The organism is Pseudomonas sp. ML96 (genome assembly GCF_000761545.1).
GTDB lineage: Bacteria > Pseudomonadota > Gammaproteobacteria > Pseudomonadales > Pseudomonadaceae > Aquipseudomonas.
Genome location: NZ_JPMY01000007.1, coordinates 1 through 42,455, shown reverse-complemented (window position 1 = coordinate 42,455; position 42,455 = coordinate 1). Strand labels below are relative to the sequence as shown.

Genomic DNA, 42,455 nt, shown 5'->3' with positions numbered 1-42,455 from the left:
CGACCCCCGGCGTGACAGGCCGGTATTCTAACCGACTGAACTACCGCTGCGCGTCGGTTCTCGCAAGAGACATGGTGGGTGATGACGGGATCGAACCGCCGACCCTCTGCTTGTAAGGCAGATGCTCTCCCGGCTGAGCTAATCACCCGAGTAGCCTTGCGAGGTGGCGAAATTTACGCACCCCCCTCACCTAAGTCAACACCCTGCTTGAATTTTTTTCTTCGCGGCGAGTTTTGCGATGTTTTCCACCCTGCCCGATTCGAGTGCCGAAGGCCCCAATCCGGTGCGCAACGGGTCAGCCTGCGCGCAACAATAGACGGGTAGTTACCAGACCTTTCTCCGCACGCTCGAGCCCCGCTTCCTCGACCCGCACACCCTGCTCTTCCAGGCTGATCAGCCAGCGCAGCAGGCGGGCGAAGTCGGTCGGCTGCAGGCTCACCTGCAGGCCACCATCGCCCTGGTTATCCAGACGTTCGATATTCAGTCCCTGGCTCGCCGCGCTGGCGGTCACCAGGCCCTGCATCGCCTTCGGGTCGATGCTCACCTGCGGCTTGCCCTGCTGCGCCCGTACCTGCGGTGCATGTTCCTGCAGGTAGGCATGCAGTGCGCGCTGCTGTTGCAGGTAGCTGTGCGCCTGATCGAGGTTCTGGCTGACCGGCCGCCACAGCAGCAGGTACAGCAGCACCAGCAGCAGGAAGCCACCGAGCAGCCCCAGGGCCAGGCGGTCGCGCGGCGGCAGGCCATGCCAGCGGGCAGCCAGTGGGTTGTTGGCGATATGCCCGCGCAGTTGCGCAGCCAGCGTACTCATCCGTTACCTCCGATCACCAGGCGTGCGCTGACGCCACTGTCTTCCCGGCTCGCCGAACCCATGTCCACCGCCAGTCCGGCCTCCTGCAGACGCGTACGCAAACTCTCCAGCGCCGCGAAGTCGCTGGCCTGCAGGTTGAGCGCGAGGTCGCCACGCTGGGCATTGAAGTCCAACTGCTGCACCTGCACCCGCGCGCCCTCCTCGCCAATCGCCGCGGCCGCCTGGTCGAGCAGCTGCAGCAACTGCTGCTGGCCGCCACCCTCGGCTTCGGCCAGGTGCTGGTCGAACTGCGCCCGCAGATTGATCAGTTTGTTGTCCTCGGGGAACAGCTCGCGGTACAGGCTGGCATTGGCCTGCGCGTAGAGCTCGCCCTCACGCTGCAGGTGCCAGCCCTGGGCCAGGTTGAAGCCCCACTGCAGCACCAACCAGAGGCCGACCAGCGCCGCCAGCGGGCGCCAGCGCTGCCACTGCCCGGACGACTCGCGCCGGGCAAACGGCCCCTGGGCCAGGTTGCATTCGGCGCGCTGCCGCGCCAGCCAGGCCAGCGGCGAAGCAAGCTCATGGATAAGCTCGACACCTTCCGGTGCGGCCTGGCCGGCCGCGACATAGGCCACGCGTGGCAGCGGGCACAGCTCGATCAGCTGCGGCCAGTCCTCGCCACGCAGGGCCAAGCGCGCCTCGCCACTACCACCGAGCAACCAGCGATCGCCCAGGCAGAACAGCTGGCTGCCCTCCTCGCTCAGCAGGTCGGCATCGACCTCGATGCGCTGTGGTGGATTGCTCTCGCACAGCGCCAGCCACCTGGCCAGCCAGCTGCGACGCACCGCATAGACGCGGTGGCGACCGTCGGCCAGTTGCCCGCCGACGCTCAGGTGGAACTGCTCGACGTCTTCGGCCAGCAGTTCCTCCACGGCGAACGGCAGCGCCTTCTGCAGCCAGCGCGCCTTGGTGGTCGGCAGCTGCACCAGGCAGGCGGTCACCGCCTCGACCGGCAGCACCAGGCGCCAGGCCTGCGCCGCCGGCAGCGCCTCGGCAAACGGGAGCTGGCTGCAGATATCGCCCTCGACCTGCCAGACCGGCAGCTCGGCGGCCACCTGGTTGCAGGCCTGCGGCGGAAGAAACAGCGTGGGCAGACTCATTGCTTGGACTCCTCGACGGGCGGGGGCGCCAGGCCCTCCTGCCCCAGATCGCGCGCCATCAGACGGACGCGCCCATCATTACCACGTTGCAGATAACTGACCAGCACCTGACGCCGGTCGCCCAGCAGCACTTCAGTGGTGACACGGAAATACTGGCTGGTGGTGCTCAGCCCCTGGGCACTCACCGCATAGGCGCTGAGCTGCTGGGTGAAGGCGCCGAGGTCGCGATAGCCGGTGCGACCGCGTCCCTCGACAACCGCCTTCAGCGCCGCATCGGGAATGCCGTCGGCCAGGCAGGCCAGCACCTGGGCGCTGGCGGTGTTCACATTGAGCTCCACATCCTTCGGCAGCGCGCTGACGAAAGGCGCCAGGCGCCGGTAGTCGACCTCGCTCATGCCCAGCAGCAGGCGCAGCTCGGAAATGTCGACCATGCGCCCCGGTCCGGTGCGATACGGCGGTTTGAGCAGCAGGTACTGGTCATCCTCGGCACCGGCCATGCCGCTGGGATCCTGGTCGGTATCCAGCCAATCCTGCAGGCGGTCGGCATAGGCCGGGCTCAGCTGCAGGCGCTGCAGCAGGCGGCGCAGGCGCAGTAGAGCCTGCTCGCCGGCCTCACCACCGACGGACAGGCTGTTGAGATTGAAGCGCCCGGCGAGGTCCTCGATACGCAGGCGCAGCTCGCCACCCTCGTCCAGCGGGAAACGCAGCGCGGGGTTGGCCCAGGGCTCGGCCAGGTGATCGACCTGCTCGCCACCCAGGTCGCGGCGCAGCAAGGCCTTGGCCACCAGCTCGCCCCCCTCCGCGTAGTACTGCGCCTGGCGCACCAGCAACTGGTTGCCGGTGCTGCGGATGGCCAACTGCTGGCGCATCAGCAGCGCCGCGCAGATCACCGTCACCAGGGCGACCACCAGCAACACGGTGATCAGCGCCACGCCACGCTCGCGCCTCACGTTGTCGGCACCTCACTCGTGTCGGGAGCCGGCTCTTCCGGCAGCAGCTCGCCACCGTCCTCGCCATCCGGCGGCGTCACCTGCTCCTGTTGTGGCATCTCCGGCATGCGCCAGATGCGGCGTAGTTCGCCGTAGTGGCGGTGCTCAATGGTCAGTTCGATGGCCTTGGGCAACTGAGTCAGCGCCTCATCGGCGCTGCTGTTGGCCGGTGGCCAGTTCTGCAGCCAGCGGCCCTCCAGATCGAGAAAGCGCAGCTCGAAACGGGTGACCCCGTCCAGCGCCTGCTGCACCCGCGGCTGGCTGTCCTGGGCCTGATCCAGCACCGGCCAGTAAGCACGCTGCCAGCGTTCGCCTTCGAGCTGCCAGCGTACTCGCTGCAGCGTCGCGCGCTGCTGGCCGAGCGGATTGCGCCAGCCGCTGCGAGTGAACTCCAGTTGAGTGTTGCGGCCACTGTCGCCGCGCAGCGAGGCCAGTGGGTCACCCAGCGGATCGCGCACCGGCCGTGTGCGCACCTGCAACAGGTCGCGCTCGAAGGCGGCCATGGCCCGGGTCAGCTCGCGCAGGCGCTGTTCCTGCTGGCGCTGGCCGCGATCGGTCTGCAGCACACTGTCAAGCATGCGGTAAGTGGCCATGGCCAGCAGGGCAAAGATGGCGATGGCGATCAGCACTTCCAGCAGGGTGAAACCGCGCTGCCTCATGGTTCCGCCCCGATGAAACCGCTCAGGGTGACCAACGCATTGTCTTCGATCTTGCCGCGCAGGCCGCGCTCGGGGCGCAGTGCGACACGCACGGTGGCGCGCAGCATCTCTGGCTCGCTGGTGGTCTGCACTTCGGTCTGCCACAGCCAGCGCCGACCGGCGTAGGTCTCCTCGCCCTGCTCGCGGCCCTCGGAGGGCGGCGCATCGGCCAGTTGCAGCTCCTGCAGGCGGTTGTCCGCCAGCCAGGTGGCGAAGGTCTTTTCTTCCAGGCGGGCTGCGGTCTTCAGGGTACGCGCACTGGCGCTGAGCACACTGGCGGCGACCACGGCGAAGATGGCCAGGGCCACCAGCACTTCGAGCAGGGTGAAGCCACGAGCACGCCTCACCGCCCCTTCTCCTGCTTCAGTTCCGGTGCGACGAAGCCGTCGCTGACCAGCGACAACGCCGGCGCGCCGCGCTCACGGCCGCCGGCCAGGTGCAGAGTAAAAGGCGTCAGCTCGCCACTGGAGAGAATCAGCAACTGCGGCGGCTTGGACGCCGACTTGTCCTTGTCGCCCTTGGGGCTCGGCAGGCCGACGCTCTGGTCCTCCACCTCAATGCTCAGTTGGATCCAATCCGGCAGCTCGTAGACCTTGGCGTCCAGCGGCTCCCAGCGCGACTTCAGCGGCTCATAGCGCAGCACCTGGTAGCTGTGCGTCTCGAAGCGCACGCCGTACTCGCGATTGTCCAGCACCGCTTCGTCGAGCAGCACACGCAGCAGGCCGTTGAGCCGCTCTGCCTCGTCATTGAGCTTGCGCGCAGGGCTGCTGGCCAGGCCGCTGCCGATCACGGCGAGGCCGGTCAGCACGCCGAGCAGGACCAGTACCACCAGCAACTCGATGAGGGTGAAGCCCCGCGCGGCTCGCATTGGGAATCAGAGATCCCAGTTACCGATATCGGCGTTGGTACCGTCGCCACCTTCCTGGCCATCGGCGCCCAGCGAGTAGAGGTCGATCTTGCCGCGGGTGCCTGGCGAGAGGAACAGGTACTGGTTGCCCCAGGGGTCGATCGGCAGCTTCTTCAGGTAGCCCTCGGCGTTCCAGTTCTTTGCCGGTGGGTTGCCGGTAGGCTTCTTCACCAGCGCTTCCAGGCCCTGCTGGGTGCTCGGGTAGTTCTGGTTGTCCAGCTTGTACATGTCCAGGGCCGCACCGATAGCGCGGATGTCGTTCTGCGCCGCGGTGACCTTGGCCTGGTCCGGGCGGCCCATCACCTGTGGCACCACCAGCGCGGCGAGGATGCCGAGGATGACCACCACCACCATGATCTCGATCAGGGTGAAACCGCGTTGTTGCTTGTTCATCACTATCAGCCCACCAGTTGGTTCAGAGAAAGAATCGGCAGGAGGATGGCCAGCACGATCACCAGCACCACCGCTCCCATGAACACCAGCATGAACGGCTCGAACAGCCCCACCAGCAGGCCGATGGTGGCCGCCAGGTCGTTCTCCTGGTTGCGCGCCGTGCGCGACAGCATCTGGTCCAGTTCACCCGAGCGTTCGCCGCTAGCGATCATGTGCAGCATCATCGGCGGGAACTGCCGGCTGGCCTCCAGGGCGCGCGACAGGCTGCCGCCCTCGCGCACGCGCTGGGTGGCGTTGGCCACATCGCTGCGGATGATGCGGTTGGACACCACTTCGGCGCCGATGCTCAGCGCCTCCACCAGCGGCACACCGCTGCGCACCAGAATGGCCAGGGTCGAGGCGAAGCGCGCCGTCTCGGTGGCGGCGATCAGCCCACCAACCAGCGGTACGTGCAGTAGAAACGCATGCCAGCGCCGGCGCAGGTCTTCATTGCGCAGCGCGCGGCGGAAGGCGAACACGGCAAGCACGGCGAGAATGATGACCACCACACCCCAGGCCTTCACCAGTTCGCTAAGGAAGATCAGCCCGCGAGTCAGCGCCGGCAGGGTCTGCCCGGAATCTACGAACACCCGCACCACATCCGGCACCACGTAGCCGAGCAGGAAGCCGACGATACCCAGCGAGGCAAGCATCAGGATCACCGGGTAGAGCAGTGCCATCTGCACCTTCTGCCGCGATTGCTGGCGCTGCTCGGTATAGTCGGCCAACTGCTCCAGCACCGGACCGAGATGACCGGCATGCTCGCCAGCCGCCACCGTGGCGCGGTACAGCTCGGGGAAAGCCGCAGGATAAGTCGCCAGGGCCTTGGCCAGGCTGTGGCCTTCGAGCACCTTGCCACGCACCGCCAGCAGCATCGACTGGATGCGTGGCTGGCGCGACTGTGCTGCAGCGGCGCGTAGCGCCTCCTCGATGGGCAGCGCGGCGCTGATCAGGGTCGACAGTTGACGGGTGACCAGGGCCAGGTCGCGGGCCGACAGGCCACGACGCAGGTTGAAGCCGCCAGAGGTGCCCTCCTCCTTGCGCTGCACCGGCTCGACCTGCAGCGGCGACAGCTGTTTGTCACGCAGCAGCTGGCGCACCTGGCGGGCGCTGTCGCCCTCCAATACGCCCTTCTGCTGGCGGCCCTTGGGGTCCAGTGCGATGTATTCGAAGGCGGCCATCAGTCTTCCCGGGTCACGCGCAGGACTTCTTCCAGGGTGGTCACCCCTTCCAGCACCTTGCGCCGGCCATCATCACGGATGCTCGGGCCAAGGCTGCGGGCGTGGCGCAGCAGTTCCTGCTCGCCGACGCCGTTGTGCACCAGGGTGCGCATCTTGTCGTCGAAGATCACCAGTTCGTAGATACCGGTCCGCCCGCGGTAGCCCTGCTGGTGGCACTCCGGGCAGCCCTTGGCGTGATGGAGCATCGGCTGGCTCTGCAGATCAAGGCCGAGCAGGTTGCACTCGGCCTCGTCGGCCGGACGCGCCTCGCGGCAATGCGGGCAGAGCACGCGCACCAGACGCTGGGCCAGTACGCCGAGCAGAGACGAAGACAACAGGAACGGCTCGACGCCCATGTCGACCAGGCGGGTGACGGCACCCACGGCGCTGTTGGTGTGCAGGGTGGACAGCACCAGGTGGCCGGTCAGCGAGGCCTGTACCGCGATATCGGCGGTTTCCTGGTCGCGAATTTCACCGACCATCACCACGTCCGGGTCCTGGCGCAGAATGGCGCGCAGGCCGCGGGCGAAGGTCATGTCCACCCGCGGGTTGACCTGGGTCTGGCCGATGCCTTCGAGGTAGTACTCGATCGGGTCTTCCACCGTGAGGATGTTGCGCGAGCGATCGTTCAGGGTGACCAGGCCGGCGTACAGAGTAGTGGTCTTGCCCGAGCCGGTGGGGCCGGTGACCAGGATGATGCCGTGGGGCTTGCGCAGGTTATCGTCGAGCAGGTGGCGATCGCGCTCGCTCATGCCCAGGTGCTGCAACGACAGGCGCCCGGCCTGTTTATCCAGCAGACGCAGTACCACGCGCTCGCCATTGGCCGACGGCAGGGTCGAGACGCGGATATCCACCTCGCGGCCGCCGACCTTGAGCGAGATGCGGCCGTCCTGCGGTACGCGCTTCTCGGCGATATCCAGACGCGCCATGACCTTGACCCGCGACACCAGCAGCGCGGCCAGTTCGCGGCGCGGCTCGATCACTTCACGCAGGATGCCGTCGACGCGGAAGCGCACGACCAGGCGCTTCTCGAAGGTTTCCAGGTGGATGTCAGAAGCGCCGGCCTTGATCGCCTCACTGAGAATGGCGTTGATCAGGCGGATGATTGGCGCATCGTCTTCCTGCTCGAGCAGGTCGCCGGATTCGGGGGTGAGTTCGGCCAGGCTGGCCAGGTCGAGTTCGGCACCGAGGCCCTCGGCCATCTGCCGCACTTCGGAGGAATCACGCTGGTAGGCCAGGGCCAGTTCCTGCTCGAAGGCTTCGGGCTCGAGCCAGTGCAGCGGCAATACTCGACCGGCGAAGCGCTGGGCTTCCTGCACGGCCGTCAGGCTGGCGCCGCGCCGCACCTGCAACTGCGGCTCGCCGAAGGACTCGCGCAGCAGCACACCGTGGCGCTTAGCGAAGGCAAATGGCAGGGAACGCAACGGCGGCTCTGCCGGGACCGCTAGTGCGGCATGGGTATCGATGGACATGTGCGGGCCCGTTCCTGAAACAGAAGATCCATCTAGCTGTTGTCTTATTGTTGTTCTATGGCACGACTGGAGAGCCAAATTAACGGATTTCCACGGAATCTGCAGTGCTGATTTCGCAGCTCCAACATTCGAACGACAACCTGGGATGAAATTCATCGCGACCGCACGTCGGGACGAAAAAAAGAACCCCGGCGCAGGCCGGGGTTCTTTCTAACAGGCTTGTGTTACTTGTCTTCGCTGCGCTGGTGCTTGAAGAACACCCCGCTGTCACCGAAGGTCGAGGCAATGAACGGCGAGGTCAGCTCCATCTCGCCGATCTTCACCGCACTGCTGCGGCGTTGCTGGGCGTAGGTGCGGCTGATCGACGGGATGATCGAGGTCTTCACCTCCATCGAGGTGGCGTAGACGTCGTACAGCTTGGTGCCGGCGTTGAGCGTCACCAGATCGCTGCGGAAGTCGTGCGCCGCGGTGGAGAACAGGTTGCGCACTTCCGGCTTCGGCACGAAGTAGATCTGCGTCGGCGCCTTGACCGCAGTCACGGCCTGGCCGGTCTGGGTGACCTCAGCCATGTCGTCGACCCGCAGCTGGGTCGGCTTCAGCGTGACGGCGGCGAACAGCACCTGCAGGCCGAAGTTGTCGGTGCCTTCCGGCAGGACGATCTGCGACATCTCGTTGGCGAAGAAGTTGTAGTTCTGCCCCTGGCCGCTCCAGCTGGCCAGCGCCGAGACGTTGCGCGACGGCTTGCCATCGACGAAGGCCTTCCAGGCCATGCCCGGCTGCACGCTGCCACCAGACGGATCGGCTGCCAGCGACAGGCGCAGCAGGCCGTTATCCGAGCCCTGGAACAGGCCGGTGTAGGGGTTGCCGGCGACCGGGTTGAACTTGACCTTGGCCATCACGCCACGCTGGTGCATACCCTTCTCGTAATCAGCAGGCACCACGTCGCTCTCTTCACGCACCTTCTTCCACAGGGTGTTGGCCAGCAGGGCCGAAGTGTTGATGCCCTCCAGCGGCGGCACCTGGCCCTCGGCGTACTGAGTACGCATGGCGCCGTTGACCCACAGGTTGTCCTGCTTGGCCTTGGCCGGCCAGGTCTGGTAGTCGGCCGGAATGTTCAGACCCCAGGGTTTGAAGGCGTTCTGCACGCCCACCAGGCTGCTGTCGAGCTGCGGATTGTGACGTTTGATCACGTCGACCATGGTGGTGTTCTCGACCCAGGCCAGGCCTTCGGCGGTGTAGATCTCCGGGCGGTAGTCCTTGGTGAAGAAGCGGTCGGTCATCAGGCGGCGCGAGGCGTTCATGATGAAGATCTGGAAGGCCGTCTCGCCGAAGGCGAAGCCGTCCGGACGGGTAGTTTCGGCCAGCATGCCGACCAGGGTATCGATCTTCTCGATGTCGTTGCCATAGATGCGCTTGAGGTTGGCCAGCAGGGTCGGTTCCTTGGTCAGGTCCTCGAACTTGGTGATCGGGTTGAGGCCGATCTCGCGGCGGAACTCGTTGTAGCGCGGCACGCCACGCTCACGATCACGCAGTACGTCGATGGTCGCCAGGTCGATGTTGCCGACCAGCGGAATCGACAGGTTGCGCAGGAAGTTCGGGTAGTTGTTGAGGGTCAGCGAGCCCGGGTTGGTGATACCGAAGGAGTACCACAGGCGGTCCGGATGCTCGCCGTTGAGCAGGTTCTCGGCGTCGCGGTCACGGGTGTTCTGCAGCGCTACCGAGCGCGCGATGCTGTTCGAGCCGATGTCGTAGACGTCGACCTTGTCGCGCATCAGCGGGTGCATGCGGTACACCGCGACGAACTCCTCGGTCAGCGTGTAGGGCACGCCGTAGTTGTTCGGGTTGGTCGAACCGACGATGCCGCTCAGGGCATGCGAGATGGTCGAGCTGCCGACGTTGGTAGGGTCGACGCCGAGGATGCGCAGGACGAAGGAGTTCGAACCGGCCAGGTCCTCCTGCAGCATGCGTGCTTCGGCCTGGTACTTGTCGCGGTTCGGACCGGAGCCCAGCAAGCCCCACCAGTTGGCGTACATGGCACGCTCGGTCACCGGGTTGGCGATCACCGCCGGGGTCCACTCCACGGTGTGGATCTTGGCCATCAGCGCGGCGTTGACCAGGCGCGCATGGTCGTACAGCCACTGGTCATCCTTGCCCGGGTACTTCTGCTTGAGCATGGTGGCGATGGCGTTGTGTTCCTTGGTGAACAGCTGGTGCAGCATGCTCAGGCCGACCCACCAGTTCTCGTTGAAGCCGGTGATCGGCTTGCCGCTGATGAACTCGGTCGGCAGGGTGCCGTCCGGGTTGATCTTCAGCTTGCCGTCGACGAAGGAACGTACCTTGTCGTTGGTTTCCTTGCTGCTGCCGTACAGCTGCGAACCATCCCACCAGTGGGTGTTGTGGTTGCGGTAGGTGGCCGGCTTGCCGGCTTCGGCGGCGGTACGGGTCGGGTCGGCCTGGGTGCGGCGTACGGACATGGTGCCGGAGCCGAGCACGTCGCCGGCCGGCAGCGGAACCTGGATCGGGTTGGCTTCGGCGTTGGGGCCGTGCTCCACCCAGTCGTGGACCATGAACTGGATCCACGAGGCGGCGATAAAGTTGAGGCTGGGCGCCGGCTTGAACTCGCCACGGGCCATCAGCACGTTACTCACTTCCCGCGGGTTGGGGCTGAGCAGGGTGTCGGATTCGGTTTCGCCATGGGTCACGGCGGGGTTCACGTTGCGGCCGAAGCGGCGGTAGACGGAGCCCTCGGCAGGGTTCGCGAGGATGTTGCAGGTACCGTCCTCGGTCCGCGCCACCTGGCTGCGCGCGTCACAGGTGATCTTGGCGTTGGCGGCAGGCAGGTTGTCAACGTCGAACAGGTTTTCCTTGAACAGCACGTCGCGCTCCAGCGCGAGTGAGATCAGGGCGGCGTAGATGCCCAGAGTGCCGAACTTGACCAAGCTCGGCCATGTGACCCAAACAGACATGGCGTTATCTCCCGATTCTTCTTGTACTAATACGGTTGAATGCCGGTTTTCCGGCTGGCGGGAGATTAGGGATTTGCGCGCCCCCCTCCCCCCTCCCGCAGGAGGGGGGAACGGGAATCGGGGCTACCGTCGGTCAGGCAGGTGCTCAGGCGCCGCGCTGTTGCATGGCGAGAATGGCCTCGGTACGGCCGGAGAGATTGAGCTTCGAGTAGATGTTCTTCAGGTGCCACTTGGTGGTGGACAGGGCGATGCCCGTAGTGGCGCTGATCTCCGAGTTGGACAGCCCCTTGAGCAGGCAGGCGAAGATCTCCGCCTCCTTGTCGGTCAGCAGGCTGAGCGGGTCGCTCGGTGTGGCCGGCGCGAGGCTCTCGGCCAAAAGAAACTCGGCATAGGCTTCGCTGTAGGCCTCCGGCACCTGCAGGCGACCCGAGCGCAACAGGCCGAACACCGCCTCGGCGAAGCCGGGCGCCTCGTCGAACACCGAGCGGTTGATGTTGACGATGCCGAAGCGCTCGACCAGCTGCAGCAACGCGCCGATCTGCTCCTCTTCGCTCAACTGCGGCGCACTCAGCACCAGCAGGTTGGCCTCCACCACCAGGGCGCGCGCCTTCATCTCGCTCTTCTGCAGTGACTGCGCCAGCACCTTGAGAATGCGGCAGGCGCGCGGTTGTGCGCCGCGCATCACCAGCCAGTAGACGGCGGCCAGGCCGCAGCGCTCCCAGCATTCGTCATAGTCGCGCACCTTCTCCCACTCGCCGGCGGCCAGGCGCTCCTCGATGCCCAGACGCTGGGCCAGAGCATCCAGCGCCGCCGGCCGGCCATCAAGATAGGCCTGGCGCATGCTCTCCTGCGTCACCTGGCTGGCGAAACGCGCGTAGTTGCCCAGTTGCAGGATGCGTGACAGCTGCTCCAGCAGACGCCCGGCGCGCCCCTGCGACTGGCGCCGATAGAGCAGGCGCGACAGGGTGATGTGCACGGTGGCGATGGTTTCGGTGGCCGAGGACGAAGTAACCATGGCCATCAGGTCCTCGCACAGCTGCTGCGCCGCAGCCAGTTGGTTCTGCTCGTACAGCGCCACCACCATGGCCGTGGCGCGATTGAGCCAGGCTGGCGAGGAACGCTCGGTGCGCTGATAGTCCAGGCAGACGTCCTTGCGCGCACTGGTGGCGCGCCCGGCATTGCGGTTACACAGGGCGATGATCAGGTCGGCGTAGCTCTCCAGGAACAGCTGCCCGGTGCGTGCCAGCAGCGCCTTGGCCTCCAGCGCCAGCTGGATCGACTGCTCCAGGCGACCATGCATCAGGTGGTGGTAGGCCAGGATGGTCAGCGCCAGGGCGCGCACATCCGAACTGATGCCAGGCGCCAGCAGGCCCTGCCAGCGCTGGCCAGGATCGAAGGCCAGGTCGTGCTGGAACAACTCCAGATTGAGCGCCAGCAGCTGGCGGGTCGGCTCGTCCAGCCCCGGCCGGCCCACGCAGCGCGCGGCCAGGTCATCGACGCAATAGCGCGCCTGGTGGAAGCGCCGCGACAGGGTCAGCGCCAGGGTCATCGGCACCAGCAGGCGTGGCTGCTCGCATAGCTCGTCCTCGCCGAGCGGCTCCAGCCACTTCAGCACCTCGGCGAAGTGGCCGCGGCGTACCCACTGCTCGCCCGCCTCCTCCAGCAGGCAGTGGAACAGCGCCTGGTCGCCACTGCGCTGGGCATGCTGTAGCGCCTGATCGAAGTCACCCCGAGCGTGGAAGAACATCGCCGCGCGGCGCTGCAACTGTGGTAGCTCCTGCGGTTTGTGCAGTGCCAGGCGCTTGGCCAGAAAGTCATGCAGCAATGCGTGATAGCGGTAGCTACCGGGCTGTTCGCCCACCGGCAGCAGGAACAGCTCGCGCGCCGCCAGCTCCTCCAGCAGCAGCGCCGAGCCGCTGCGCTCGAGCACCTGATCGCACAGCTCGCCGTCGAAGCGCTCGAACAGCGCGCAGCTGAGCAGGAAGTCGTGCATCTGCGGCGACAGGCGCTTGAGCACCACATGGCCGAAGTAGTCGACGATTTCCGGCTGGCTGCCGTTGAAGCGCTCCAGCGCCACGGTGCCGAAGCGCGCATAGGCCAGCAGCGCCACCTTGACCCCGGCCATCCAGCCCTCGGTCATCGCCATCAGGCTGTCGACATAGGCCGGGCTGAGATCGGTGCCGCCCAGATGGCTGTTGAGTTGCTGGATATGCGCGGCCGACAGGCGCATGTCGTGCTGGTCGATGCTCAGCAGCTTGTTCTCCAGCTTCAGCCGGCTCAGCGAGAAGCCCGGATGGTTGCGGCTGGAGATGATCACCCGGGTAGCCCCGGCCAGGCGCTCGAGCATGGCCGAGAGCACTTCGAGGATGGTGGGCTGGCTGATGAACTGGAAGTCGTCGAGAACGATGCGCAGGTCGCCATCGATACGATTGAGAGCGTCGGCAAGGTAGTCGCCGACCACTTCCGGCGCCTGATACATCTCGGCCGCGAACGGATTGAACCAGGACACGTCGAAGTCTTCGACCCGCGTCCTGATGGCCTCGGCGAGGTGGCGAAAAAAACGTACCGGCTCGTTGTCACGCGCCTGCAGTGGGCAATGCACCACACTGCGTGCCGGATCGCTCGCCTGCCATTGCGCCAACAGGGTGGATTTGCCGGAGCCTGCGGGCGCCAGCAACACGGTCAGGGGAAAGTGCTCGCAATGATCGAGCAGTTCCAGCAACTCCTCACGGACAAAACCCGCGGGAGCCGGGGTAGGCGGCTTGCGATCTTCCATTGCAGTGATCCGTCAGGCTTATTTTTATTGTTGAACGGGAAGCACATGGCGGCCGATGATAACCACTCAGATGGAAGAAGTTTCGAAACGTTTCACGCTTTCGTTCGCGGCGCGATATACGGCAAAAGTGCACCAGCACGCAGATGGATCACGCGAAAGAGCGACAGCCAGAGGACTTGCGTTAAGGTTGGCAGCGCCCGCAGAGTATGGGCCGGCCCGATGCGAGCCAGTCAGAGCTCGCACGCAGAATAAGAAGAACACCGGGGGATATATGTCTTGAGCGCCATCAGCATTCGCCTTCCCGCCTGGCTGCAACGCCACGGTGTGACCGGCCTTTGTCTGCTCGTGGTGCTGCTGATCACCCTCAGCCTGACCCAGCAGAGCGTCGATCTGCTGCGTTTCCTGCGCAGCGAAGCCCCCAGCGAACCCACCTCCAGTGCCAGCAACGAGCGCCAGCCGGTCTCGCTGCAGCGCCTGCAGTATCTGTTCGGCACGCCGGCGCTGCCGCCCGGTAGTGCGCAGAATGCGCCGCCGACCAAGCAGCAGATGACCCTGCTGGCCAGCTTCGTCAACCCGGACCCACAGCGCTCCACCGCCATCATCCAGATCGCCGGCGACAAGCCCAAGCGCGTCACCGTGGGCGCCGAGGTCAACGCCAGCACCCGCCTGCATGCGGTGCACAAGGACCATGTGGTCCTCGACCGTGGCGGCAACGAAGAAAGCCTGCGCTTCCCGGCCATCCGCCAGTCATCGCTGACACCCCATTTCGCCCCTTCGGACAACGCGCCGATGGAGCCTACCGCCGAACAGCTGGAACAACTGCAGGACGAGGACGTACGGGCTCTGCAGGAACGCATCCAGAACCTTCAACAACGCATGGAAGGCGATGGCGACATGCCGCAGCCGGACGCATTGGAAGTCGAAGAAAGCCCATGACCGATCACAAGCTCCTGTCGCCCAAACGCCTGCCCCTCGCCCTGCTGCTGGCTGCCAGCTGCCTGGCCGCGCCGTTGCCCGTGGCCTACGCCGCCGAACCGGCGAAGGTCACCCAGGGCGCCGAGACCTGGACCATCAACATGAAGGACGCCGACATCCGCGACTTCATCGACCAGGTGGCGGAAATTTCCGGCGAGACCTTCGTCGTCGACCCACGGGTCAAGGGCCAGGTCACGGTGATCTCCAAGACCCCGCTGGGTCTGGAAGAGGTCTACCAGCTGTTCCTCTCGGTGATGAGCACCCACGGCTTCAGCGTGCTGGCCCAGGGCGACCAGGCGCGCATCGTGCCGGTGACCGAGGCGCGCAGCGCCGCCAATAGCAGCCGCAGTGCCCCGGACGACATGCAGACCGAGCTGATCCAGGTGCAGCACACCTCGGTCAACGAGCTGATTCCGCTGATCCGCCCGCTGGTGCCGCAGAACGGCCACCTGGCGGCGGTATCCGCCTCCAATGCGCTGATCATCAGCGACCGCCGCGCCAACATCGAACGCATCCGCCAGCTGATCCACGACCTCGACGCCCAAGGCGGCGGCGACTACAACGTGATCAATCTGCAATACGCCTGGGTGCTGGACGCCGCCGAGGCGCTGAACAACGCGGTGATGCGCAACGAACGCAAGGACGGCGCCGGCACCCGCGTGATCGCCGACGCGCGCACCAACCGCCTGATCATTCTCGGCCCGCCCGCTGCGCGCCAGCGCCTGGCCAACCTGGCTCGCTCGCTGGACATCCCCAGCACGCGCTCGGCCAACGCCCGGGTGATCCGCCTGCGCCACAGCGACGCCAAGAGCCTGGCCGAGACCCTCGGCGACATCTCCGAGGGCCTGAAGACGCCTGAGGGCGGCGAAACCACCAGCAGCAAACCGCAGAACATCCTGATTCGCGCCGACGAGAGCCTCAACGCCCTGGTCCTGCTGGCCGATCCGGACACCGTGGCGACGCTGGAAGAAATCGTACGCAACCTCGACGTACCGCGTGCCCAGGTGATGGTCGAGGCGGCCATCGTCGAGATCTCCGGCGACATCAGCGACGCCCTCGGCGTGCAGTGGGCGGTGGACGCCCGCGGCGGCACCGGCGGCCTGGGCGGGGTCAACTTCGGCAACACCGGCCTGTCGGTAGGCACCGTGCTGCGCGCCATGCAGGAGGACGAGATTCCGGACGACGTGACCCTGCCGGACGGCGCGATCATCGGCATCGGCACCGAGAACTTCGGCGCGCTGATTACCGCCCTCTCCGCCAACAGCAAGAGCAACCTGCTGTCCACGCCGAGCCTGCTGACCCTGGACAACCAGGAGGCGGAGATTCTGGTGGGCCAGAACGTGCCGTTCCAGACCGGTTCTTACACCACCGACGCCTCCGGCTCGAGCAATCCCTTCACCACCATCGAGCGCGAGGATATCGGTGTGACCCTCAAGGTCACCCCGCACATCAACGACGGCGCCACCATGCGCCTGGAAGTGGAGCAGGAGATCTCCTCCATCGCCCCCAGCACCGGGGTCAATTCGCAGGCGGTGGACCTGGTGACCAACAAGCGCTCGATCAAGAGCGTGATCCTGGCCGACGACGGCCAGGTGATCGTGCTCGGCGGCCTGATCCAGGACGACGTCACCAGCACCGACTCCAAGGTACCGCTGCTCGGCGATATCCCCTTCCTCGGCCGGCTGTTCCGCTCGACCAAGGACACCCACATCAAGCGCAACCTGATGGTGTTCCTGCGCCCGACCATCGTCCGTGACCGCGCCGGCATGGCCACGCTGTCGGGCAAGAAATACAACGACATCAGCGTGCTGGGCGCCGACGAAGACGGCAACAGCCAGCTGCCGGGCGACGCCGTGCGCCTGTTCGACAAACCGGGCGCAGCCGCCATCGACCTGCGCGACAAGACGGAATAAGAGACAGAAATGAAAAACGCCGCTCATCGAGCGGCGTTTTCGTTTCAGAGCGTGGCTAACCCGCGGGCCAGATCGGCCTTGAGGTCGGCGATGTCCTCCAACCCCACCGCAACGCGGATCAGGTTGTCGCGGATGCCGGCATTGGCCCGCTCCTGCGGCGACAGGCGACCGTGGGAGGTGGTCGCCGGGTGGGCGATGGTGGTCTTGGTATCGCCCAGGTTGGTGGTGATGGAGATGACCCGTGTCGCGTCGATGAAACGCCAGGCCGCCTCTTTGCCACCCGAAACCTCGAAGCTGACCACCGCACCGAAGGCACTCTGCTGACGCTTGGCCAGCTCGTGCTGCGGGTGGCTGCTCAGGCCGGAGTAGTAGACCTTGTCGATACCCGCCTGCCCTTCCAGCCACTGCGCCAGCTGCAGTGCGCTGGCGCTCTGCGCCTGCATACGTACGCGCAGGGTTTCCAGGCCCTTGAGGAACATCCAGGCGTTGAACGGGCTGAGGGTCGGACCGGCAGTGCGCAGGAAACCGACCACCTGCTCCATCTGCGCCTTGCGACCGGCGACCACACCGCCCAGGCCACGGCCCTGGCCGTCGATGTACTTGGTCGCCGAGTGCATGACGATGTCCGCACCCAGCTTCAGCGGCTGTTGCAGCGCCGGGGTGCAGAAGCAGTTGTCCACCGCCAGCAGCGCGCCATGGGCATGGGCGATCTCGGCCAGAGCAGTGATATCCACCAGCTCGGCCAGCGGATTGGACGGCGACTCGACGAACAGCAGCTTGGTGTTGGGCTTGAAGGCCGCTTCCCAGCCACTCAGATCGGACAGCGGTGGGTAATCCACCTCGATGCCGAAGCGCTTGAGGTACTTCTCGAACAGACTGATGGTCGAGCCGAACACGCTGCGCGATACCAGTACATGGTCGCCGGAGCTGCACAGGCTCATGACGATGGCCAGGATGGCGGCCATGCCGGAAGCGGTCGCTACCGCCTGCTCGGCGCCTTCCAGCGCGGCGATGCGCTCCTCGAAGGCGCGCACGGTCGGGTTGGTGTAGCGCGAGTAGACGTTGCCCGGCTGCTCGCCGGCAAAACGCGCGGCGGCATCGGCGGCGCTGCGGAACACGTAGCTGGAGGTGAGGAACATGGCTTCGCCATGCTCACCCTCAGGCCCGCGACGCTGGCCGGCACGCACCGCCAGGGTGTCGAAACCGACGCCGTCGAGGTCGCTATCCAGCCTGCCGGCTTCCCATTCCTGGCTCATAACAGCTCCCCTGCTCAGTCGTTATGCAGATCGATGATGGCGCTGGCGGTGTGTACCTGAACCTTGGCCGCGTCGTTGCGCGCCTGCTCGATCTTGTTCAGGTAGGCCTCGTTGACGTCGCCGGTAACGTACTGGCCGTCGAACACCGCGCAGTCGAAGTGCTCGATCTTGATCTTGCCGCCACCGACCGCCTCAACCAGGTCGTCCAGATCCTGGTACACCAGCCAGTCGGCGCCGATCAGCTCGGCCACTTCCTCGGTGCTGCGGCCATGGGCGATCAGCTCATGGGCGCTCGGCATGTCGATACCGTACACGTTCGGGTAGCGCACGGCCGGGGCGGCGGAGCAGAAGTAGACGTTCTTGGCGCCAGCTTCGCGGGCCATCTGGATGATCTGCTTGCAGGTGGTGCCGCGCACGATGGAGTCGTCCACCAGCATCACGTTCTTGCCGCGGAATTCCAGGTCGATGGCGTTGAGCTTCTGGCGCACCGATTTCTTGCGCGCAGCCTGACCCGGCATGATGAAGGTACGGCCGATGTAGCGGTTCTTGACGAAGCCCTCGCGGAACTTCACGCCCAGCTGGTTGGCCAGCTCCAGGGCGGAGGTACGGCTGGTATCCGGAATCGGGATGACCACGTCGATACCGTGATCCGGGCGCTCGCGCTGGATCTTCTCGGCCAGCTTCTCGCCCATGCGCAGGCGCGCCTTGTACACCGAAACACCGTCCATGATCGAGTCAGGACGAGCCAGGTAGACGTGTTCGAAGATGCACGGCTTGAGCTGCGGGTTCTGCGCGCACTGGCGGGTGTGCAGCTTGCCGTCTTCGGTGATGTACACCGCTTCGCCCGGGGCCAGGTCGCGGATCAGGCTGAAGCCGAGCACATCGAGGGCGACGCTCTCGGAGGCGATCATGTACTCCACTCCTTCGTCGGTGTGGCGCTGGCCGAAGACGATCGGACGGATTGCATGCGGGTCGCGGAAGCCGACCACACCGTAACCGGTGATCATCGCCACCACGGCATAGCCACCACGGCAACGGGCATGCACGCCGGCAACGGCGGCGAACACGTCTTCCTCGGTGGGTTGCAGCTTGTTGCGCACCGCCAGCTCGTGGGCGAACACGTTGAGCAGCACTTCCGAGTCGGAATTGGTGTTCACATGGCGCAGATCGGATTCGTAGATCTCGCGCGACAGCTGCTCGACGTTGGTCAGGTTGCCGTTGTGTGCCAGGGTGATGCCGTACGGCGAGTTGACGTAGAACGGCTGCGCCTCGGCGGAGCTGGAGCTGCCGGCGGTGGGATAGCGCACGTGGCCGATGCCGACACTGCCCACCAGGCGCTGCATGTGGCGTTGCTGGAAGACATCGCGCACCAGACCGTTGTCCTTGCGCAGGAACAGTCGCCCGTCGTAGCTGGTGACGATGCCGGCAGCGTCCTGGCCGCGATGTTGGAGCACGGTAAGGGCGTCATACAGGGACTGATTGACGTTGGACTTACCGACGATACCGACGATGCCGCACATGTGACGCAACCTCTGTGATGTGAATCGGGAAACTACAGGCTCTCGGGCAGTTTAGGCTGCGGGAGAATCTCTTTGAACGGCAATCCGGGTGTATCCGTGATGCCGCTGGCAAGCCACTGGCTGGTCAGACTCAGAATCATATTCTTCGACCAGTCCGCCACCATCAGAAAATGCGGCAACAGGGTCGACTGCTGCCACCATTGATCCTGCTGTACCGGCGCCAGACTCACCAGCCCCACCAGTACCACCACCAGCAGAGCCCCGCGCGCCGCGCCGAAGACCATGCCGAGAAAACGATCGGTGCCCGATAGGCCGGTTACCCGGATCAGCTCACCGATGAGGAAATTGATCAGCGCCCCGACCAGCAGGGTCACCACGAAGAGAATGGCGCAGGCCGCGATGACGCGCATCGACGGCGTCTCGATGAAATCCGTCAGGTGCTGCGCCAGGGCGCCACCGAACATCCAAGCGACGACACCGGCGATGATCCAGGTCAGCAGCGACAAGGCCTCCTTGAAGAAGCCGCGGCGCAGGCTGATCAAGCTGGAGATGGCGATGATGGCGATGATCGCCCAATCGACCCAAGAGAATGCCACGTTGCTGCCTACAGACGGGAAAGGCGGCGAATTCTAACAGAGCGTGCCCGGCCGGGTAAGCCGGGACCGCTATATGGGCGTGATAGAAGGAATCAGCCGTTTTCCGGCTGGAAACGCACCACGAAGCCCTTGAGATTCTGCTGGCGATTGAGCAGATCACGCAGGCGGTCGGCCTCGGCGCGCTCGATCACCGGGCCGACGAAGACCCGGTTCATGCCATCGAAGCTGCGAATGTAGGCGTTGTAGCCGCTGCTGCGCAGGGTCTGCTGCAGCTTCTCGGCACCGGCGCGACTGGACAGGCTGGCCAGCTGCACCGACCAACTGACCGGCAGATTGTTGGCATCCAGCCCGCTGACCGGCTTCTGCTCCGCCGCGGCAGCCGCTGGCTTGGGCGCCTCGACCTTGGCCTGAGTCTGGGCTTGCGGCACTGCAGTAGGCTGGGCCGGCGCGGCAATCGGCTCGCTGGGCGTCTGCGGCACCGGCTCGACTGGCGGCACCTCGTCCTCGGCTACCGGCTCCGGCACGACTACCGGCTCCAGCGCCACCTCGGGCATGCTCGGCTTGTCCGGCATGGCCGGAGCATCGACCACCACCTGACGCAGCTCGTCCTCGCGGGAAAACAGCATCGGCAGGAAGATCACCGCTAGAGCCACCAGCACCAATGCGCCGACGACCCGCTGCTTGAGCCCCTTATCCAGCACTGCCATTACCTGCCTCCGCCTGTTGGCCGAGCCACTCCAGGGCCTCGGCCACGCAATAGAAAGATCCGAACACGAGAATCTCATCGTCCTCGCTCGCCTGGCCACACTGTACCAGCAATGCCTCGGCAACGCTGGAGCAGGCGCGCACATCGGCGCCGTGGTTGCGCAAGGCAGCCTCGAGCTCACCGGCAGGACGCGTACGCGGGCTGTCCAGCGGGGCTACGGCCCAACTTTGAATATCCAGCTGCAGGGGCGCCAATACGCCGGGCAGATCCTTGTCCGCCAGCAGGCCGAAGACCGCCAGACGCCGGCCCTTGAGCGGTCGCACGGCCAGGCGAGTGGCAAGGTACTCGGCGGCATGCGGATTGTGCCCGACATCGAGCAGCAGCCGCAGATTCTTGCCCTGCCAGCTCAGTTCGCGCCGATCCAGGCGCCCGGTAACCCGCGTGGCACGCAGCGCAGCGGTCAGGCGCTCGGCTTGCCAGGGCAACCCCAGCACCGCATAGGCTTGCAGGGCGAGCGCAGCATTTTCCATCGGCAGGTCCAGCAGCGGCAGATCGTGCAGCTCCAGCAGCAGCCCCTCGGCCGTCAGGCCACGCCAGTGCCAGCCGCCCTCGCCCAGCGCCAGGTCGTAATCGCGGCCACGCAGGAACAGCGGGCAGTCCAGCTCAGCCACTTTCTGCAGCAGCGGCAGCGGAGGATCCAGATCGCCACACAGTGCCGGCTTGCCCTGGCGCAGGATGCCGGCCTTCTCGAACGCTACGGACTCACGGGTGTCACCCAGCCAGTCGGCGTGATCGATGCCGATGCTGGTGACCAGCGCCAGGTCGGCGTCGACCAGGTTGACCGCATCGAGGCGCCCGCCCAGGCCGACCTCCAGGACCACAGCGTCCAGCCCCGCGCGCTCGAACAGCCAGAACGCCGCCAGGGTGCCCATCTCGAAATAGGTCAGGGAGATTTCGCCGCGCCCGGCTTCGACGGCCTCGAAGGCCCGGCAAAGCTCTGCATCGGAGGCATCGCGCCCCTGCAGCTGCACCCGCTCGTTGTAATGCAGCAGGTGTGGCGAGCTGTAGACGCCGACTTTGAGCCCCTGCTCGCGCAGCAGGGACGCCAGGAAGGCACAGGTGGAACCCTTGCCATTGGTGCCGGTGACCGTGATCACCAGCGGTGCCGGCTTGCCCAGGCCGAGCCGGCGAGCAACCTCGCGGGAGCGCTCCAGGCCCATGTCGATGGCGCTGGGGTGCAGCTGCTCCAGGTAGCTCAGCCAGTCGGCGAGGGATCGACTCATGCGCTAGCCGCGGGAGTGGGCAGGTGCTGCAGCTGCGCCAGCAGTCGAGCCAGGCGCGGACGCAGGTCCCTGCGGTGGATGATCATGTCGATGGCGCCATGCTCGAGGAGGAACTCGCTGCGCTGGAAGCCTTCCGGCAGTTTCTCGCGCACGGTCTGCTCAATCACGCGCGGGCCGGCGAAGCCGATCAGCGCGCGCGGCTCGGCGACGATCACGTCGCCGAGCATGGCCAGGCTGGCGGAAACGCCGCCGTAGACCGGGTCGGTCAGCACAGAAATGAACGGGATGCCTTCCTCGCGCAGGCGGGCCAGCACAGCACTGGTCTTGGCCATCTGCATCAGCGAGATCAGCGCCTCCTGCATGCGCGCACCACCGGAGGCGGCGAAGCACACCAGCGGGCAGCGCTTTTCCAGAGCCACATTGGCAGCGCGCACGAAGCGCTCACCGACGACGGCGCCCATGGAACCGCCCATGAAGCTGAACTCGAAGGCACAGGCGACCACCGGCATGCCCTGCAGCTTGCCGCTCATGGAGATCAGGGCATCTTTCTCGCCGGTCTCTTTCTGCGCGCTGGCAATACGATCCTTGTACTTCTTGCTGTCGCGGAATTTCAGGCGATCCACCGGTTCCAGCTCGGTACCCAGCTCCTCACGGCCCTCTTCATCGAGGAACAGGTCGAGACGGGCGCGCGCATCGATGCGCATGTGGTGGTTGCACTTGGGGCAAACATCCAGGGTCTTTTCCAGCTCTGGGCGATAGAGCACGGCATCGCAGGATGGGCACTTGTGCCAAAGCCCTTCAGGCACCGAGCTCTTCTTGACCTCGGAACGCATGATCGAGGGGATCAGTTTTTCTCTCAGCCAGTTGCTCATGCTTACTCTCCGTAGCTGTTGCGGGGCCCTCAGAGGCCCGGGCGAATCTGATTCAGGCCGTGGGCGGCTTTCGCCAGCCTCCGGCCGAGGCACAATGGCTTATGGACGGCAGGCATCCGCCCGTCGTCACATCAAACGCCACGCGCCGCGCGAATGAACGCGCCAATCTTTTCCGCATCCTTGATGCCTTTGCTCGCCTCGACCCCACCACTGACATCCACAGCGTAGGGACGCACCTGAGCCACGGCCGCTGCGACATTATCCGGACGCAGACCACCCGCCAGAATCACTGGCTTGCTCAGCGCCTGTGGCACCAGAGACCAGTCGAACGCCTCGCCGGTTCCGCCGGGAACGCCCTCAACGTAGGTATCCAACAGAATGCCTTGGGCACTCGGGTAGGTATTCACCTGGGCGGCGATATCGTCGCCAGCCTTGACCCGCAGCGCCTTGATGTAAGGACGATTGAAGCCCTCGCAGTCCTGCACCGACTCATCGCCATGGAACTGCAGGAGATCCAGCGGCACACGCGCTAGAATACGCTCCAGCTCGGCACGCTCGATGTCGACGAACAGACCCACCGTGGTCACGAACGGCGGCAGCGCGGCCAGAATGCTGTGCGCCTGCTCGACGTCGACCGCCCTGGGGCTCTTGGCATAGAACACCAGACCGATGGCATCGGCGCCGGCAGCGACCGCCGCCAAGGCATCCTCGGCCCGGGTGATTCCGCAGATTTTGACGCGAACGGCTGTCAACGTGCAGGCACCTTCTGGAAACTAAAAATCGATGGTAGCAAAGCCCGGGCGCAGATTCAGCCGAAGCTTTGCGGCAATGCGGAAAGGAAATGCGGGCCCAGGTAGCGCTGCGGCAACTCGAACTCCTGCGGATACTCCACCTGCACCAGATACAGGCCGTAGGGGTGCGCCGTCACGCCACCGGCCCGACGATCACGGGCCTCGAGCACCTCATTTATCCAGGCTGGCTCACGCTCACCGGCACCGATGGTCATCAGCACGCCCGCGAAGTTGCGCACCATGTGATGCAGGAAGGCGTTGGCGCGCACGTCGATGACGATGAAGCGGCCGTGCTCGATCACCTCCAGGTGATGCACCGTCTTCACCGGCGACTTGGCCTGGCATTGCACGGCGCGGAACGAGGTGAAGTCGTGAGTGCCAACCAGATGGGCAGCCGCCTCACGCATGCGCGCCACATCCAGCGGCCGATGATTCCAAGTGACCTCTTCGGCCATGTGCGCCGGGCGAATCTGGTCGTTGTAGATCACATAGCGGTAGCGTCTGGCGAAAGCCTTGAAGCGGGCATGGAAGTCTGCCGACATGACCTTGGCCCAGGTCACGCTGATATCCGACGGCAGATTCGCGTTCCCCCCCATGATCCACGCCTTGAGCGGGCGCTCGACACGAGTATCGAAGTGCACGATCTGGCCACTGGCGTGCACTCCGGCATCGGTGCGCCCTGCACACATCACGCTGATCGGCTCGGCGGCGACCTGCGACAGCGCTTTCTCCAGAGCAGCCTGCACCGTGGGCACGCCACTATTGTCCTGGCGCTGCCAACCGCGATAACGCGCCCCCTTGTACTCGATGCCGAGGGCAATTCTGAAAACGCCAGGGGCGGCCACTTCGGCCGCCCCTGGTGATACTGCGTCAACCATGGATCAACTCAGCTTGCCGATCAACTCGCGCGCTTCCTGCTGCTGACCTTCGCTACCCTCGGCAATCACTTCGTCGAGGATGTCGCGGGCGCCTTCGCTGTCACCCATGTCGATGTAGGCGCGCGCCAGGTCCAGCTTGGTGGCGGTCTCGTCGGTACCCGAGAGGAAGTCGAAGTCGTCGTCCATATCCAGACCCGCTGCAGAGGAAGCCGCTTCCGGCTGGGCAGCCGGCAGTTCATCGGCCAGGCCATTGCTCAGCTGATCCAGCTCGGCAGAGACCTCGTCCAGTTGAGCGGCGAAGCTGTCTTCGGCCGCAGCCACCGGAGCCTCGTCGGCCAGCGACAGATCGAAGTCGGCCGGCATATCCAGATCGACCTCAGCACTCGGCGCAGCAGTGGCAGGGGCAACCGGCTCGTCATCCAGGCTCAGCATGAAATCATCTTCGGCGGCGATTTCGGACGGCTTGCTCTCGGTTTCCAGATCCAGGCTGAAGTCAGCCAGATCGTCACCGAGGGACAGGCTGTCGTTGGTGCTGTCAGTACCCAGCTCCAGATCGAAGTCCATGTCAGCGGCGGCGCTGGTCGGTGCAGCTGGTGTATCGAAGTCCAGGCCTGCGTCCAGCTCCAGGTCATCCAGGGTCGTTTCAGCAACAGCAGGAGCGGCCGGCTCATCGAGACTTACATCCAGATCGTCCAGGCTCAGGTCGAAAGAATCGTCCAGATCCGCGGAAGCGGCGGCCGGTTGAGCAGCAGTCGGCTCATCCAGCGTCAGATCGTCGAGGCTGAAGCTATCCAGATCATCGGCAGCGGCAGCTGCACCACCAGCGGCGAAAGCTGCTGCGGCCATGAGCGGATACTTGGCTTTCAGCTGATCGACTGCACCGGCGGCGCCACCGATTTCGCGCAGCTCGTCTTCTTGACGGGCAAAGCCGTCACGATCACCCAGCTCGGCGTAAACCTCCATCAGCTTCAGGCGCAGATCGCTGCGCTGCGGCTCGTCATTGATGGCGTTCTGCAGCAGTTCGGCAGCCTGAGTGAACTTGCCGTAGGCGATGTAGATATCTGCCTCACCGAGGGCATCGGCAGTCTGCGGCGCAACACGCTCTTCGGCCGACTCGCGCAGCTGGGTATCGTCGGCAGCGTCGCCGAGACCGGCAAAGCTGTCGTCCTGCAGATCCATGTCATTAGCGAAGGCGCTGTCCGACGAATCGGCGCTCAGGCTGCTCTGCAGCTCGGCTTCCTTCATCGCATTACGACGCGACAGCACCATCAGACCGATCAGCAGCACCAGCAGCGCACCGCCACCTACTGCGCCGAGCAGCATGGGGTTGGCCAGCACCTGATCGACCAGACCTTGCGGCTCCGGCTCTTTAGCAGGAGTAACCGGCTTGGCAGGCTGGGCCGGCTTAGCTGCCTCTGCAGGCTTGGCTGGTTTCGGAGCCTCGACTGGCTTGACCGGTTGAGTGACAGGCGCTTCGGCAGCTGGCTTGGCCGGTTCGGTCTTGGCTGCGCCTTCTTCGTAATTGAAGTCGGTAGTGACCGGCTTATCGGCCGGTTTCACTTCGGCTGGTTTGGTCTCCGCCACCGGTGCGGCCGGCTTGGCAGCTTCCGGTTGTGTCGGAGTCGCAGGCACTGCCGGCGCAGCAGGCTGGGCAGTAGCGGCAGCCTTGCTCTGCTGGGCCAGATCGGCCTGCAGCTTGGCCAGTTGACTGTCTTTCAGCTCGACCAGGCGCTGAGCCTTGTCCAGCTGGCTCTGCAGGTCGGCCAGGCGACCTTTCAGCTCTTCGCTCTCGCGACGGCTGGAATCCAGGCTCTCCTTGGTCACAGCCAGCTGATCGCTGAGTGCCTTGCTGTCGCCTTTACCCTTGTCGCTGCCGGCGGTGGACTTGCCACTGTCGGCGGAAACCAGTTTCAGGCTGTCCTTGGCATCGGCCTTGGCCGGCGCCGCGCCAGCGCTGTCGCGCTTGGTCGCATCCAGCTGACGGGAAGTGTTGGCAGCCAGGCTGCGGCCTTCACGCCAGGCATTGTTCTGTTCGCTGACCTGGGCCAGTGCTTCGCTCTGGCTGCGGCTCTTGACCTGGGAATCGGTCGGCAGGCGCAGTACCTGACCACTCTTCAGGCGGTTGATATTGCCGTCGACGAAGGCACCCGGATTGAGATCCTGGATGGCCAGCATGGCCTGATGCACCGAACCACCCTGGCGGCTGCGCTGGGCAATTTCCCACAGAGTGTCATTGGAAGTGGTCTTGTACTGATCGCCATCGATCTTGCTGGCCGCAGCGGGTGCGGCCGCCGGGGTCGGTGCGACCGGCGCAGCCGGACGAGCCGGGGCGCTGGCGGACGGCGTGACCGGACGCGGAGTCGGTGCCACGGTCTGCGGGCGCGGAGCCGGGGCAGTGGCGACTGGCAGACGCGGAGCGGTGCTGACTACCGGAGTCGGCGCATACATGGGCGGGTCGAGCAGCAGGGTGTACTCGCGCAGCAGGCGACCGTTGGGCCACAGCACTTCGACCAGGAAGTTGACGTAAGGCTCGCGCACCGGCTTGGTCGAGGTGATGCGAATCACGCTCTTGCCGTTGGCCTTGATGATCGGGGTGAACTTGAGATCGGTCAGGAAGTACTGACGATCGACGCCCGCCTTATTGAACTCCTCCGGAGAGGCGAGCGCGGGGATTACCTCGTTGGGCGCCAGATCGCGCACTTCGAGCAGCTCGATTTCCGCCACCAGAGGCTGGCTCAGCGAGGACTGCAGGTCGATCTCCCCCAGCCCCAGTGCATGTGCCGTACCGGAGGTCAGCGCGGAAGCAGCCGCAATTGCCAGCACCAGTTTGCGAACCCGAACCATAGCGTAATCCCTTGTTTTATCTTTTTTTCTCGTCGAACGAGAGGATTTGAAGCGCGCTGCCTGCACCCACCCGAAAGCGGCTCCCCGTCAGCGAACTACCAAAACAGTATTGCCAAGCTAGAATAATTCTTCAAATTTGGGGCTAAGTATCTTTTACAGATAGTGTTTTATCAACAACTCACCAATTTGCACAGCATTGAGCGAAGAGCCTTTTCGTACATTATCTGACGCAATCCACAAATTGAGCTCGGCCGGATCATCCATGCCACTGCGCAGCCGTCCAACATACAGCTCATCCTGCCCCACCGCATCGCCAACCACGGTCGGATAATCGCCCTCCTCCACCAGTTCGATACCCGCTTGCTGCTCCAGCAACGCAGCCACTTCGGCCACCTCGACTGGCTCGGCCAGCTGCAGAGAAACGGCCAGGCTGTCACCGAAGAATACCGGCGCCACGGCGCAACTAACCGAAACCTTCAGCCCATCGACAGCCAGTACGCGCTTGAGATCAAGGGCGATCTGCAGCTCCATCCTGGCGTGACCGCCCTCGCCCAACGCGCCAGCCTGGGCCAGCAGGTTGAACGCTACCTGGCGGTCGAACTGTTGCGGCTCCAAGGGACGCATGTTGAGCAGCTCGGTGGTCTGGCGGGCCAGTTCGGTTACGCCGGCGCGGCCCAGGCTGGATACCGAGAGCACTGCGTTCAGCGTGATGCGGCGCAGATCGACACTGGCACGCAGTGGCGCCAGCACGGCCGCCAAAGCGGTGGCGACCGGAGCCGGGCTGAGCAATAGATATGGAGCAGTCGCGCCGGCCAACACCTCGGCATTGGCCTCGGGCACTACCGGCAGAGCGTGTTCCAGAGCGCCGCTCAGGTCGATCACCGAGCAGCCGGCACCATGCGCCTGGAGAGCGTACTGGCGACTGACATCCTCGCCGGCGGCAAAGAACGCCAGCTGCACCTGAGCGAAATCGAAGCCTGCCAACTCTCGTGCCCGCAGATTCTTGCCGCGGAACGGCACGGCCTGACCGGCGGAATCGTTGCCGGCCAGCAGGTGCAGGGTGCCGACCGGAAACTCGCGCTCCTCCAGCAGCTGCACCAGGGCTTCGCCGACGGTACCGGTGGCGCCGATCACGGCGATATCAAAAGTCTTGGACATCGAAGGCCTCGAGGGAATAGCGGATGGCCGGCACTCTACTCGTCCGGCCCGGAAAATAAAAAGGGCCGGTCACTGACCGGCCCTCTGGCACTACCGCAGCGATCAACGCTCCAGCAGGATCCGCAGCATGCGGCGCAGCGGCTCGGCAGCGCCCCACAGCAACTGGTCGCCGACGGTGAAGGCGCCGAGGTACTGCGAGCCCATGTTGAGCTTGCGCAGACGACCGACCGGTACGCTCAGGGTGCCGGTGACGGCAGTCGGACCGAGGTCGCGGATGCTGGCTTCGCGGGTGTTCGGCACCAGCTTGACCCAGGGGTTGTGCTGGCTGATCAGGCCCTCGATGTCGCCCATCGGCACATCCTTGTTCAGCTTGATGGTCAGCGCCTGGCTGTGGCAGCGCATGGCGCCGATGCGCACGCACAGGCCATCCACCGGGATCGGACTCTTGAAGCGACCGAGGATCTTGTTGGTCTCGGCCTGGCCCTTCCACTCTTCACGGCTCTGACCGTTGGGCAGCTCCTTGTCGATGTAGGGGATCAGGCTGCCAGCCAGCGGCACGCCGAAGTTGTCGACCGGGAACGACTCACCGCGCATGGCCTCGGCAACCTTGCGGTCGATGTCGAGGATGGCGCTGGCCGGGTCGGCCAGCTCATCGGCTACGGAGGCATTGATCGCGCCCATCTGCTTGATCAGCTCGCGCATGTTCTGCGCGCCGGCACCGGAGGCCGCCTGGTAGGTCATGGCGCTCATCCACTCGACCAGACCGGCCTCGTACAGGCCACCCAGAGCCATCAGCATCAGGCTGACGGTGCAGTTGCCGCCGATGTAGTTCTTGGTGCCGGCGTCCAGCGACTGGTCGATCACCTTGCGGTTGACCGGGTCCAGCACGATCACCGAGTCATCGGCCATGCGCAGGCTGGAGGCCGCGTCGATCCAGTAGCCGTTCCAGCCGGCTTCGCGCAGCTTGGGGAAGACTTCGTTGGTGTAGTCGCCGCCCTGGCAGGTCAGGATCACGTCGAGGGTCTTCAGCTCGTCGATGCTGTAGGCATCCTTCAGCGGAGCGACGTCCTTGCCAATCGCCGGGCCTTGGCCGCCGACGTTGGAAGTGGTGAAGAACACCGGCTCGATCAGGTCGAAGTCACGCTCTTCCAGCATGCGCTGCATGAGCACGGAACCGACCATACCGCGCCAACCGATCAGACCTACACGTTTCATAACGACTCACACCTCTATAAGCGGCTCCGCCCTGATAGCTGGACGGGGCCGGAAAGATTACAGACTACGCAGCGCCTCGACTACCGCATCGCCCATGGCAGCGGTACCGACCTTGGTCTTGCCTTCCGACCAGATGTCGCCGGTGCGCAGGCCTTGATCCAGCACCAGGCTCACGGCCTGCTCGATGGCATCGGCGGCCTTGGTCTGGCCGAAGCTGTAGCGCAGCATCATCGACACGGACAGGATGGTCGCCAACGGGTTGGCGATGCCCTTGCCGGCGATGTCCGGCGCGGAACCGTGGCACGGCTCGTACATGCCCTTGTTGTTGGCATCCAGCGAGGCCGACGGCAGCATGCCGATGGAGCCGGTGAGCATCGAGGCTTCGTCCGAGAGGATGTCGCCGAACATGTTGTCGGTGACCATCACGTCGAACTGTTTGGGCGCGCGGACCAGCTGCATGGCGGCGTTGTCGACATACATGTGCGACAGCTCGACATCCGGGTAGTCCTTGGCCACTTCCTCGACCACGGCGCGCCACAGCTGGCTTGAAGCCAGCACGTTGGCCTTGTCCACCGAGCACAGCTTCTTGTTGCGCACGCGAGCCATGTCGAAACCGACCTTGGCGATGCGACGGATCTCGCTCTCGCTGTACGGCAGGGTGTCGTAGGCCATGCGCTCGCCGTTCTCCAGCACTTTGCTCTCGCGCGGCTGGCCGAAGTAGATGCCGCCGGTCAGCTCGCGAACGATGAGGATATCCAGGCCGGCAACCACTTCCGGCTTGAGGCTGGAGGCCTCGGCCAGTTGCGGATAAAGGATGGCCGGACGCAGGTTGCCGAACAGGCCCAGCTGCGAACGAATCTTCAGCAGACCGCGCTCCGGACGGATGGCCGGATCGATGGTGTCCCACTTCGGACCGCCAACGGCGCCGAGCAGCACGGCATCGGCAGCGCGTGCGCGATCCAGGGTCTCGTCGGCCAGCGGCACGCCGTAGCGGTCGATGGCAGCGCCACCCAGGTCATCGAAGGACAGCTCGAAGCCCAGCGCGTACTTGTCGTTGGCCAGGTTCAGCACCTTGACCGCCTCGGCCATGATCTCCGGACCGATACCATCGCCAGGGAGAACCAGAATCTGCTTGCTCATGGATGTTCCTTGATTATTTGATGGCGCCGAACAGCCACGGGCTGCTCTGCTGATGTTTGCCTTCGAAAGCCTTGATCGCCTCGGCGTCCTGCAGGGTCAGGCCGATATCGTCGAAACCGTTGAGCAGGCAGTGCTTGCGGAAGGCATCGACCTCGAAGTGGTACTGCTTGCCGTCCGGACGGGTCACGGTCTGCGCAGCCAGGTCCACAGTCAGCTGGTAGCCCTCGGTGGCTTCGGCCTGCTGGAACAGCTCGTCCATCTCTTCGTCTTTCAGCACGATCGGCAACAGGCCGTTCTTGAAGCTGTTGTTGAAGAAGATGTCGGCGAAGCTCGGCGCGATCACGGTACGGAAGCCGTACTCATCCAGCGCCCAAGGCGCGTGCTCACGGGAGGAGCCGCAGCCGAAGTTCTCGCGGGCCAGCAGTACGCTGGCGCCCTGGTAGCGCGGGAAGTTGAGGACGAAGTCCTTGTTCACCGGGCGCTGGGAACAGTCCTGGTTGGGCTGACCGACATCCAGGTAGCGCCACTCGTCGAACAGGTTGGGGCCGAAGCCGGTGCGCTTGATCGACTTGAGGAACTGCTTGGGGATGATCTGATCGGTGTCGACGTTGGCACGATCGAGCGGCGCGACGAGACCGGTGTGCTGGGTAAAGGCTTTCATCATCTAGCTCCTCAGGCCTGGATCAGTTCACGCACGTCGATGAAACGACCGGTCACCGCGGCGGCGGCGGCCATGGCCGGGCTGACCAGGTGGGTACGACCACCGGCGCCCTGACGGCCTTCGAAGTTGCGGTTGGAGGTGGAGGCGCAATGCTCGCCACTGCCCAGCTTGTCCGGGTTCATCGCCAGGCACATGGAGCAGCCCGGCTCACGCCATTCGAAACCAGCCTCGATGAAGATCTTGTCCAGGCCTTCCTGCTCGGCCTGCGCCTTGACCAGGCCAGAGCCCGGCACCACCAGCGCCTGCTTGACGGTCGCGGCGACCTTGCGGCCCTTGGCCACTTCGGCGGCGGCGCGCAGGTCTTCGATACGCGAGTTGGTGCAAGAGCCGATGAACACGCGATCCAGCTGGATGTCGGTGATCGCCTGGTTGGCGGTCAGGCCCATGTACTTCAGGGCACGGGTGATCGAATCCTTTTTCACCGGGTCAGCCTCGACGGCCGGGTCCGGCACGTTCTGGTCGACGGCCAGGACCATCTCCGGAGAGGTACCCCAGCTGACCTGCGGTTTGATGTCTTCGGCCTTGAGCTCGACCACGGTGTCGAACACCGCATCCTCGTCGGAGACCAGGCCGCGCCACTGGGCGACTGCCTTGTCCCAGTCACCGCCCTTGGGCGCGAACGGGCGGCCTTCGACGTAGGCGATGGTCTTCTCGTCCACCGCCACCAGGCCGACGCGGGCACCGGCTTCGATGGACATGTTGCAGATGGTCATGCGGCCTTCCAGGGACAGGTCGCGAATCGCGCTGCCGGCAAACTCCAATGCGTGGCCGTTGCCACCGGCGGTGCCGATCTTGCCGATCACGGCGAGGACGATGTCCTTGGCGGTGACGCCGAAGGGCAACTTGCCCTCGACGCGCACCTGCATGTTCTTCATCTTCTTGGCCACCAGGCACTGGGTGGCGAGCACATGCTCGACCTCGGAAGTGCCGATGCCATGGGCCAGGGCGCCAAAGGCACCGTGGGTGGAGGTGTGCGAGTCGCCGCAGACCACGGTCATGCCCGGCAGAGTGGCGCCCTGCTCCGGGCCGACCACGTGGACGATGCCCTGGCGGCTGTCGTTCATCTTGAATTCAAGGATGCCGAAGTCGTCGCAGTTCTCGTCGAGGGTCTGCACCTGGATGCGCGACACTTCATCGACAATGGCCTCCAGACCGCCCTGGCGCTCGGCCTTGGTGGTCGGTACGTTGTGGTCCGGGGTGGCGATGTTGGCGTCGATGCGCCACGGCTTGCGCCCGGCCAGACGCAGGCCCTCGAAGGCCTGGGGCGAGGTCACTTCGTGGAGGATCTGCCGGTCGATGTAGATCAGCGACGAACCATCGTCGCGGCGCTTCACCTCGTGCATTTCCCAGAGCTTGTCGTAGAGCGTCTTGCCGGCCATCTGCTATGTCCTCGATCAGGTCATGTGCTTGCTGAGGGCTTATAACCCTTCTGCTGATGTGGCGATCCTAGGGATTCGGATCAAATAACTCCAATTCATATTTTTTATCCAAAACATTCCTGACTGGAATGTGATGCGATATAACCGCCAGGCACTTGCAGCCGAACGGAATAACCATGGACCTGGCCAACCTCAATGCCTTCATCGCCATCGCCGAGACCGGCAGCTTTTCCGAGGCCGCTGAGCGCCTGTTCCTCACCCAGCCGGCCGTGAGCAAACGCATCGCCGGTCTGGAGCAGCAACTCAACACCCGTCTGTTCGATCGCCTGGGTCGCGAAGTAAGCCTGACCGAGGCCGGCCGCGCCCTGCTGCCGCGTGCCTACCAGATTCTCAATGTACTGGACGACACCCGCCGCGCCTTGACCAACCTCAATGGCGAGGTGTCCGGCCGCCTGACCCTGGCCACCAGTCACCATATCGGCCTGCACCGTCTGCCGCCCCTGCTGCGGGCCTTTACCCGTGCCCATCCGCAGGTGGCGCTGGACATCCAGTTCCTCGACTCCGAAGTCGCCTACGAGGAGATCCTGCACGGCCGCGCCGAGCTGGCGGTGATCACCCTGGCCCCGGAGACCCGCGAGCCGGTGCATGCGGTGGCGGTATGGGACGACCCACTGGACTTCGTCGCCGCCCCCGAGCACCCGCTGGCGCGCAATGGCGCCGTGAGCCTGGCCGACGTGGCCCTGCATCCGGCGGTATTCCCCGGCGGCAACACCTTCACCCACCACATCGTCCAGGGCCTGTTCCAGGCCCAGGGCCTGACGCCCAACATCGCCATGAGCACCAACTACCTGGAGACCATCAAGATGATGGTCTCCATCGGCCTGGCCTGGAGCGTGCTGCCGCGCACCATGCTCGACGACCAGGTGGTGCGCCTGCCATTGCCCGGAATCCAGCTGCAGCGCCGCCTCGGCTACATCCTGCACCGCGAACGAACTCTGTCCAACGCGGCCAAAGCCTTCATGGCCCTGCTCGATGAGCAACGTCGCTTGCCTTGAGAGTCGATCAGCGGCTAACGTGGCGGCATAACGATAAGAAAGACGCTTGCATGCCTCTACCACGCCCCTTGCAACCAGGCGGCCATGACGTGCCAAGCACCGGACGAGAATCGCAATGTCCAAACCCAAGCTGCCGCCCTTCCCCTATATCCCAGCCCTGGACCCCGCCGAGTTCGAGAAGACCTGGCAGGACGCCCCGCGCCTGCTCGCCGCACTGACCGGCGCGCACCTGGGTGCCTGGTACTGGGACATCGAGAGCGGCAAGGTCAACTGGTCACGCGGCGCCCAGGCCCTGTTCGGCCTGGACCCCAAGCACCCGCTGGAGCAGCGGGTCGACTACATCGAGCTGATCCCCGAAGAAGACCGCGCCATGGTCCAGCGCCTGTTCCAGCAGGTGCTGGACGGCAAGACCATTCCCGATGCCATGCGCCATCGCATCCGCTGGCCCGACGGCAGCCTGCACTGGCTGGAAATCAGCGGCCGCCCGCAACTGGATGCCAACGGCCGCAAGCAGGTGTTCGGGGTCATCCGCGAGATCACCGAACAGCAGGAACAGGAACAGGCCCTGCGCGACAGCCAGGAACGCCTGACCCTGGCCCTGGACTCGGCCAACCTAGGCACCTGGGACTGGCACATCCCCAGCGGCATGCTCTATGGCTCGGCACGCGCCGCCACCCTGCACGGCCTGATCGCCGAGCCCTTCCACGGCGAGTTCAGCGGCTTCTTCCAGCACGTCCCCGAGGAAGACCGCGCCATCATGCGCAAGGCCTACCGCGATGCTGTGGACGGCGTGCAGCGCGACTACCAGGTGACCTACCGCGCACGCCTGGAGAGCGGCGAGATGCGCTACCTGGAGAGCACCGCCAAGCTCTACCGCGACGGCCAGGGCGAGCCGCTGCGCATGGCCGGCATCCTCATGGACATCACCGAGCGCGTGCAGCGCGAGCAGCGCCTGGCCGCCTCGGAGGAGAAGTTCGTCACCCTATTTCAGGCCAGCCCGGACCCGATCTGCGTAACCCGCATCCGCGACGGCATGTTCATCGAGGTCAATCCGAGCTTCTGCCAGACCTTCGGCTGGCAGCCCGAGGAAATCGTCGGCCACAGCTCGGCCGAGCTGAGCTTCTGGGCCGACACCCAGCAACGCGAGCAACTGTTCAACAAGCTGACCGAGCAGCAGGGCCTGAGCAATGAAGAGGCGCGCTATCGCACCAAGGATGGCCACGAGCTGACCTGCGTGGTATCCAGCCGTTTCATCCGTGTCGATCGCCAGCTGTGCATCACCACCACCTTCCGCGATATCACCGAGCGCCAGTCGGCCGAAGCCGCCTTAAAGGCCAGCCAGGAGAAGTTCGCCAAGGCCTTCCACTCCAGCCCGGACGCCATCACCATCACCGAGCGCGACAGTGGCCGCTACATCGAGGTCAACGAGGGCTTCTGCCGCCTCACCGGCTACCGCCCCGACGAAGTCATCGGCCGCAGCGCCCACGAGCTCAACGTCTGGGCTCACCCCGAGGAGCGCGCGCGCATGGTGGAACTGGTGCGCAGCGAGGGTCGCGCCCACCACCTGGAGATGCACGGCCAGCACCGCGACGGCAGCATCAAGCTGGTCGAGGTCTCCGTCGAGCCCATCGAGCTGAACAACACGCCCTGCCTGCTGCTCAACGCCCGCGACATCAGCGAGCTGAAGGCAGCGCAGGCCCAGGTGCAGCACCTGGCCTACCACGACCCGCTGACCAACCTGCCCAACCGCGCCCTGCTGATGGACCGCCTGACCCAGCAGATATCCTTGCTCAAGCGCCACGACCTGCACGGTGCCCTGCTGTTCCTCGACCTGGACCACTTCAAGCACATCAACGACTCGCTCGGTCATCCGGTGGGAGACGCCGTGCTGAAGATGGTCACCGCGCGCCTGGAAGCCAGCGTGCGCCTGGAAGACACCGTGGCGCGTCTGGGCGGCGACGAGTTCGTGGTACTGATCTCCGGCCTGGAGGGCAGCCGCACCGAGATCAACCGCCAGGTGCGCCAGGTGGCGGAGAAACTGCGCCGCCTGCTCGCCGAGCCCATGCTGCTGGACGGCCATCGCCTGCAGGTCACGCCGAGCATTGGCATCGCCCTGATTCCCGACCATGGCGACAACCCGACCGATCTGCTCAAGCGCGCTGACATCGCCCTATACCGAGCCAAGGATTCCGGGCGTAACACCATCCAGATCTTCCGCAAGGCCATGCAGGACGCCGCCAGCGAGCGCCTGCGTCTGGAGAGCGACCTGCGCCTGGCGCTGGCCCGCGGCGAGTTCGAGCTGTACTTCCAACCCCAGGTGGACGCCCGCGACGGCAGCGTGATCGGCTGCGAGGCGCTGCTGCGCTGGCACCACCCGACCCTCGGCCCGCAGTCGCCGGCGCTGTTCATCCAGGTGCTGGAAGAGAGCGGCCTGATCCTCGAAGTCGGCGCCTGGGTCATCAGCGAAGCTTGCCACGCCACTTCGCGCCTGCTGCGTGACGGCCTGATCAGCCGCGACGGCTTCCAGCTGTGCGTCAACATCAGCCCCCGGCAGTTCCGCCAGAACGACTTCGTCGAGCGCGTGGAACGCAGCCTGCAGCAGAGCCAGCTGCCGGCGCGCATGCTCAAGCTGGAAATCACCGAAGGCATCGTCATCCAGAACCTGGACGACACCATCGCCAAGATGCACCGCCTGAAGAAGCTCGGCCTGAGCTTCGCCATGGACGACTTCGGCACCGGCTACAGCTCGCTGACCTACCTCAAGCGCCTGCCGGTGGACGTGCTGAAGATCGACCAGTCCTTCGTCCGCGACGCCACCACCGACCCCAACGACGCCGAGATCATCCGCGCCATCGTCGCCATGGCGCGCAGCCTCAACCTGCAGATGATCGCCGAGGGCGTCGAACAGCCGGAACAGCTGGAGTTCCTCCTGCAGCAGGGCTGCCACCAGTACCAGGGCTATCTGTTCAGCAAGCCGGTACCGCTGCTGGAATTCCACGATCTGCTGCTGGCCAGCCGCCGCGCTTGAGAGCCTGAAACGAAGAAGGGCACCCGCAGGTGCCCTTCTCTCTACAGCGCTGGCTCGATCAGCCTTGCAGCACCGGCTTCTCGCCGCCGATGGGGATGCGTTTGGGCTTGGCCTCTTCCGGCACGATGCGTACCAGTTCGATGTTCAGCAGGCCATGGTCCAGTGCCGCGTTCTTGACCTCGATATGGTCGGCCAGGCGGAAGGACAGCTTGAAGCCACGCTGGGCGATGCCCTGGTGCAGGAAGCTGACGCTCTCGGCGGCGCGTTCGCGCTTGCCACCGGTGACGGTCAGCACGCCACGCTCGACCTGCAGTTCGAGGTCTTCTTCACGGAAGCCGGCGGCCGCGACTACGATGCGGTACTGGTCATCGCCATGCTTCTCGACGTTGTAGGGCGGGTAGGAACTGCCGCTCTCGCTGCTGCGCAGCGCCGACTCGAACAGATCGTTGAAACGGTCGAAGCCCACGGAATGGCGGAACAGCGGGGCCAGGGAAAGGACGTTGCTCATGGTGCATCTCCTGAATAATCAGCAAGTGTTTGGTCGCGGGACCCGACTTCGGCATCCCGCCTGAAATAGATGGGAGCCCCGCTGCGGATTTCAAGGGCAGGAAATTGCAGATGAATAAAGTGATGCTGATCACCGGTGCCAGTCGCGGCATCGGCGCCGCCACCGCCCGCCTCGCCGCGTGTCAGGGTTACGACCTGCTGCTGAGCTATCGCCAGCAGGCCGAGGCCGCCGAGGCATTGGCGACCGAGATAAACACTGCCGGCGGCCGCGCACATGCTGTGCAGGCGGACGTCGACAGCGAAGCGGATGTGCTGCGCCTGTTCGCCGAACTCGACGCTCGTTACGGCCGCCTTGACGCACTGGTGAACAACGCCGGCATGCTGGAGCGGCAGATGCGCCTGGAGCAGATGGACGTGGCGCGCTGGCAGCGGGTGCTCCACACCAACGTGATCGGCACCTTCCTCTGCTGCCGCGAGGCGATCCGACGCATGTCCAGCCGCCAGGGCGGCGACGGCGGCGCCATCGTCAACGTCTCGTCCATGGCCGCCCGCCTCGGCTCGCCCAATGAATACATCGACTATGCGGCGGCCAAAGGCGCAGTGGACAGCCTGACCATCGGCCTGGCCCGCGAGCTGGCGGGCGACGACATCCGCGTCAACGCCGTGCGCCCCGGCCTGATCGAGACCGATATCCACGCCGCCGGCGGCGAACCGGGACGTATCGAGCGGCTAAAGGGCAGCGTACCGCTGCAGCGTGGCGGCAGGCCCGAGGAGGTGGCGGAGGCGATCCTGTGGCTGGCTTCGGCGCAGTCGTCCTACTGCACCGGCACCTTTATCGATGTCAGCGGAGGCCGCTAGGCACTCTCAGCCAGGGCCGCTTCGGGCGCACCGAGCAGTTGGTCGATGCGCAGACAGTCATTCTCCCGGCGCACCTCGGCGAACAGTGCCACGGCCTCCGGGTAGCTGCGGGTGAGCATCGCCAGCCACTGCTTGAGACGCCCCGGCGCGTAGCGCGGCGCCAGCTTGCGCCGGGCCTGTAGCCAGAAGTCCTGGAGCAGCGGCAGCAGTTCGTCCCAGCTCATCGGCCCGACTTCCTGGCCGGCGCGAGCGGCGGCGATCTGCCGGGCCAGGTCCGGGCGCGAGACCAGACCGCGGCCGAGCATGATGTCTTCGGCGCCACTGATCTCGCGGCAACGGCGCCAGTCCTCGACCGTCCAGATCTCGCCGTTGGCATATACCGGCACCTTGACCACTTCCTGCACCCGCGCCACCCACTCCCAATGCGCCGGCGGCTTGTAGCCGTCGACCTTGGTCCGCGCGTGCACCACCAGCTGATCAGCGCCGCCCTCGGCCAGGGCTCGCGCACAGTCCAGCGCACCATCCGGACTGTCGAAGCCCAGACGCATCTTGGCGGTCACCGGGATCTCGGCCGGCACGGCGCGGCGCACCTCGCACAGGATCGAGTGCAGTAGCTCCGGCTCCTTGAGCAACACCGCGCCGCCACGCGACTTGTTCACCGTCTTGGCCGGGCAGCCGAAGTTGAGGTCGATCACCGGCGCGCCCAGGGTGCAGGCGAAAGCGGCGTTATCGGCCAGGCAAACGGGATCGGAGCCGAGCAGCTGCACGCGCATCGGCGTGCCCGCCAGGGTGCGCGCGCCATCGGCCAACTCGGGCGCCAGCTTGCGATAGGCGGCCTCGGGCAGCAGGCGGTCGCAGACACGGATGAATTCGGTGACGCACCAGTCGATGCCGCCGACACGGGTCAGCACATCGCGCAGGATCTCGTCGACCAGCCCCTCCATGGGGGCCAGGGCGATTTGCATGGGATCGTCCGCAGAAATAGGGCGCACAGTTTAAGGTGCCACTCGCGCGGCGCAAGATGGTCCACACTGCAGGAGACCAAAGGGAGATCCCGCATGCTGCGTCACACGCTACTCGCTCTGAGCCTATTTGCCAGCCTGACCCAGGCCGATGAAACCCTGCCCCGGGGTGTTCTGGTGCAGCCGGCGGACCCGGTGGCCGGTGAACCCGGGCGGCTGATATTCAGCCGCGACAACAACGCGCCCAACGCCTGCGATGTGGAGCTGTACGTCAACCGCGAGATCGCCGCGACGCTCGGCCCCGGCGAGCGCAAGGCCCTGGACCTGCCCAGCGGCACTCTGAGTGTTGCGGTGGCCATCTCCTCCGCCGGCTATTGCGGTGGCCAGGGCCCCGGCCCCACGCAATCAGTGCTGCTCGGCCCAGGCGAGACCCGCCAGTTCGCGATCATGGTCAAGCCGGGGCAGGTATTCCTCGCCCCGCTGCTCAACTAGAGCTCTAGCGGATAGGGCTCAAGCAGCGCCTGACCGTAACCCTCGGTGAATTCCACCGGCATGCGCTTGGGCTTGCCGCTGGACAGCTCGATACAGACGAAGATGGTCTGCGCGCGCAGCAGGGTGCTGGCATCAGCCGGGCGCCACAGCTGGAAGCGCCGGGTCATCTTCAGCTTATGATCGGACTCGACGATCCAGGTCGCCATCTGCAGCTCTTCGCCTTCATAGGCGGCAGCCAGATAGTCGATCTCGTGGCGCAGCACGGCCATGGCCCGGTCCAGACGGCGGTATTCGGCCAGGTCCAGGCCCAGGTGCTGCGAATGGCGCCAGGCGCAGCGCTCCAGCCAGCTCACATAGACTGCGTTATTGGCGTGGCCCAGGCCGTCGATGTCGTCGGCCACCACTTGCAGGTCGATGACGAAGGGCTGTGGCAGATCCCAGCTCACGACTTCGCCTCCAGGCTCGCTGCCAGTGCACAGGCCTCGCTGGCCAGTTGGGTGATCTGGTCCCAGGCACGCGCACGAATCAGGTTGTCCGGTGCGATCCAGGTACCACCGACGCAGGCCACGTTGGGCAGGCGCAGGAAGCTCGACAGGTTGTCCGCAGTGATGCCACCGGTCGGGCAGAAACGAATGCCGGTGAAGGGCCCCTTGAAGCTCTTGAGCATCTTCACGCTGGTATTGCCATTGGCCGGGAACAGCTTGAGCGAGCGGTAGCCGTATTCCAGGGCCAGCAGCACCTCGGAAGGCGTCATCACCGCCGGCAGGTAGGGCATGCCGGAATCGTCCGCCGCCGCCGCGAGGCGCTCGGTGCAGCCGGGGCTGACGGTGAACTGCGCGCCCGCATCGCGAGCCTCCTGGAACTGCTCGGCGTGGATCACCGTCCCCGCCCCCACCAGCAGGTCCGGCAGGGCCTTGCGAATGGCCGCCAGCGCATCCAGCGCCCGCGGCGTACGCAAGGTCACTTCCAGCACACTGATACCGCCGGCATACAGCGCCCGCGCCAGATCGACAGCCAGATCGCTGTCCTCAATTACCAAAACCGGCAACACCGGGCGGGCCCGCTGCAGCACCGCTTCCATGGTCAGAGTCATGTCATTTCCCCTCATCGAGATTCCAGCCCCGAACGGCATTGTCTGCTGTGACGGAGCCGGAGCGGGTCGGAGCACAACTCCGGCCCGCCGAATACATGGGGGGAGTGTAACGTTTTAGAGCGGCCCGCAGCGCTTTGCGTTCCAGCGCAATCAGGAGGCCAGAGCCGCTGCGCTTGCCGCACGGCGCTCCTGCAGCTCGCTCAGAGCCGCACTGCCAAGCAGCTCCAGCACCGCTTCAACCACCTGCGGATCGGCCAACGTCCTGCTGTGCCCACCCGACTCCAGCGCCAACAAACGGCTCTCGCCCCACGCCTGGTGAATGTTCTGCGCTTCAGCAAACGGCACCATGGGATCGTCCTTGGCATGGATGACCAACCCAGGGAAGTCCAGGCGATAGCGCTCCACATCCAGCTGCGCGGCTGGCATGCCGGCGCTCTCCTCGACCATGCGCACGAAACGCGCCCGCGCCTGCTTGGGCAGGCCGACGAAATGCGCAAAGCGGCGCAGAGCCCCGAGAATCCGCGCAGGCGCGGCGATGGTCACCAGCGCCTCGGTGCGCAGACCAAGCTGCGTGGCCAGCAGCGCTCCAGCACCACCCAGCGAATGGCCGATCACCGCCTTCAACGGTGGCAGCTCGCTGGACGCCTCCAGCAGCGCGCGGGCGAACAGCACCACATTGGCCTCATGTCCCGGCGAATGGCCATGGGCCGGACCATCCAGCGCGACCACGCCATAGCCGGCACGGACCAGCGCGCGGATCAGCTCGGCGAACTGGGTCGGTCGCCCCTCCCAGCCATGCAGAAGAAGCACAGCCGGACCCTGCCCCCAGCGCAACGCAGACAGGCCGAAGCGCAGAGTGATGCGCTCGGCATCGGCCAGCAGCGGCAGCTCCCAGTCGCGTGGTGGCTGCTCATGCGGCGTCAGGAAGGCGCGGTGCATCTTGCTGGCCGCCATATCCGGCGCCAGTCGACCAACGGTGGCATTGAAACCACGAACCCAGCTCAGGCTACTCATCTCGCTTCTCCTTCCACAAAAAGCCCGCCGTACGGGCATGCCTCAGAGCACCGCCGACTTGGCGGCGCGCAGAACTCGATCGGACAGCTCACCCTCGCCCAGCGCCCGCGCCAAACTCAGGCCACCCACCATCAGCGCCAGGTCCGCCAGCGCCTTGTCGATGTCTTCCGGGCGGCCGGCCAACTCAGCCACCAGCAGCTCGACATGCTCGATCAGCACCGTGCGAAACGGCTCGGGCAGACGACCGACCTCAGCCAAAGTGCTGGGCAGCGGACAGGCATCGGCACCGGCATCGCGATGTTTACGCGACAGATAGAACGCCGCGGCCAGCACGCGGCGCTCCTCGGCACCCAGGCTGTCGTCGAGTTGCCGCAGCATCTGCCGGCGCCGTTCGAGCAATTGGCGAAAGGCCTCCAGCATCAGCGAGTCCTTGCTCTCGAAGTGGCCGTAGAAACCGCCCACCGTGAGGCCGGCTGCGGCCATCACCTCACCCAGGCCTGGCTCCAGCGGGCCGCGCTGGATCAACGCTGCTGTAGCGGCGCCGAGGATGCGTTCGCGGGTTTTCGTCTTCTTGGCGCTCATGGCAGGTTCCATGAAATTATGTATTTAATATTATTACCATAATAAAAACCCGCAAGCGCTCTTTGCGACCGCTCGTCGTCAAAATCAAATGCCAGAAAAAACAAAAGGGCCATTCCGAAGAATGACCCTTGAAGTCCGCAAAACGCGGAAAGAAAGTGGCGTCCCCTAGGGGACTCGAACCCCTGTTACCGCCGTGAAAGGGCGGTGTCC

The 42,455-nt window shown here is 65.2% G+C and carries 37 protein-coding genes and 1 tRNA gene; 6 read left to right on the top strand and 32 right to left on the bottom strand.

Translation table 11 applies throughout. The features are described 5' to 3' along the window. Window positions 1–72 precede the first annotated feature (72 nt). The 12 genes from IP89_RS05650 to IP89_RS05595 all read right to left on the bottom strand — a co-directional run bounded on the left by IP89_RS05650 (window position 73) and on the right by IP89_RS05595 (window position 13,407). Window positions 73–148, bottom strand: a tRNA-Val gene (locus IP89_RS05650). A gap of 147 nt (window positions 149–295) precedes the next feature. Beyond that, window positions 296–808 carry a type II secretion system protein M gene (locus IP89_RS05645; RefSeq protein ID WP_052080971.1) on the bottom strand — a complete coding sequence of 171 codons (513 nt, stop codon included), beginning with the start codon at window positions 806–808 and terminating at the stop codon, window positions 296–298. Further along, the gene (gene gspL / locus IP89_RS05640; RefSeq protein WP_043308296.1) at window positions 805–1,947 is read right to left on the bottom strand and encodes a type II secretion system protein GspL; all 1,143 of its coding nucleotides are present in this window, start codon (window positions 1,945–1,947) and stop codon (window positions 805–807) included. Before gspL ends, IP89_RS05645 begins: the two co-directional genes overlap by 4 nt. Beyond that, window positions 1,944–2,897, bottom strand: a complete 954-nt coding sequence (gene gspK / locus IP89_RS05635) for a type II secretion system minor pseudopilin GspK (protein WP_043308294.1) — start codon at window positions 2,895–2,897, stop codon at window positions 1,944–1,946. Before gspK ends, gspL begins: the two co-directional genes overlap by 4 nt. Further along, entirely contained in the window at window positions 2,894–3,595 is a 702-nt protein-coding gene (gene gspJ / locus IP89_RS05630; protein ID WP_043308292.1) for a type II secretion system minor pseudopilin GspJ, read from the bottom strand. The genes gspK and gspJ overlap by 4 nt, the downstream gene beginning before the upstream one ends. Next, window positions 3,592–3,981: a type II secretion system minor pseudopilin GspI gene (gspI, locus tag IP89_RS05625; protein WP_043308290.1), complete on the bottom strand. Its 390-nt coding sequence runs from the start codon at window positions 3,979–3,981 to the stop codon at window positions 3,592–3,594. Before gspI ends, gspJ begins: the two co-directional genes overlap by 4 nt. Continuing rightward, window positions 3,978–4,502, bottom strand: a complete 525-nt coding sequence (gene gspH / locus IP89_RS05620) for a type II secretion system minor pseudopilin GspH (RefSeq protein WP_043308288.1) — start codon at window positions 4,500–4,502, stop codon at window positions 3,978–3,980. Before gspH ends, gspI begins: the two co-directional genes overlap by 4 nt. A gap of 6 nt (window positions 4,503–4,508) precedes the next feature. After that, a complete protein-coding gene (gene gspG, locus IP89_RS05615) occupies window positions 4,509–4,934 on the bottom strand; it encodes a type II secretion system major pseudopilin GspG (RefSeq protein ID WP_043308286.1) in 426 nt (141 codons plus the stop codon). A 5-nt stretch (window positions 4,935–4,939) separates the two neighbouring features. After that, window positions 4,940–6,154 (bottom strand): GspF family T2SS innner membrane protein variant XcpS, encoded by a 1,215-nt coding sequence (gene xcpS, locus IP89_RS05610; protein WP_043308284.1) that lies wholly within the window; start codon window positions 6,152–6,154, stop codon window positions 4,940–4,942. Then, window positions 6,154–7,665: a type II secretion system ATPase GspE gene (gspE, locus tag IP89_RS05605; protein WP_052080970.1), complete on the bottom strand. Its 1,512-nt coding sequence runs from the start codon at window positions 7,663–7,665 to the stop codon at window positions 6,154–6,156. The genes xcpS and gspE overlap by 1 nt, the downstream gene beginning before the upstream one ends. A gap of 224 nt (window positions 7,666–7,889) precedes the next feature. After that, a complete protein-coding gene (locus IP89_RS05600; RefSeq protein ID WP_043308283.1) occupies window positions 7,890–10,631 on the bottom strand; it encodes a peroxidase family protein in 2,742 nt (913 codons plus the stop codon). A 145-nt stretch (window positions 10,632–10,776) separates the two neighbouring features. Further along, window positions 10,777–13,407, bottom strand: coding sequence for a LuxR C-terminal-related transcriptional regulator (locus tag IP89_RS05595; RefSeq protein WP_043308281.1), 2,631 nt, complete (start codon window positions 13,405–13,407; stop codon window positions 10,777–10,779). Window positions 13,408–13,683: 276 nt separating this feature from the next. On the opposite strand from IP89_RS05595, the gene IP89_RS05590 reads away from it, so the two are divergent. Further along, on the top strand, window positions 13,684–14,343 hold the full coding sequence (locus IP89_RS05590) for a type II secretion system protein N (protein ID WP_052080969.1): 660 nt from the start codon (window positions 13,684–13,686) through the stop codon (window positions 14,341–14,343). Further along, on the top strand, window positions 14,340–16,295 hold the full coding sequence (gene gspD, locus IP89_RS05585) for a type II secretion system secretin GspD (RefSeq protein ID WP_052080968.1): 1,956 nt from the start codon (window positions 14,340–14,342) through the stop codon (window positions 16,293–16,295). Before IP89_RS05590 ends, gspD begins: the two co-directional genes overlap by 4 nt. Before the next feature lie 44 nt (window positions 16,296–16,339). On the opposite strand, the gene IP89_RS05580 is transcribed toward gspD, so the two are convergent. The 14 genes from IP89_RS05580 to leuC all read right to left on the bottom strand — a co-directional run bounded on the left by IP89_RS05580 (window position 16,340) and on the right by leuC (window position 32,654). Next, on the bottom strand, window positions 16,340–17,551 hold the full coding sequence (locus IP89_RS05580) for an O-succinylhomoserine sulfhydrylase (RefSeq protein WP_043308279.1): 1,212 nt from the start codon (window positions 17,549–17,551) through the stop codon (window positions 16,340–16,342). A 14-nt stretch (window positions 17,552–17,565) separates the two neighbouring features. Continuing rightward, window positions 17,566–19,071, bottom strand: a complete 1,506-nt coding sequence (purF, locus tag IP89_RS05575; RefSeq protein WP_043308277.1) for an amidophosphoribosyltransferase — start codon at window positions 19,069–19,071, stop codon at window positions 17,566–17,568. A 32-nt stretch (window positions 19,072–19,103) separates the two neighbouring features. Continuing rightward, entirely contained in the window at window positions 19,104–19,667 is a 564-nt protein-coding gene (locus IP89_RS05570; RefSeq protein WP_043308275.1) for a CvpA family protein, read from the bottom strand. 92 nt (window positions 19,668–19,759) lie between these two features. Further along, a complete protein-coding gene (locus tag IP89_RS05565) occupies window positions 19,760–20,374 on the bottom strand; it encodes an SPOR domain-containing protein (protein WP_043308273.1) in 615 nt (204 codons plus the stop codon). Continuing rightward, window positions 20,358–21,656, bottom strand: coding sequence for a bifunctional tetrahydrofolate synthase/dihydrofolate synthase (gene folC, locus IP89_RS05560; protein WP_043308271.1), 1,299 nt, complete (start codon window positions 21,654–21,656; stop codon window positions 20,358–20,360). The genes IP89_RS05565 and folC overlap by 17 nt, the downstream gene beginning before the upstream one ends. After that, entirely contained in the window at window positions 21,653–22,528 is an 876-nt protein-coding gene (accD, locus tag IP89_RS05555; RefSeq protein WP_043308269.1) for an acetyl-CoA carboxylase, carboxyltransferase subunit beta, read from the bottom strand. Before accD ends, folC begins: the two co-directional genes overlap by 4 nt. Window positions 22,529–22,659: 131 nt before the next feature. Next, window positions 22,660–23,280, bottom strand: a complete 621-nt coding sequence (locus tag IP89_RS05550; protein WP_043308268.1) for a phosphoribosylanthranilate isomerase — start codon at window positions 23,278–23,280, stop codon at window positions 22,660–22,662. Between the two features lie 56 nt (window positions 23,281–23,336). Then, window positions 23,337–24,197, bottom strand: a complete 861-nt coding sequence (truA, locus tag IP89_RS05545) for a tRNA pseudouridine(38-40) synthase TruA (RefSeq protein ID WP_043308266.1) — start codon at window positions 24,195–24,197, stop codon at window positions 23,337–23,339. Window positions 24,198–24,200: 3 nt separating this feature from the next. After that, on the bottom strand, window positions 24,201–27,041 hold the full coding sequence (locus tag IP89_RS05540) for a FimV/HubP family polar landmark protein (protein WP_043308264.1): 2,841 nt from the start codon (window positions 27,039–27,041) through the stop codon (window positions 24,201–24,203). Between the two features lie 153 nt (window positions 27,042–27,194). Next, complete coding sequence (locus tag IP89_RS05535; RefSeq protein WP_043308263.1) at window positions 27,195–28,199, bottom strand: aspartate-semialdehyde dehydrogenase; 1,005 nt, start codon at window positions 28,197–28,199, stop codon at window positions 27,195–27,197. 102 nt (window positions 28,200–28,301) lie between these two features. After that, the gene (asd, locus tag IP89_RS05530) at window positions 28,302–29,414 is read right to left on the bottom strand and encodes an aspartate-semialdehyde dehydrogenase (RefSeq protein ID WP_043308261.1); all 1,113 of its coding nucleotides are present in this window, start codon (window positions 29,412–29,414) and stop codon (window positions 28,302–28,304) included. Window positions 29,415–29,471: 57 nt separating this feature from the next. Beyond that, window positions 29,472–30,554, bottom strand: a complete 1,083-nt coding sequence (gene leuB, locus IP89_RS05525) for a 3-isopropylmalate dehydrogenase (protein ID WP_043308260.1) — start codon at window positions 30,552–30,554, stop codon at window positions 29,472–29,474. A 13-nt stretch (window positions 30,555–30,567) separates the two neighbouring features. Then, on the bottom strand, window positions 30,568–31,215 hold the full coding sequence (gene leuD / locus IP89_RS05520; RefSeq protein ID WP_043308258.1) for a 3-isopropylmalate dehydratase small subunit: 648 nt from the start codon (window positions 31,213–31,215) through the stop codon (window positions 30,568–30,570). An 11-nt stretch (window positions 31,216–31,226) separates the two neighbouring features. Further along, window positions 31,227–32,654, bottom strand: a complete 1,428-nt coding sequence (leuC, locus tag IP89_RS05515; RefSeq protein WP_043308256.1) for a 3-isopropylmalate dehydratase large subunit — start codon at window positions 32,652–32,654, stop codon at window positions 31,227–31,229. A 176-nt stretch (window positions 32,655–32,830) separates the two neighbouring features. Here leuC and IP89_RS05510 point away from each other — a divergent pair, with 176 nt between their 5' ends. Both IP89_RS05510 and IP89_RS05505 read left to right on the top strand, forming a co-directional pair. Next, window positions 32,831–33,709, top strand: a complete 879-nt coding sequence (locus IP89_RS05510) for a LysR family transcriptional regulator (RefSeq protein WP_043308254.1) — start codon at window positions 32,831–32,833, stop codon at window positions 33,707–33,709. 109 nt (window positions 33,710–33,818) lie between these two features. Further along, entirely contained in the window at window positions 33,819–36,737 is a 2,919-nt protein-coding gene (locus tag IP89_RS05505) for an EAL domain-containing protein (RefSeq protein WP_371261934.1), read from the top strand. A 58-nt stretch (window positions 36,738–36,795) separates the two neighbouring features. On the opposite strand, the gene IP89_RS05500 is transcribed toward IP89_RS05505, so the two are convergent. Continuing rightward, the gene (locus IP89_RS05500) at window positions 36,796–37,245 is read right to left on the bottom strand and encodes an Hsp20 family protein (protein WP_043308250.1); all 450 of its coding nucleotides are present in this window, start codon (window positions 37,243–37,245) and stop codon (window positions 36,796–36,798) included. A gap of 110 nt (window positions 37,246–37,355) precedes the next feature. On the opposite strand from IP89_RS05500, the gene IP89_RS05495 reads away from it, so the two are divergent. Continuing rightward, window positions 37,356–38,102, top strand: a complete 747-nt coding sequence (locus tag IP89_RS05495; protein ID WP_043308249.1) for an SDR family oxidoreductase — start codon at window positions 37,356–37,358, stop codon at window positions 38,100–38,102. Here IP89_RS05495 and IP89_RS05490 read toward each other — a convergent pair. Next, complete coding sequence (locus IP89_RS05490; protein WP_043308247.1) at window positions 38,099–39,067, bottom strand: tRNA-dihydrouridine synthase; 969 nt, start codon at window positions 39,065–39,067, stop codon at window positions 38,099–38,101. The two genes, IP89_RS05495 and IP89_RS05490, sit on opposite strands and share 4 nt — an antisense overlap. A 93-nt stretch (window positions 39,068–39,160) precedes the next feature. Here IP89_RS05490 and IP89_RS05485 point away from each other — a divergent pair, with 93 nt between their 5' ends. Next, the gene (locus tag IP89_RS05485) at window positions 39,161–39,556 is read left to right on the top strand and encodes a hypothetical protein (protein WP_043308245.1); all 396 of its coding nucleotides are present in this window, start codon (window positions 39,161–39,163) and stop codon (window positions 39,554–39,556) included. Here IP89_RS05485 and IP89_RS05480 read toward each other — a convergent pair. From IP89_RS05480 to IP89_RS05465, 4 genes are all read right to left on the bottom strand, one after another. Beyond that, a complete protein-coding gene (locus IP89_RS05480) occupies window positions 39,553–40,002 on the bottom strand; it encodes a thioesterase family protein (protein ID WP_043308244.1) in 450 nt (149 codons plus the stop codon). The two genes, IP89_RS05485 and IP89_RS05480, sit on opposite strands and share 4 nt — an antisense overlap. Next, on the bottom strand, window positions 39,999–40,649 hold the full coding sequence (locus IP89_RS05475) for a bifunctional 4-hydroxy-2-oxoglutarate aldolase/2-dehydro-3-deoxy-phosphogluconate aldolase (protein WP_043308243.1): 651 nt from the start codon (window positions 40,647–40,649) through the stop codon (window positions 39,999–40,001). The genes IP89_RS05480 and IP89_RS05475 overlap by 4 nt, the downstream gene beginning before the upstream one ends. 150 nt (window positions 40,650–40,799) lie before the next feature. Beyond that, the gene (locus IP89_RS05470; RefSeq protein WP_043308242.1) at window positions 40,800–41,663 is read right to left on the bottom strand and encodes an alpha/beta fold hydrolase; all 864 of its coding nucleotides are present in this window, start codon (window positions 41,661–41,663) and stop codon (window positions 40,800–40,802) included. A 42-nt stretch (window positions 41,664–41,705) separates the two neighbouring features. After that, window positions 41,706–42,245, bottom strand: coding sequence for a TetR/AcrR family transcriptional regulator (locus IP89_RS05465; RefSeq protein ID WP_043308241.1), 540 nt, complete (start codon window positions 42,243–42,245; stop codon window positions 41,706–41,708). Window positions 42,246–42,455 lie beyond the last annotated feature (210 nt).

What these genes read in the sequence shown, in the direction of transcription:
- IP89_RS05645 (WP_052080971.1), bottom strand. Translation starts at nt 808, where the DNA reads ATGAGTACGCTGGCTGCGCAACTGCGCGGGCATATCGCCAACAACCCA.
- gspL (WP_043308296.1), bottom strand. Translation starts at nt 1,947, where the DNA reads ATGAGTCTGCCCACGCTGTTTCTTCCGCCGCAGGCCTGCAACCAGGTG.
- gspJ (WP_043308292.1), bottom strand. Translation starts at nt 3,595, where the DNA reads ATGAGGCAGCGCGGTTTCACCCTGCTGGAAGTGCTGATCGCCATCGCC.
- gspH (WP_043308288.1), bottom strand. Translation starts at nt 4,502, where the DNA reads ATGCGAGCCGCGCGGGGCTTCACCCTCATCGAGTTGCTGGTGGTACTG.
- gspG (WP_043308286.1), bottom strand. Translation starts at nt 4,934, where the DNA reads ATGAACAAGCAACAACGCGGTTTCACCCTGATCGAGATCATGGTGGTG.
- xcpS (WP_043308284.1), bottom strand. Translation starts at nt 6,154, where the DNA reads ATGGCCGCCTTCGAATACATCGCACTGGACCCCAAGGGCCGCCAGCAG.
- gspE (WP_052080970.1), bottom strand. Translation starts at nt 7,665, where the DNA reads ATGTCCATCGATACCCATGCCGCACTAGCGGTCCCGGCAGAGCCGCCG.
- IP89_RS05600 (WP_043308283.1), bottom strand. Translation starts at nt 10,631, where the DNA reads ATGTCTGTTTGGGTCACATGGCCGAGCTTGGTCAAGTTCGGCACTCTG.
- IP89_RS05595 (WP_043308281.1), bottom strand. Translation starts at nt 13,407, where the DNA reads ATGGAAGATCGCAAGCCGCCTACCCCGGCTCCCGCGGGTTTTGTCCGT.
- gspD (WP_052080968.1), top strand. Translation starts at nt 14,340, where the DNA reads ATGACCGATCACAAGCTCCTGTCGCCCAAACGCCTGCCCCTCGCCCTG.
- IP89_RS05580 (WP_043308279.1), bottom strand. Translation starts at nt 17,551, where the DNA reads ATGAGCCAGGAATGGGAAGCCGGCAGGCTGGATAGCGACCTCGACGGC.
- purF (WP_043308277.1), bottom strand. Translation starts at nt 19,071, where the DNA reads ATGTGCGGCATCGTCGGTATCGTCGGTAAGTCCAACGTCAATCAGTCC.
- IP89_RS05565 (WP_043308273.1), bottom strand. Translation starts at nt 20,374, where the DNA reads ATGGCAGTGCTGGATAAGGGGCTCAAGCAGCGGGTCGTCGGCGCATTG.
- folC (WP_043308271.1), bottom strand. Translation starts at nt 21,656, where the DNA reads ATGAGTCGATCCCTCGCCGACTGGCTGAGCTACCTGGAGCAGCTGCAC.
- accD (WP_043308269.1), bottom strand. Translation starts at nt 22,528, where the DNA reads ATGAGCAACTGGCTGAGAGAAAAACTGATCCCCTCGATCATGCGTTCC.
- truA (WP_043308266.1), bottom strand. Translation starts at nt 24,197, where the DNA reads ATGGTTGACGCAGTATCACCAGGGGCGGCCGAAGTGGCCGCCCCTGGC.
- IP89_RS05540 (WP_043308264.1), bottom strand. Translation starts at nt 27,041, where the DNA reads ATGGTTCGGGTTCGCAAACTGGTGCTGGCAATTGCGGCTGCTTCCGCG.
- IP89_RS05535 (WP_043308263.1), bottom strand. Translation starts at nt 28,199, where the DNA reads ATGTCCAAGACTTTTGATATCGCCGTGATCGGCGCCACCGGTACCGTC.
- asd (WP_043308261.1), bottom strand. Translation starts at nt 29,414, where the DNA reads ATGAAACGTGTAGGTCTGATCGGTTGGCGCGGTATGGTCGGTTCCGTG.
- leuB (WP_043308260.1), bottom strand. Translation starts at nt 30,554, where the DNA reads ATGAGCAAGCAGATTCTGGTTCTCCCTGGCGATGGTATCGGTCCGGAG.
- leuD (WP_043308258.1), bottom strand. Translation starts at nt 31,215, where the DNA reads ATGAAAGCCTTTACCCAGCACACCGGTCTCGTCGCGCCGCTCGATCGT.
- leuC (WP_043308256.1), bottom strand. Translation starts at nt 32,654, where the DNA reads ATGGCCGGCAAGACGCTCTACGACAAGCTCTGGGAAATGCACGAGGTG.
- IP89_RS05510 (WP_043308254.1), top strand. Translation starts at nt 32,831, where the DNA reads ATGGACCTGGCCAACCTCAATGCCTTCATCGCCATCGCCGAGACCGGC.
- IP89_RS05500 (WP_043308250.1), bottom strand. Translation starts at nt 37,245, where the DNA reads ATGAGCAACGTCCTTTCCCTGGCCCCGCTGTTCCGCCATTCCGTGGGC.
- IP89_RS05495 (WP_043308249.1), top strand. Translation starts at nt 37,356, where the DNA reads ATGAATAAAGTGATGCTGATCACCGGTGCCAGTCGCGGCATCGGCGCC.
- IP89_RS05490 (WP_043308247.1), bottom strand. Translation starts at nt 39,067, where the DNA reads ATGCAAATCGCCCTGGCCCCCATGGAGGGGCTGGTCGACGAGATCCTG.
- IP89_RS05485 (WP_043308245.1), top strand. Translation starts at nt 39,161, where the DNA reads ATGCTGCGTCACACGCTACTCGCTCTGAGCCTATTTGCCAGCCTGACC.
- IP89_RS05475 (WP_043308243.1), bottom strand. Translation starts at nt 40,649, where the DNA reads ATGACTCTGACCATGGAAGCGGTGCTGCAGCGGGCCCGCCCGGTGTTG.
- IP89_RS05470 (WP_043308242.1), bottom strand. Translation starts at nt 41,663, where the DNA reads ATGAGTAGCCTGAGCTGGGTTCGTGGTTTCAATGCCACCGTTGGTCGA.
- IP89_RS05465 (WP_043308241.1), bottom strand. Translation starts at nt 42,245, where the DNA reads ATGAGCGCCAAGAAGACGAAAACCCGCGAACGCATCCTCGGCGCCGCT.